We start from the raw sequence: 57,671 nt of genomic DNA, 5'->3' as shown, positions 1-57,671 counted from the left end.
GGAGGCGCTGGCCAGCGGCCTGCCGGTTGCCGCCTTTCCGGTCACCGGTCCGCGCGACGTGATCGGCTCGACGCCGGTCGGCGTTCTGGACGAGGATTTGCGCAAGGCGTGCCTGGAGGCACTGCAGGTTTCGCGGGAAGATTGCGTCGAATTCGCCACCGCCCACACCTGGCAGGCCTCTGCGCGGGTTTTTGTCGAACATGCCCTGAATGTCCGCCCCGTGGCGCCGGACGGCGAGGTGGCCGAATTTGTGGCCGAAGACCCGCATTTCGCCGCCTAGAGCCCTTCAGTTCTGATTGAATCAGAACCGGGCTCTAGATTCTTGTTTTGACGCGTTTTCTTGACGCGAACCGGTGGCCACCCCCGGATCAAGTCCGAGGCATGCTTCGCTTGAAAACGCTATCAAGTTCACGCTGAATCGTCTTGCCCGCCTGTCAGCGACCGCGATACAAATTGCGGATGCCAGAATCCATCCAAAATCCACCCATTGGCGCGGCCGATATCGAGGCCGCCGCCAAGGTGGTCGCGCCCTTTGCGGTGCGGACGCCGTTGTTGTCGTTCCCCGTTCTCAATGAACGCGTCGGGACCAAGGTCTTTCTGAAGCCCGAAATGCTGCAGCGGACCGGATCGTTCAAGTTCCGCGGCGCCTTCAACAAGCTGGCCTCGATCCCGCAGGACAAGCGCGGCGGCGGGGTGGTCGCGTTCTCTTCCGGCAACCACGCCCAGGGCGTGGCGGCGGCGGCGCAGATCCTGCACATGCAGGCCACCATCGTGATGCCTGCGGATTCGCCCGTCACCAAGCGCGAGCGCACCAAGGGATACGGCGCCGAGGTGGTGCTCTACGACCGCGACAAGGAAGACCGCGAAGCCATCGCCAACGGCATTGCCAGCAAGCGTGGCGCGACGTTGGTGCGCCCGTATGACGATCCCTTTGTGATCGCCGGGCAGGGCACCGCGGGCCGCGAGATCGCCGAGGACATGGCGGCGCTCGGGCTCGTCCCCGATATCGTGGTGGCGCCGGCATCGGGCGGCGGGCTGATCGCCGGCGTTGCGACGGCGGTGAAGGCAAAGTTTCCGCAGGCGCAGGTGATCGTCGCCGAGCCCAAGGACTATGACGACCACGGCCTGTCGCTGCGCGCCGGGCATCGCGAGGCCCACCACGCCGCCGGCCGCACCATCTGCGACGCGCTGATGGCGGCGATGCCGGGCGAGCTCACCTTCTCGATCAACAGCAAGCTGCTGGCGAATGGCGTGATCGCATCCGACGAGGAAGTCGGCGCGGCGGTCGCCTATGCCTATCGGGAATTGAAGCTGGTGGTCGAACCCGGCGGCGCCGTCGGGCTCGCCGCCTTGCTGGCCGGCCGAATCGACGTCAAGGGCAAGAACGTCGTCATCGTGCTCTCCGGCGGCAATGTCGACGCGGACCTGTTCGCCAAGCTGGTCGCCTGATTATCCCGTCTCAAACGGAACCGGGCAGAGCGTGTGCTCTGCCCGGATCCGCATTGGACGAAGCTCTCCAGTCAGCGCCGCCCGAAGCCGCCGCCGCCGAACGATCGGCCGCCGCTGAATCCGCCGCCGCCGCCGAACGAACCGCGGGATGGGCCTGCAGCGAAGCTCTGGCTGAAACGTCCTCTGCCCATACCACTGTTGAAATGACGCGGCGCGGTGTTGACCATGTGCCTGTTGGTGAGCCGTGCCGGATTGTTGTTGAACCTGCCCGGCAATCTCGAGATCTTTCCGGTGTTGCCGGCGTTGTTGCCGGCATTGACAGGGCCGGGCCTGATCTTGCCAGGCAGCGTCGTGACCTTGCCCATGTTGCCGATGTTGTTGCGGCCATTGGCAAGGTTGTTTGTCGTCATGCCTTTGGCCGGCAGCGTAACGATCTTCGACGTCATGGGCATATGGGTGTGAGCTCCAAGATTACCCTTGGAGATACCCAGTGTCGGCGTGTGGCCGAAGTTCCCCGGCTTGTACATCGGCGACTGCTTCGCCAGATGCGTGAACTGCATCAGCGGAACGGCCTTCGGCGCACCCTGCAGCTTCAGCGCAGACTTGGCGTACGGACTGTTGGAATAATTGTCGTGGAAAGTCTTGTAGGAGAAGGGCGAGTTCGCAAGCACCGCCTTGTGCCACGCCTTTGCCACCTGCAGGTTGCCGAGCAGCACGCGGATGTGGTCGCACAGCGGGTCATGCGGGTAGAGCCGGATGAACTCCTCATAATACTCGGGCGAGCCTTCGGATAGTACGTAGTCATAGGCCTGGCGGACTGAACGCGAAGGCAGATTCGCCGCAGCCTGCATGATCGGCCGGCGATCCGGCGCGCGGCCCGAGGCAACCGCGGTATCGCCGAAGAAATAGAAATCGGAGGTCAGCGACGAGCTTTCCCACGGCGTCTGCTTGCCTTTCGTCGTGTTGTTCACTTCGAGTCGGACGCGCTTGAACAATTGCTCGATCGGCAGGTTCGGTTCGCGCGCGATATTCAGGAACGCGGACGTATACGGGCTGTGGTTGCCGTCGCCATCCTGCGCTTCCATTCCCGGCGCCGTCGAGTAGCCGACGATCGAGCCGTTCGGCGCATCGACGATTGCCAAACCGCGCCCGGTGTCATTGACCTCCGGGAACGGATTGTTGCGGCAGGCGTCGAGCACGACGATGCGCATCCGGCTCTGGATCGATTCCAGCGTGCCCATCAGGTCGACCAGCCGCAGCGAATTGCCGTCGAGATCGGACGGCGCGGAGATCTTTGCATCGACCGGCAAAAGATAGTTCTCGCCCGCCACCTGCACGCCGTGGCCGGCATAGTAGATCATGGCGACGGCGCCGGGACCGCGCTCGGCCACTTTGGCGGAAAAATCCTGCACGACCCTGACCATCTCGCTGCGCGCCAGGTCGGTCGCCTGCGTGACCTCGAAACCGGCCGTGTTCAAAAGTTGCGCCATCGATTGCGCGTCGTTGCCGGGATTCGCGAGCTTTGGTGCCGTCTGATAATTCGAGTTCCCGATGACAAGCGCGACCCGCTGCTCGGCAGGCGGCGTCTGCATGCCGTTGCGGATATCGACATTCGGGGCTTCGGCGAAAGCTGCGCCGGCGCTGAAGCTCAACAGGCTTGCCAGGAGACCGGCGCGTAATAGCGTTGACTTAAAACGGGACATGGCAGCGTTCCTCAAAAGAATCTCGTGGCGAGAATTGCTGCGGGGACGCTAAACCGCAGCCGCATCGCGGTACGTGACGCCAGTCACGCTTGGTGTTTCGCTCTTGCCGCGGCATGACGCAGCTGACAATCTCGGATTGCTGGAAGGTCGAAGGAACCCAAAAATGGGGGTAAACCTCGGGCTGAAGACCGCAACCGGAATCATCGCGGCGGTCCTGGTCGCTGCGGCGGCGGCCCAGGCGAGGCAAGTGTTCGCGCCGCTGGTTGCGGCCCTTTTCATCATCGCCATCGTGTGGCCGGTCCAGAAGTGGCTGCAATCGTGGCTGCCGAAGCTTGCCGCGCTGGCGATCACCGTCATCCTCACGGTGGCGATCTGTCTCAGCTTCGCCTCGCTCGCGGCCTGGGGATTTGGTCGCGTAGGACGGTCACTGGTCGCCGATCTGCCGCGGTACCAGGCCCTCTATGATGCGATGGTGACCTGGCTGGACGGCCATGGCGTTTCGGTCGCCGGACTGTGGGCCGAACATTTCAACGTAAGCTGGCTCCTGCGCGCCACGCAGTATGTCACCGGGCGTGTCAACACCACGCTCACCTTCTGGGTGATTGCGCTGCTTTACGTCATGCTGGGGCTTCTTGAGGTCGAGAACGTCAGGCAACGGATCGAGCGGCTGGATAATCCTGTCGCAGCCCGCGTGCTGCTCGAGGGCAGCGCGGCGACGGCGGCGAAATTCCGAAAGTATCTCGTGGTGCGGACGCAGATGAGCGCGGTGACGGGCCTGTTGGTGGGCGCATTCGCGTGGGTAGCCGGATTGCCGTTCGCATTGGAGTGGGGCGTGATTGCCTTCGTGCTCAACTATATCCCGTTCATCGGTCCTTTCGTCGCAACGCTGTTCCCGACCTTGCTGGCGATGACGCAGTTCGAGAGCTGGCCGGCGGTGCTTGGCGTCTTCGTCTGCCTGAATGTCATTCAGTTCGTGGTCGGCAGCTACATCGAGCCGCGGGTGGCCGGCTCCATGTTGTCGATTTCGCCTGTTGTCGTGCTGTTCGCGATCTTCTTCTGGACGTTCTTGTGGGGCCTGTTCGGCACCTTCATCGGCGTGCCGATCACGCTGGCAATTCTGACCTTCTGCGCCGCACATCCGTCAAGCCGCTGGGTCGCCGATCTGTTCGGCGGACCGGATCAGATGAAGCCGGGCAAGCGCTAGGACGCTTAGTCATAAAAACCGACTGAAGGGTAACCCAGCGACGGCGTAGCCATGAATCCGCTGTTGGAAGTAAAGCGGGCCCAGATACTACGATCGCTGCCTGGGTTTAATGCTGATCGAGTTCAGCAGTGTTGCGGTTGCGATCATCGCTGCGATGCCAGCGAGACTCAATGCTATCTGCATCGCAAGTCCGTCTGAAATGTCGAGCAGCACCATGTGGCTGGCGAACGTCAGCAGAACGCCGAGGCAATAGATTGGCAGCGAGTTCTGGCCACAGCGGATCGCGCCGCGCATTATCGGCGTCGTCAGCCCTCGCCAATTGCGAGGCACGAGCCATGCCGCCAAAACTGCGATGGCCAAAAAATGCAGCAGTCGCAATGGATCGAGATTCGATTTATCCAATGGGTAAAGCAGTCTCGCCAGCTCCTGCGGAATCAGTGCTTCCAGCGGCTTGATGCGCCAGCTCAATGCGATGACTAGGCTGAAGAGCAGATACAAGACGGCAAGTATAAGCGTCGTGCGTGACGTCACCCACGGCGGGACCTTCTTGTCCTCGTCGATCATCCACCACGCGCCAAGCACGAACAGTAGCTGCCAGGCCAGCGGATTGAAGGCCCAGTGGCCGTTCGGCCAAGCCGGGACGGTCCAGCCAAAGGAGTGCACCAGCGCATAAAGCACCAGCGAGGCGCCCAGCGTCGCGTTCGGCGCTCGCAGCAGCAGCCACAGCAGCGGCGCGAACAAGAGGTGAAGCAGCACGAACACCGCCAACACGTCGGTATTGACGGGACGGTATTGCAGGATTGCCGCGCGCGCGAGCGTTGCGCCGGGATGGTCCAACAAGATACGCGTATTGCTCTCGTCAGCAAGGCTGCCTGCGAGGTGAACCAGGATGACGCAGGCGAGCGTGAGCAGCAGAAACGCGACATAAATGTCCCAGCTCCGCCGCAGCGTTCGGCTGATCACTCCGGTCCAGCCCTCGCAGCGCCATGCTCTGCCGTAAGCCAGCGCGCAGGTTACGCCCGAGATGAACATGAAAACTTCCGCGGCATCGCTGAAGCCGTAGTTCCGCAGCGTCAGCCAAGTTCCGATGTTGTTGGGAACATGGTCAAGAAAGATGCACCACAGCGCGATGCCTCGGCAGGCATCTATTCGCAGGTCGCGGCCATGGCCTTTCAGCTCCGGCAACTCGCCGACCGCTAACTTGGGGATGGTAATTCGGTCGTGCATCTGGATCGTCCCAAGCCAGCAAAATGGACCTGCTGCTCGAGCTCTTGGTGTGAGCTCATTCACCTTCAAAGGCCTATTTTTGCGCGCGCAAGCGTTGAGTTTTTCGGCGTTGCACGTGATCGTTTGAGTTGCGCGTGTAGTGCGCCTCGCCTGCAGTCTGGTGCTCGGAGTGGATGTCGTTAGATTTTCCGACTCTTCGGAGCCGATGAGATCAACGCTCGTTGGGATGAGAAAATCGGGACGCGAAGTCATCGGGCCTCGCGGCAACTTCCGCTGCTGGCCCCAAAGCCCGAAGATCGGCGAGCACAAGGTCGTGCGCTATTTGGTCAGTCCTCCCGGTGGTCAAAATGAGGACACCAGATGGTGGACGTTTGCGTTTGGGCCCATCGAAAAGCTTTCTCCAGGAAGCGCTTGTGAGGGATCTGGAAGCATTGCCATTCCGAGGCCGAGCTTTTGACGCAGAATGCGCTGTACGACTGCGAGCACATGGTGTTCAATCCCTGGAACTGTCTGCCCGAGCACAGGCCGCTCGGCAGCGTCAACCGGATGCGCTTGCCGTCTATCTTGCCTCGCGGCAGGTACGGCGGAAATTGAACATGGTGGGTCATGAGCAGCCATCCGAAGCCCGATGGTTCGGGCGGACTTCAGCGGACGCAGGAGCCGCCGAATGTCGAGAATGAAGCTCTGCATGCCGAACGCCGGCAGCTCACCGTGGCATTTATCGACATCGTCGGCTCGACACCCCTGAGTGAGCGGATCGATCCCGAGGAGTTCTTCGCGGTTATCAGAACTTACCGCGATATCTGCGACGAGCAGATTCGCCACTATGGCGGTCATATCGCCAGAATGATTGGTGACGGGTTGCTCGCATTTTTTGGCGTCCCGCAGGCCCATGAAAATGATCCTGAACGCGCGGTCCGCGCCTCTCTGGCGATTGCCGCGGCGATCAAGGAGCAAAAGTTTCTGCTGTCGGACGGTAGCTTCGTTCGCCTGGGCGTGCGCATCGGGGTTAACACCGGGGTGGTCGTCGTCGGCAGCGTGCCCGGGGAGCCCCCCGATCGACGGGAAGTGTTCGGCAGCTCGGCACATGTCGCTGCCCGCCTGCAAGGACTCGCCAGTGAGAACGGTGTCGTGGTCGGCTCGAGCACTCACGAGCTGACCCGCGGAACGTTCAGCTATGCGCCGCTTGGCCGGCGATCTCTCAAGGGCGTGGAGGAGCCGGTCGAGGCCTGGCGTGCAGAGGCGCTTGCGTCCAGCGAAAGCAGGTTCGACCGCGCGCGGAGGTCGCCGCTTGCCCCGATGATAGACCGAACCAGCGAAAGTGCATTGCTTGCCGAGATGTGGCAGCAGAGTCTCGCCGGCTCGGGGCAGGTCGGCGTTATTTCCGGTGAACCCGGCATCGGCAAGTCACGTTTGATCCGCCAGTTCCGCAGCTCCCTTGATGCGTCTCCACGTGAAGTTCTGTCGCTGCAATGTTCGCCGTTCCACCTCAATACGCCGCTTGCCCCGGAAATCGAGCGGCTCACGCGCGCCACCGGCATCCAGGAGACCGACGACGCGGACCTCGCATTGGCAAAATTGCGTTCGCTTTTGGCAAGAGCCGCCACCGATGTCGAGCAGGCGCTTCGCTACTACGGAGCGGTGCTGTCGATACCCGCATGCTTGGGATACGAGCCCGCGGATTTCGGATCTCCTTCGGAGCGCGAGCGTGGCTTTCAGGTGATCATCGATGTCCTTATCGCCGCCTCGCGCCAGCGGCCGGTCCTCGTAATCTTCGAGGACGTCCAGTGGATGGACCCGACCACCATCGAACTGCTGGTACGCGTGGTAGCTAACTGTCCTGGCGAGCGGATCATGGTCCTGATCACGCATCGCGAAGATTACAGGGCCGACTGGTTGTCAGGCCCGGCAATTCGACGGATTGCTCTGCAAAAACTGGCAGTGCATGAAGTCGAGCAGATGGTCGCAGCCGTCGCGGGCAGCGATTTGGTACCGCGCCGGATTACCAGCCAGATCGTGGAAAGAACCGACGGCGTGCCACTCTTTGTCGAGGAGTTTACGCGGGCCGTCGTCGATTCCGGTGCGGCGGTCCCGCTGGCCGCTGAGAGCCCTGTGCCGAGCGGGAAGTTGCCGCCTCTGGTGCCGGCAAGTATTCAAGATTCACTGATGGAGCGCCTTGACCGTCTCGGTCCCGCCAAGCGCGTCGCCCAGATCGCCTCTGTTTTCGGAAGGCGCTTCAACTATGAAGGCATTTCCAGCGTGCTTCCAGGTAGAGGCCAAACGCTGAAAGACTCGTTGCGGGCACTCGAGAGAGCCGGGATTGTGTATCGTAGCGAGGAGTCTCAAGGCACGGTCTTCACGTTCAAGCACGCGATGATACAGGAAGTCGCCTACTCCTCCTTGCTCATGGAGGAAAGGCGTGAGCTCCATGCGCGCGTCGCATCGTGGCTGCTCCAGGAAGCCGCCATTGGAGAAAGCAGCCAGCCGGCGGTGCTAGGCTATCATTATGCACGCGCAGGCAACATTCCGGAAGCGATCGAGGCCTGGCTTCAGGCGGGCAAATCCGCGCTCCGCAGTTCTGCCACCAAGGAAGCCGTCGCTCATCTTCGCGAGGGCCTCTCGCTGATACCGAAGCTGCCCGCGTCGCCACGGCGTTACGAAGCCGAAATCGCCCTGCAATCCAATTTGGCGATGGCATACACTGCCAACGCCGGGTGGTCCGATCCGAACGTCTATGGCCCCTACGCTCGTGCACTCAAGCTTTGCGAGAGCCATGGCACTATTCGCGAGAAGGTGACGGTCCTGTGGGGAAGCACCATAGCCAAACTGGTCAACTGCGAGCTCACCAAGGGCCTCAAGCATGCGCAGGATTTCGTCCGGCGGGCCGAGGAGTGGCGCGACGACGAGGCCATCCTCATGGCGTACACCGCTGCCGTGATCGCCAATTTCTTTCTCGGTCGTCTGGAGCAAGCGAGTGAGCTCGCGGCACAGATCAGCGCCCGCTACAATCCCCGTGAGCACGGCAAGCTGGTCCAGATCTATCAGCATGATCCATTGATCGTATCGCTCGTCTATTCCGGGCACATCGAATGGCTGTTGGGCCGGCCCGGCCGGGCCAGAGAGTGCTGTGAGACGGCGCGGCAGCTCGCGAACGAGATCGGGCATCCGTTCATGCTGGCTTTTGTCTCCATTCTTGGCGTCTCCGATCACTGGTATGAGGGCGATCTTTCAGCAAACCTTGCCAGCGTAAAGCGCGGTCTGAAGGTCGCTGATGAGTATGGCTATCCGATGTACCGGGTCATCGGCCCGTTGTGGGCAACCGCTGCGTTGGCGGCACGAGGCCCCGCGCCGGAAGTGCTCGAACAATTATGCGGCTTGCTCGGCAAGCTACCGGCCGAGAACCGGTGCATTCAGATGCCGCTCTATCGAATTCTGCTTGCTACGGAATTCGGACGAATTGGCGAGATAGAAAGGGCTCGAAGCTTCGCTGCTTCGGCTGAGTCCCTGGTGAAGAAAACCGGCGAGCGCTGGGCCGCTCCCGAGATTTATCGGATCCACGGCTCGCTGCTGTGTCGCGAACCATTGCGAGACGACCGGGCTGCCATGCGCTTGTTCAAACGCTCGCTTGCCTCTGCCAGAAAGCTCGGGGCGGTCGGTTGGGAATTGCGCACGGCGATCACCATCGCGCACTTGCTCAGCGCCGGCGAGAGCGCATCCGGACGCGCCGAAGCCCGAGACCTGCTGATATCGACCCGGGCGAAATTTGCGTCCGCGGAAACTTCCCACGATCTGCGCGAGGCTGATGACCTGGTGAAAGTATTGAACTAGTGCCGAATGCCCTCGGCCTGTTTGGGCCGACTCACATCATCGCAGATCCGCCAAATATTGGATCGCCGCGAGGCTCGGCAGGAACATATAGGCGCCGCCCCGCGTCGAGACAAACTCCGGAAATCCCGGCAACCGGATCGTACCGCCGGATTTGAGCGGCAAGTCGAACCAGCTCGTGCCGGGATCGTTGGTGCCTGAGATCGGATCGTTGGAGCCGGTGATGCGCGGATCCTGCAGGCCAAGATTCAGCCAATCGCAGGACATGGCCTCGAACTGGGCGCCGAGGCTCGCGCCTATGAAGTTGCCGAGCAGGCCCCGTTCCGGTTCGTCCCCGTCATAAGGCTTCGCCGGATCATAGGGGTTCGCCGGATCATAGGGTGGTCCATAGGGCACGCCACGCCGAACAAGGCGCCGGCTGTTATTCGCTATCCTCTGCACAATCTGCCCGCCTCGCGGGTTGCACCGGCGGATATGGGCTCCATGGGGACAGCGGGCATCGCCAACGCCAACGTAGTCAAAGTTCGTGAGGTTCTCGTTGGGATCAGGTGCATCCGCAGACAGTGCCAGCGGCGTGCCATCGCGCCACCGGCCGCACAGGTTGGCGGCGACGATCTCGCGCAGAGCCGTATGACGTGACGGGCCTTTGCCGATTTTCTCTTCATCACCGTGCGGCAGCAGCTCGCCGCCTTTCGGGTGCACGAACAGATAGAATGCGGCGTGATCGAGATACCTCTCGAAGCCTGCCACATCCTGCTTCAGCACGCGAAAGGCGTTGAAGGTGCCGTTGTGTCCCAACTCTGCGGGCTCAGGAACCCGCCACATCAAGCCTTCCAGGTTGGTCGGATGTCCCAGCAACACGGTGCCGAGCGGCGCCTTGGGTTGTCGGTCGGGATAGCGCTGCGAGTCGGGAACCCCCTCGAACCTCGGCTGCGTGATGTTGTCGCGATACCCGAAGTGAACAAAGTCGCCCGGGAAATTATATCCCTCGCGAGTGTCGAGCAGTTTGAAGGCCTTTACGTCGGTGAGCGCGCGTTCCTGGTCTACGTCCAGCTGCTCGACCTTCTCGGCGTAGATGGTCGCGATGAGATGGATCCGCTTGGGCTCGTTGAACGGAGCTGGCCACTTTTCCGGCGCGCTCCGCCCGACGTCCCCGAGCTTCACGGCGCGGGCGGTCATGCCTTCAACGAATTCGTTCGGGAACATTTTAAGCGAAGCGCTGGGCGTGCCGAGGGCGCGCAATCCCTCATAGGTCAGGCCAATGTTGAAACAGGTATCTGGCTTGTTTTTCCCCCAGTCCCCGCTCGTGATCTGCGGGACACCGTTGCGGCCCGATACGGAATCGGCGAGCCAGCGCCGGGCTGCGCCGGGTTCGGCGACTTCCAGGATGAGGTAGCGCACGTGCGGCTTCTTCGTGTAGCCGCGCAGGATATTGCCCTGCAGATCAGCGAGGTTGATCATGGCACTCACCAGCCTAACTCGAGTTTTTTGCGGACTTGGGCTACCGAAAATCCGGGATAGGCCCGGTAGCCGCTGCCAAGCGAGACGTTCGCGTTGGCGCGAAGCTGCAGCACCAGCTTGCGTGGAAGCAGGGTCAGATCGTCATTGACGGGTGACACGGCCTTGTCTCCATTCAAGTCTTCCTGGTCTCTCAGAAAATCGGTGGGGGTGTCCGGCACCTGGTACAGATCGTGCTCGTGTATCCATTGGATGAACGCCTCGACATTCTCCTCGCAAGGGATCAAGGCATCTCCTCCTTCGACGAGCTTGACCACGTCGTTGAACGCACCGCCGATCGTGGCGATAAAGTCGCGAATGTAGTTGGTGAAGTCCCCGTCATAGAAGGAGAACATGCAAATATTGTCGTTGACGATAACGAAGCGTGCAAAGTGCACCGTGCCGACATTGTCCAATCCGGCAAAGATCTGATCCCTGTTTTCCGCGATTGCCAGGGCTGCTTTCGCGCGGCCGATCGGCGACCTGTTCTCCCTCTTCAACGGCATGATCAGGTTCATCATGCTCTGCACGTTATCGCCGGGCTGGATGGCTGGGCGGGCACCGCCGGGCAGACGCTTCACCGGCGTGAGCCGTGCCCAAATGGGCACCAAGATGTATGCCCCAAAATACTTGAACCAGGGTTTCGGCTTCTTGTGCAGCTTGTTCACAAATCGATCGAGCCAACTTTCGTCATTCGCCATCAGCGCAACTCCAGTTGGAGAAGGGGCAGGCAGTGCCGCCGCGCATTTTACGCGAGACTTCGTAGGCGTCCCGACGGGCACGGAGGATCGGATCCCCGGAGGGTTCGATTCCACGCACGAGTCGCCACGGATTGAAACTGATGCGTTCGCCCGCGGTGGCCTGATCCTTGGGGACACCGGTGAGCGTGAGGGTGCCCATAATGACCCGGACTCGCCTGGCGGGCCAGGGACGCGTGGGATCATCGATCGCATCGCCCGCTTCGCCGATTGTCATCATCAGCACGAACCGGACCGGCCACCGCTTCAGCCGATGGTCGAGTTCCTGGCGCAGATAATCATCGTCCGGCAGGGCATCAGGATCGGTGTTGCGAACGCCTGCGACCGGTTGCCAGGAAAAACGAACGGGGCGACGAACGCCATTTTCACCTTCCACTATGAAAGTGTGGATGGCGTGATAGGCCGCACGGACATAGCTCACCGGGGCGCCGATCATCTTGGCCTCGAACACCGCTAGCTGGGCGAACCGGTGCTGATTGGCGTAACTCAATATTCCCGCACTGGCGTTCGTTTTTTCGCCCGGATACGGGTCTCGACGAGGAACCTTGAGCCACAGCAAGTCGAGAATCTTTCGCCACGGGGATTCCCTTTGATATGGCTCATGCTTGTCGAGCTTGGTGAACTTGGAAAAGTCGTCGACATCGCGGGCGAAGAATTCGCGGAGTGTCGTGGCGATCAGGTCGGTTGCCGCCCCGCTCGGCAGGAGGAAGCGTGTCGCCATTCCCCGGACGTCGGACCGTCCATCATGCTGCTCCGGCCCCCCGGGCGCGTTGGAGAATCGCACCTTCGCGCAAATGCGCTCTCCGCTGAAGTGCTCCGCGATGCAATACTTGTGCGCCACATCCGACGCCGTGAAATAGGCGTCCACGCCTACGCCGATCGTGTGAACCGGCCTTTGTCCCGGGTCATGCTTCGGCAGATTGAATATCATCTCGTCGACGAGCCGACGTGCTACTGATGCATCGACCATGCCCCTCTCCATCATGGATGGACCGGCAATCTCAGGGTGCCGTTGGCGCCTCGTGTGCTTGTCGATCGAATTCAGCCCATAGGCCTAAACGTTACATTCGATCGCCGGTCGGATGTGTGATGTCGTTCACAAAGTTAGTCAAATGAAGCACCGCGCAATTCGAATCGAATAGCAAGGTTCGACACTCCCGATGGTGCTCGCGCGCACCGATAAAGTGATCGGCTGAGTGCGTGTCTTGTTGTGGTGCAACAGCCGGCATGTGAACCCAAAGCAGACGTGCCAACGCCTCTGACGGATGTCCGCTTTCGGAAGGGCAAAGCCGACACCAGGGGTCGGGCACATCATCCCCGAATCTATGAGTGTACGCCCGAGGCGTTTTTCTCGCCGGCAATCTCCACGCGCTGCGGCGGCAGCAGACCAAGCTGCCCATCGGGGCCAGCCGTCAGCGTGTGAATATAGAATTGCGTGGCCATATCATCGGTCGCATTCATCACCGGCGAGGGCGCGGAGATGATCTTCAACGGGCCGCATGCGCCGATCCAGTCGATATGGCGATGGCCGTGCATCACCACGGCGCGACCGGCCAACGCTTCCAGCCTGCGCACGAACCAGCTGCCGTTGATCAGTGCCGTACCGATGCGTTCCGAGAATGCCTTCACCGGCATGGGATACTCCACCACATGGTGGTGCAACGCGACGATCCAGCATGCTGCCGGATAGTGGCGGATCGCCGCCTCGCAGCGATGCATCTGTTCGACACATACCACCCCGAGCGCGTTGGTGAAGGAAAAGTGGGTCTCCGCATTGGAGTTCAGGATGGCTACTCCGAGGCCGTCTTCCGCTTCCGGCGGCAGGATCATCGGAAACTGGTCGTCGAACAGGCCGCGCAGCGCCGCGGCACGGCGCATGCCGCCATGCTCCGCAAGTGCTGCGATCGCATCGCGGTGCGGCGCCAGCGCCTCGTTCAGCGTTACGTTGGGTTTTCCCAAGGCATCGACCACGCGCACGCGATTGCCTTGCACGGCCGCCATCGCCGACAGGGTGCGGATTTGCCGTAACCGCTTGCCCGGGCTGAACGGCAGGTCGAGCCGGGCCGGATTGGCGCGGTCGACGATGTTGACGTCGTGATTGCCCGGCAGCATCACCGTGCGCGCGGCAAGTTGCGGATGCTGCGCTATTGCGTCGAGGAATGTGGCCCATTCGCTGGCGCGGCCGGCGTCGGTCATGTCGCCGGTGATGAGAACGTGATCGAGTGGATCGTTCGCATGAATGGCGGCGAGATGCGCCAGGACCCGATCGAGCCGGCCATTGCCGCGCGGGCCCGCCCGTCCGCTTTCGATGCGGAAGCCGTATTGTTCGCCGATCACGTGCAGGTCCGATAGATGCGCAACACGCCAGCTCCGCCCCCGGGACGAAGTGGTATCGAACGCGGCGAGGTCGACGGGTTGGTGCATGCTGGCATCCGCAAATCCCCATATCAGCGATGCGACCGCCAGATATGCCGACACCAGCACAACGGCGTTTGCCAGCGTCGGCATGGCGAGGCGGTGCAGCAAGACCAGGTCGTTCCAGCCGCCCGTCCAGCGCGAGGCGGGCCAGGCCAGCATCGCAATCAGCACGGCGCAAGCGGACAGCATGATGCCGGCCGCAACCGAATTGGCGCTGCGTAACTTCGCCCGGCCGGTAACGGTCAGCTTCCTGCCCCATATCCGTTCCGTCAGGTGGCGCAGCGCTTCGCGGGTGAATGCGTAGCCAGGCTGTACGGCGAGCGCGTTGAGCGACCAGAAATTATTCTCGGCGCTCCGGAACAGCGGTCGCCATCCGATCCATCCCACCGCGACGATCGAGAGCAGGGCGAGGGTCGTGCCGATCCCGGTCAGTGCGGCAAGCTTTTGCGACAGGGTTGAAAGCCAGGCGGAGACCAGCAGCGGCGCCAGACCCAGAAGTACTGCCGGCAACAACAGCAACACCGTCCAGGCAAACAGCAGCTTCGGTAAACTGATTTCGACCAGCAGGCTGCCGGCGATGGCGAGCAGGGACCGCTGCCCGGGACTGGCGGCATCGTCCTCGATATCGCCGTGGCGCGGATCGATCAGCATGCTGTCCCGGGTGCTGGCGGGCTCGGGTCGCCCCGCTCAAGCGGCGTCTGTTTTTGGCGCTGCCGGCTCGGTGCTTGCCTTCGCGAGCGCGTCGCGAAGCTTCTGTTCCTTGCTGTCATCGAGAGATGTCTTGAGTATGGTGCCTCCCGCGTCCTGAATCTCCCGCAGCACCTTGTCCGCAGTCATATTCTTGATGAGCACGAACAACGCTGCGTTGCCGGGCTGCAGTTTCCCCGACAGGTCCTTCATGAAAGCGTCATTGATGCCGTAGTCCGACAGCGCGCCGCCGAGGGCTCCGGATGCCGCGCCCAGGGCAACGCCAAGTATGGGATTGAGGAAGATCACGCCGATCAAAAGGCCCCAGAAGGTGCCTGATGCGGCTCCTATCGCCGTCGTATTGACGAGTTGGTTCAGCTTGACGGGACCAGCTTCCGTCTTCACCGCAATTACGGCATCGCTGACCGTGATCAGGTATTCCTTCTGCAGCTTGAACAGACGCTGCCGCACTTCTTCGGCCTTTGCCTCGGATGGGTAGATGATCGCGACTAGATCTGACATCTCCGTATCTCCAACTCGATGATGATGGACATGATGTAGGTCGCACAGGGCGCGCTTCTGACGGATCAACACTCCTTCTGCCGGCGCAACGCGCGACGTCGTTGCCGGGAGGTCCGTCGGCGCCGAGGACGATCGGCAGAGCCGCCGATCTATCAGCGGCGAGCGGCCGGGTCGCTCGGTGGCCGTACGGCTCAATGCACGGTATCACACCCTGCCAGCGACCGGTTCACGCTTCGTTGATCGCTCTGACCGCGGCCACCTTGAGATGGAACGGCAGCACCGTGACCGACATCGGCAATTGTCCGATGCTTTCGCCGTCGACATCGGCGCGGACCATGCGATCGCTGTCGATGGTGATCCGCGTCGCGTGGCGCCGCGAGACCTTCGGGTGCGCGAGATAGCTGCCGTCGCCGAGGTTGGGGACGATCTTCGTCAGGCTTTCCCAGCGGCCCATGTCGCCGACCAGGATCAGGTCGAGCTTGTGGTCGCCGGGGTCGGCGCCCGGCGCGAGCATCAGGCCTTCGCCTGCGCCGTCGAAGCTGCACAGCATCAGCGACCACATCGGCAGGTTCTGCTCGGCTTCGTCGTCGATCCTGATGCGATAGTTGCGTGGGCTGTAGGTCAGCGACGTGAACGCCGTCATCAGGACGTAGCTGATCGGGCCGAGCCGCTTCAGGAGCGGCACGCGTTGTGCGCGCCAGGAAATCGTGGCGGCGGCGCCGACGATGGCGAGCACGAAGCCGTAGCGCGTCACCTGGTCGCCGGCATAGCCCCTGGCGTCGGCGCGGAATACATCGATGTCGCGCGTGTGGCCCATGGCGATGGCCTTGCAGGCTTCGCCGAGCGAGAGCTGGCCGAAGGAGCGGGAGAGTTCGTTCGACGTGCCGCCCGGCAGTTGCGCCAGCACGAGGCCGGGCGAGATCGGACGATCGTCCGAGATCACGCCATTCATCATCTCGCTGAAGGTGCCGTCGCCGCCGACCGAGACCAGACGCCGGCAACCGGCATCGACCGCCTCCTGCGCCAGCGTCGTCGCGTGATTGGGCGCGCGGGTCATCGCAATGTGGTCGTCATCGACCGGGCCGAGATGCTTTTCGAGTTCGGCGCGAAGCTGCGGCCAGCGCTTGCCGCAACCGCCCTTGTTCGCCATCGGATTGACGATGATCCTGGTTTTCACGGCTATCTCCGCTTGCGAAGACAATCGCGCCAGCTTGATCTCGGCGGATGAACGAATCAACCGGAAAGCGAACTATTCGCAGGTGCAACAAATGCTGCGGGCGCGTTATGGAAGCTGCCAGAGCTTCGAGCGGCGACGCAGAGGCCTCTTATGAGAAGAACGCGATCTTCTCGGCCTGGCTCATGCGCCGGATCGGCGCCAGCGGGTCGTTGGCCGCCGTGACCGGCTTTCGCACCATGCCGCTCGCAATGAGGCTCGAGCCGAGCGACATTTCCACTGCGGGCGCCGGTGCCGGCACAGTGGCTGGCGGCGGGGGCGGTTGAACCATTTGTTGAACCGGCGGCGGCGGCGACGGCGTGGCGACCGGTTTGGGCGCTTCGGCGACGATCGCGGGAGCGATCGGCGCAGGCTCCGCCAGACGGACTTGCTCGGCTACCGCTTCGGCGATCTCGTCGTCGCTGATCGGATCCGGCGCGCCCATCTCCATCGCGATCATGTCGAGGACCGCCTCGTCCTGGGCGTCGGCTTCTTGAGCGGCGCTCTCGACAGCAGCTTCCTGGACCACGATGTCCTGGACAGCGGCTTCCTCGGCGACCGGCGGCGTTTCCGGTTGCGTCAGCACGGCTTCCGTCGCCGCAAGCGCGGCTTCGGCGGACTTGGCCGGCGAAGCGGACGGTGCCTCGGCAGCTTTCTGTGCCAAAAATGTTTCGACCATCTCCTCGGCCGCGGCCATTTCCGCCGTGGCCGGGAAGGGCGCAGCCGATTCGGACTCGGCAGTTGGAGCCAACGAGCGGTCGTCGTCGCTGAATTCCACAAGCCGGCCCTGGAGGGCGGCAAAGGCCGCACGCATCGCCGCTCTCGCCTCTTCGGAGGAGAACTGGTCGGTGCCCTTTTCGATGACGGTGACCTGCGAATCGATCAGGTCGCAGATCCGCCCGTCATTGCCGATTTCCCGCAACCGCCAGGCGATTTCCCGCAGCACCCGCGCACCCTTGCGGACCGGCGCCAGCCGCTGCTCCAGCGCGAGGCTGTCGAGCGCTTCCACGGCCGATTCCTCGGCCGCCTCGACCGAACCGCGGATGGCGGCGAGTGCCTCGGTCAGGCGCTCCTGCGCCGCGGCCGCCGCGGCGACGGCCTCCGCGGCCTGCTGCGCCGAAAGGCCTTCCTCCCGGTGGAGGCTTTCCTGCCGCTGAAGGTCTTCTTCCCGCTGGGCGGTGAGGCTTTGCTCGATCCGCGCCACCGCGTCCAGCACCATGCGGGTGTCGGCATTGCGGTTGCGCTTGGCGTATTCGGTCAGGAACCAGCGGCCCCGCGAAGTCTCCATGAAGGCTTCGGCGATCGCGGCATAGTCCTCCTCGCGCGGCAGCGTGGCGCGCGCTGAGATCGGAGAAAGGGCGAATGCTTCGTCGGCCATGTCAAACTCTTCGCGCAAATCAGCGCGCATTGCGATAACGAAACAACACGATATTGCCCGAATCGCAATTGAATTGATGCACAGCGAATCACAAATCCCCATCGCTTCTCAAGTCGCATCGAAACGATTCGCGACGCGGGTGGCGCTGTTTTACGCCACGCTGTTCGGTATGACCGGCACCCATCTGCCGTTTTTCACGGTCTGGTTGAAGGCGGTCGGAATCGATGCGTTTTGGATAGGTCTGATCACGGCCGTTCCCCCGGTGACCCGATTTACGGTGCTGCCGGTGGTGACGGGCTTTGCGGAACGGCATCAGGCCTTGCGCGGCGGCATCATCGTGACCGCCTTTGCCACCGCCCTGGGCTTTTTCATCCTGGGCACCCAGCATTTGCCGGTGCTGGTGTTCCTGATCTACGCCCTGACCTGCTGCCTGTGGACACCCATGGTGCCGCTGACGGATGCCTATGCGTTGCGGGGGGTGAAGCGCTACGGCCTCAACTACGGACCGTTGCGGCTGTGGGGCTCGGCCGCCTTCGTCCTCGGCGCGCTGGTCTGCGGGGTGCTGTTCGACCTCATCGCCGCCCGACATCTGATCTGGATCATCGCCGGCTCGGCCGCGATCGGCGCGCTGGCCAGCCTCGCGCTGCAGCCGCTGGACGACACCAGGACCGCTCGACCGGTCACCGGCGGCGCGAGCGCATTGCTGCGCGACGGCGGCTTCATCGCGATCATCGTCGCGTCGGCGCTGATCCAGGGCAGCCATGCCGCTTATTACATTTTCGCGTCGATCGCCTGGCAACAAGCAGGGTACGACGGACTGACGATTGCAACCCTGTGGGTCCTGGGCGTGATTGCCGAGATCGTGCTGTTCGCGCTGTCGCCGCGATTCACCCTGCAGCCGTCGATGCTGGTGCTGATCGCGGCACTGAGTGCCGCCGCCCGCTGGGTGCTAACGGCGCAGGACCTGCCGCTGGCGGTTCTCGCGATCGTCCAGCTCGCGCATGCGCTGAGCTTCGGGCTGACGCAGGTCGGCATCATGGGATTGATGCTGCACCACGTGCCCGGCCACGTGATGGCGAGGGCTCAGGGCTATCTCACCGCCGCGGGCGGCATCGTCGCCGGCCTCGCGTCGATTGCGTCGGGTACGATCTACGAGACCTGGGGGCAGGGCATCTATTACGTGATGGCTGTCATGGCCGCGCTCGGCGGGCTGGTCGTCTGGCTGGCGCGGGACCGGCTCTCGCATCAGCCCCACAAGGCCGCGTCCGGCGGATAGACCAGACTGCCGTCGTAGCGCAGCCCGCCATCGCGGTCGCGCGCCAGCAGCAGGGGACCGTCGAGATCGACGAATCTGGCCTGTTGCGCCAGCAGCATGGCCGGCGCCATTGCGAGCGACGTCGCGACCATGCAGCCGATCATGATTTCAAAGCCGAGCGCTTGCGCGGCGTCGGCCATTGCGAGCGCCTCCGTCAGCCCGCCGGTCTTGTCGAGCTTGATGTTGACGGCGTCGTAGCGCGCGCGAAGGCCTTCGAGAGAGGCGCGGTCATGCACGCTTTCGTCGGCACAGACTGCGACCCTGCGCTTGATGCGCGCCAGCACCTCATCCCGCCCGGCCGGCAGCGGCTGTTCGACCAGCGTCACGCCGGCGTTGGCGCAGGCGGCCAAATTGTATTCGAGATTGTCCGCCGTCCAGGCTTCGTTGGCATCCACGATCAGTTCGGATTCCGGGGCCGCCTTGCGTACCGCTGATATCCGCGCCTCGTCGCCGTCCCCGCCGAGCTTGATCTTCAGCAGCGGGCGGTGCGCGGCCTTCGCGGTCGCCGCCGCCATGGCTTCCGGCGTCCCCAGCGAGATCGTGAAAGCGGTGGTGCAGGGCCGAGGCGCCGGCCGGCCGAGCAGGGTCCAGACCCGCTGGCCGGAGCGCTTGGCCTCGAGGTCCAACAGCGCGCAATCCAGCGCGTTGCGGGCGGCGCCTGCAGGCATCGCCGCCTGCAGGGCCGCTCGATCGAGTCCCCTCGCAAGCGGTTCCTGCATTGCATTAAGCGCTTCCAGCGTCGCTTCAGGTGTCTCGCCATAACGGGGGTAGGGTACGCATTCGCCGCGGCCGCTCTCGCCGTCATGGCTGACGGTCGCGACGACCGTGACGGCCTCCGTCTTGGCGCCCCGGCTGATGGTGAAAGCGCCTGCAATCGGCCAGCGTTCGATGCTGGCGGCAAGCTTTCGGGAATGGCTGGAAGTCATTTTAAAATCTGGCAATTTTCTGAACCGCAAGCTTGCTCGCTACAACCAACTATGGCTGGTTAGGGACAGATTCTACAAGGCGAGCGGTGTGCGGAACCTGACGTTTTTCAGGGGGCATATCGGCCAAGGGATGGGCAATCGTGAGCGGCAACCCGACATTGGAGCGGATAGCCAGAGGCAACGCGCTGGCGCTGTGCGCGACCGGCTCGTGGACGGCCCGCTTTGCGCCAATGCTGGAACGAATGGTCGCCGACGCCGAGAAGCTCGGCGGCACCCGGCCCAACATCTTTATCGACGCCTCCCAGGTGTCGAAACTCGACACGTTCGGCGCCTGGCTGATCGAGCGGCTGCGGCGAAGCCTGACCCAGGGCGGCGTCGAGGGTGAGATCGCCGGGCTGTCGGCCAATTATTCGAGCCTGGTCGACGAGGTGCGCCGCGTGAAGGCCGAGCCGATCGTCGAAACCGATCGGGTGACGATCACGGGCATGCTGGAGCAGATCGGCCGCACCGTGGCCGGCGTCGGCGGCACCTTGATCGGGCTGATCGACATGCTGGGCGCGGTGCTCGCCGCGGCCGCCCATGTCCTCATTCGCCCGCGCGGCTTCCGCCTGACCTCGACCATCCATCATCTGGAGCAGGTGTGCTGGCGCGCGGTGCCGATCGTGGTGCTGATCACCTTCCTGATCGGCTGCATCATCTCGCAGCAGGGCATTTTCCATTTCCGCAAGTTCGGCGCCGACATCTTCGTGGTCGACATGCTGGGCGTGCTGGTGCTGCGCGAGATCGGCGTGCTCTTGGTGGCGATCATGGTGGCGGGTCGCTCGGGCTCGGCCTACACCGCCGAACTCGGCTCGATGAAGATGCGCGAGGAGATCGACGCGCTGCGCACCATGGGTTTCGACCCGATCGAGGTTCTGATCCTGCCGCGGATGCTGGCGCTGGTGCTGGCATTGCCGATCCTGGCGTTTCTGGGTGCGATGGCAGCCCTTTACGGCGGCGGGCTGGTGGCGTGGCTCTATGGCGGCGTCGAGCCCGAAGCGTTCCTGCTGCGGCTGCGCGACGCCATCTCGATCGATCATTTCGTGGTCGGCATGATCAAGGCCCCGGTGATGGCGGCCGTCATCGGCATCGTGGCCTGCGTCGAGGGACTGTCCGTGCAGGGCAGCGCCGAGTCGCTCGGCCAGCACACGACGTCCTCCGTCGTGAAGGGGATCTTCTTCGTGATCGTGATGGACGGCCTGTTCGCCATCTTCTTCGCATCGATCGGAATGTGACCATGGCGGGCGAGATTTCCGACGCCATCATCCGGGTTCGCGACATCACCGTGCAGTTCGGCAAGACGCGGGTGCTCGACGGGCTCAACCTCGACGTCAAGCGCGGCGAGATTCTCGGATTTGTCGGCCCGTCGGGCGCCGGAAAATCGGTGCTGACGCGCACTATCATCGGTCTCGTGCCCAAGATTGCCGGAAGCATCGAGGTGTTCGGCGTCGATCTCGATGCGGCGAGTGCAGCGGAGCGCCGCGGTGTCGAGCGTCGCTGGGGCATTCTGTTTCAGCAGGGCGCGCTGTTCTCCTCGCTCACGGTGCGGCAGAACATCCAGTTTCCGGTGCGCGAATATCTCAAGGTCTCGCAGCGGCTGCTCGACGAGATCATGGTGGCGAAGCTTGGCATGGTGGGCTTGCGGCCCGAGGTCGCCGACCGCTATCCGTCCGAACTTTCCGGCGGAATGATCAAGCGCGTGGCGCTGGCGCGCGCGCTCGCGCTCGATCCCGAACTGGTGTTCCTGGATGAGCCGACCTCGGGGCTCGATCCGATCGGCGCCGGGGACTTCGACGAGCTGGTGCGCACCCTGCAGCGCACTTTGGGCCTGACCGTTTTCATGGTAACCCACGATCTCGACAGCCTTTATACGGCCTGCGATCGCATCGCTGTTTTAGGGAACGGTAAGATCATTGCTGCAGGTTCGATCGCCGACATGCAGGCCTCGCAGCATCCCTGGCTGAGGCAATATTTCCACGGCAAGCGCGCCCGCGCGGTCATGGGCTAGAGCGTGATCACGAAGCGGGCACCGGTTTTTGATCAAATCATGCTCAAACAAGCGATAAATGACGGGTCTGATCGGCGAGGCTGAACAGACCCAGGTTTCGGAGTACCTTGAGTTATGGAAACGCGGGCGAATTACGTCCTGATCGGAGCCTTCACGCTGGCGGTGATCGCCGCTGCGTTCGGCTTCGTGCTGTGGTTTCAGAGCCTGCACACCACCAAGCAGCGCAGCCCGATCCGCATCGTGTTCGAAGGCCCGGCGTCTGGCCTCCGCAATGGTGGCAGCGTCAACTTCAACGGTATCAGGATAGGGGAGGTTGTCTCCGTCAAGCTCGACAATCCGCGGCGGGTGGTCGCACTCGCGATGGTTGAGAACAACGCCCCGATCCGCAAGGACACGCTCGTCGGCCTTGAATTCCAGGGACTGACCGGCGTCGCGGCGATCTCGCTGAAGGGCGGCGAGGAAAACGCCGCTGCGGTGCCGCTCGACGAGGATGGCGTGCCGATGCTGACCGCCGATCCAAGCGCGCTGCAGGACGTGACGGAGTCCATTCGCGCCACGCTGCAGAACGTCAACCGGATCGTTGCCGACAACCAGGAATCCGTGAAGAACTCGCTGCGGAATCTCGAAACCTTCACCGCTGCGCTCGCGCGCAATTCCGAGAAGATCGACAACGTCATGCTCCGGGTCGATGGCGTGATGGGCAAGGCCGACAGTCTGATGCTCGGGTTGAACACGATCGCAGGCGGCGCCGCCGGCGGCGAATTGAATCTGATGGTGAAGTCGATCCGTGAACTCGCCGAGGATTTCGACAAGCGGTCGGGCGCACTGATGGCCGATGGCCGCCGCACGCTCTCCGACATCAGCCGCGCCGTGAACAATTTCGACCGCAACCCGACCCGCGTGATCTTCGGCGGCGGCAACAGCCAGGCGGCAGCACCGCCGCCGCCACCGGCGCCACCACCGGCGGCCCCGAGGGCGCCGAGCGGGCAGAAGCGGCAGTAGTCACGAGCAACGATTAGATATCGAGCGCGACCAGCGTCATAGCGAGCCAACGGGTCAGCGCGAAGCGCCGCCCGATGACAGGCTCTGCGAAGCAATCCACGTTGCCGCGTGAGAAGAATGGATTGCTTCGTCGCTTTGCTCCTCGCAATGACGGCATCATCAAGCCGCAGGCTGCTCGCCCTCGCGGGCCCTTATTTGAAAGCAATTTTTTGCATCCGGGCGTGCGAAAAGTATTCAACTTTACTTTCAGTAAGCTGCCCTCGTGTTTGCCGGGCGATTTCAATATCTTCTTGATCCAATCGCTGGTTTTCGGTCTCGTCGTTGAACTGATGGTAGTGGGCAGTTTCGTACTCGATCACCCAGTTCTCGATTCTTTGGACGAGTTCAGGAGAAAGGCCGATTACGCGAGGATCGAGATATTCCCCAGCGAGGGAGTCCTTGATGCCCGTTCCGGACAGCATTCCATCGATCGTTAGATAGCGCATTCAGGCCCTCGGGGATCTCTAACAAAGACGGAGGCATCGCTGCCTCCGTCTTTATTTCCAACTTGCTACTCGCTTTTTACCCCAGCCGTCCCGCCGCGTGCGCGAGCAGGGTGTAGACGAGTCCTGTCTCCGAGGTGAGGTGGCCGCGCAGCGCCTGCGGTCCGCGATCTTCGCGCGCGACTTCGTCGAGCAGCCGTTCGAACTCGGCGATATAGCGGTCGACCGTCTGCTTGAAGCCGCGGTCGGCGCGGTATTTGCGCGCGACTTCGTCGAACGCCTTCTGACCGGCGGGCGTGTAGAGCCGCTTGGTGAACGCCTTGCTCTCGCCGCGCTGATAGCGGTCCCACATTTCGGAGGCGAGGTTGCGATCCATCAGCCGGCCGATGTCGAGCGACAGCGACTCCAGCGGATTGGCGGGGGTCTGCGGCGGGCGGCCACGGGGCGCTTCGCGTCCGCCACCGCCGCCGTTATCGGTGCGGTGGAGGAGGTCGGACAGCCATCCGTCGCCGCGTCCAGCGTCCTGGCTTGCCGGCGAGACCGGCGGAGCTTCGGCGCGGCGCGTGGCCGGCATGCCGAGGTCCGGCGGCGGTAGCGTCGATGCGCTGCCGGCGTCGCGCATGCGCACTTCGTTGCGACTGTCGTTGCGACCGCCGGCGGCGGCCATCGCTACCGGCTCCTCCTGGCGCTGCACGCTGGCGCGACCGGAGGTCACGACGTCGAGGCCGCGGCCATGATGAGCGACGATCCGGTTGAGCTCGGCGAGCGCCTCGATCTGGTCGACGATCACCTTGCGCATCTGCGCGGTGTTGTCGGCGGCCTCCTGCGGCATCTCGAGCACGCCGCGGCGCAGCTCGTTGCGGGTCGCCTCGAGCTCGTTGTGCATTTCGGCGGCCATCTGCTTCATGGACTGAACCATCGCGCCGAACTTCTCGGTCGACTGCTTGAACATCGCATCCGTCTCATGGGTGCTCTGCTGGTACAGGTCGTTCATCGCATGGAGGGTCTGCTGCCGCTCGTTTTCGGCCGCAGTGCGCACCGCTTCGAACTGGCGGCTGATCGCGGCCGATCCGGCGCCGGCGGTTTCCGCGACCACGCGCGCGATATCGCGGGCGCGCTCTTCGGCCGCGGCGAGCGATTCGTCGAGCAGGCCGGTGAAGCGCGACAGGCGCTGGTCGAGGTCGGTGGTGCGCAGGTCGATGGTGGTCACCAGCGATTCAAGCTGCGACTTGCGGTCGGCGACCGAGGTCGAGGTGGTACGGTTGGCCTGTTCGACCACTCCGGCTGCCTCGACCAGTTCCTTGCCGTGCTTCTCGAACTCGGTCGACAGCGAGCCGAGATCCTCCAGCGCTTTCGAGGTCTTGCTGTTGAAGACGGTGAGCTGGTCTTCCAGGGTCTGCGTGGCGATCCCGTTGCGGGCGGTGACGTCGTTCATGGCGGACACGAAGTCGGCCACGCGGGTCACCAGCGCGCGCTCCAGCGAGTTGAGATTGTCGTGGGCGCCGGTCAGCACTTCCTGCAGCAGGATGTTGCCTTCACGCAGCCGCTCGAACAGCGCCACCGTATCGGTGCGCAGGATCTTGCTGGTCTCCTGCATTTCGGTGACGGCGGCGATCGACACCTGACGCGACTGGTCGATGGCCGAACGCGACGCCTGTTCGATGTCCTTCAGCGACTTGGCCACCGCGCCGGTGGCGAGATCGCCCGCGGACGTGATCGTGCGCGCGACTTCCGAGCCGTGGGTCGACATCGATTGCGAGAAGGCCTGGCCGCGGGACTCGATCGATTTCAGTGCGTCGGCGGTGACGCGGTCGATGTCGGTCGTCAGTTGCGTGGCCCTGGTGCTGAGTGCCTCGACCAGCGAACCGCGGCGGCTGTCGACGATCTGCGCCAGACGGTCGGTCTGCTGCTGAACGTAGGTGACGATTTCGTCGGTCTTGCCGGTCATCGTCGAGCCGAAATTGCTGCTCGCGGCGAGCACTGAACGCTCGATATCGGCGGAGGTCGATTTGACCTTGGTGCTGACCTCGTTCGTTGCGGCGACCAGCGCGCTCTGCGCGTTCTGCGCTGATGTCTGGATGGTGTCGGTGGTGCTGGCGGTGACGACGCCGAGCGAGCGCTCCATGTCGGCGGCGATCGCCTTGATCTGGTTCGCGGCGTCGGCGGAGGTCGCGGAAAACGAGATCTGGGCTTCGCGCGCGGTACCGAGGATGGAGGCGGCGGTGCCGGCCCCGACCGCGGTCAGGGTGCGTTCGACATCGATCGCCAGCGACTTGACGTGGTTGGCGGCTTCGGTCGACGCCGTGATCAGCGTGTTCTGCGCTTCGCGCGCGCCCGTCGTGATCGACTCGGCGGTGGCATTGCCGGCCATCGAGAGCGAGCGCTCCACGTCCGCGGTGAGCGACTTGACCTGGCTCGATGCCTCGGCGGACGCGTTCATGAGGGTGCTCTGGGCCTCGCGGGCGCCCGCGGTGATCGACTCGGCGGTTGCCGTTCCGGCGATCGAGAGCGAACGCTGAACGTCGGCTGCGAGCGACTTGACCTGAGTTGCGGCCTCGGTAGAGGCGGCAAACAGCGTGTTCTGTGCTTCGCGGGCGCCGGCGGTGACGGCCTCGGCGGTTGCAGTTCCTGCGATCGACAGCGAACGCTCGACGTCGGCGGCAAGCGACTTGACGTGGTTTGCCGCGTCCGCGGATGCGGTCACCAGCGTGGTCTGCGCCTCGCGCGCGCCGGACAGAACCGACGCGGCCGTGGCGTCGCCTGCTGCCGAAAGGGTGCGCTCGATGTCGGCGGCGAGAGACTTGATCTGCGAGGCAGCCTCGGAGGAGGCCGACACCAGCGAGGTCTGGGCACCCTGGGCGCTGGTGAGGATCGAAGCGGCGGCGCCGGTGCCGACGGCGGTGAGGGCGGCTTCGACCTCGGCCGAGGTCAGCTTGAGTTGTGCGCCGACATCGGAGGAAACCGTCAGCAGCGCCTGCTGCGCGGTGCGCGCGCCGGTCTGGATGGTCTCTGCGGTGTTGACGACGAGATTGGTCAGCGAGCGCTCGGCATCCTCGACATGCGATTTGATGCCGGAGGACAGCATCTCGGCGCGCGACATCAGGTCTTCGCTGGCCTGGCGGCCGCTGCTTTCGATCCGGCCAGCCACGGCTTCGATGCGTGAGCCGAGCAGATCCTCGAACTGCGCCACGCGGGTGTCGATGTCGCCGGCGATGGCGCCGACACGCGTCTCGATGCCGCTGGCGAGGTCGCCGACCCGGATCTCGATGCCGCTGGCGATGCCGCCGACCCGCGTCTCGAGTCCACTGGCGATGTCGCCGACTCGCGTCTCAATGCCCTGGTGAATTTCCTGGAACCGCGCCTGGATGGTGTCGGTCAGATAGACGCTGCGGCCATCGAGGGTTTCGGTGACGTTGGCAATACGATGGTCAACCGCTGCAATCGCCTGCGCGGTGCCCTCGGTCAGCGAGGAGGTGAGGAGGGTAAGCCGCTGGTCGATCGACTGGATCGCCTGCGCGGCGCCGTCGGTCAGCGAGCCCGTCAGTGTGCTGAGGCGGTTGTCGATGGTCTCGGTGACGGACCTGGCGCGGGTGTCGAACGTCGTCTCAAGTGATTGCAGACGGCCGTCGACGGTCTCATCGAACCATTTGATCTTGTTGTCGAGCGAAGTATCGAGACTGCTGACGCGGGTGCCGAGCGTAGTTTCGAACTGCAGCAGGCGCTGATCGAGGGAGGCGGTGATCTCGCCGCTGTTCGCGACGAGGCGGGTGTCGAAAGTGTCGACGTAATTCTTCAGGCTGTCGCTGATCTCCTGGGTGCGCGCGCCCATGCGCTCGACGATCTCGCCGCCGAAGGTTTTGACGGTGCGATCGAACTCGGAGATATGGCGCGTGATCAGCGCACCGAGCGTGCCGCTGTCGCGGGCGAATTTTTCCGCAAGCTCGCTGCCCTGGTTCTTCACTAGCTCGTCGTAGGCGCTCATCTGCAGCGCGAGGCTGTCGTGCGCGTTCTCGGTCTGGCTGATCACCTTGGCAACCAGCGTGTTCACGGTCACGTCGAGCGCGTCGCTGGCCTTGTCGCCGGAGGTGAGGATGCGGCTCGCCAGGCGGTTGCCGGCATCGTCGATCTTGCCGACGAGATCGCCCGAGCGCAGTTCGAGTTCGAGCAGCAGCGAGTCGGAGGAATTCTTCAGGGAGTCGTGGACCTGCTCGGTGCGGTCGGAGATGCCGTCGACGATGGTCGAGGAGCGCTGCTCGAATTCGCCGGTGATGCGATCGATACGTTCGTTCAGCATCTCGTGGACGCGATCGGCAAGATCGACGAACTCGTCGTGGACGTGGCCGGTCTTGAAGTTGAGGCTGGTGGTCAGCCGCTCGGACGCGTCGAGCACGGCGCGCGTGGTCTCGGCGCTGGCTTCTTCCAGGCGGTCGAGCAGGTCGCCGCCGCGCTCGCCGAGCGCGAGGATCATGTTGTCGCCGGCATGGCTGAGCGCGCTCGTGATGTGCTGGCCGCGCTCTTCCAGCGCGCCGGTGATGCTTTTCGCGACCTCGTCGACGCGTGAAGCGATCGCATCCGAAATCAGCGCGATGTCGTGGCGCAGATCGATCTGGACGCCGGAAATGGCGCTGCGAACCTGCTCGGCCTGGCCGACCAGATTGTCGCGCTGATGCGCGATGTCCTGGAGCAGCGCGCGGATCCGCACCTCGTTGTCGGAATAGGCGCGCTCGAGGGCTGCGACTTCATTGGCGACGAGCGTTTCCAGTTCGCCGGCGCGCGCGATCGCGCGCTCGACGCCGTCGCCCATCGCAGCGACTTCGCGGCGAATCGCTTGCCCTACGGTCACCATCGAATCGGCGGCGGCGCCCTCGGGCTCGGAGAAGCGGATCGCGACCTGCGCCATCGACTGCGCGATCATCCGCATTTCCTGGCCGCGCCAGGCGAGGCTGGCGAGGAAATAGAACAACAGCACCGGTGCAAAGAACAACGCGGCAAGGCCGGCGAGCACCAGCACGCCGCCGCTCTGTCCGATCGCCGCCTGCAGCGCGGGCAGGAAGCTGACGGTCAGCAGGCCACAACCGATCACCCAGACGCCGCCAAACACGGAGGCAAGCGTGTAGACGCTGCGGGCAGGTTGGTTCTTCTGGATCGCCTGCAGGATCTGTCCGATGGTTTCGCGATCGTCATTGGCGGCGCGGCGGGGGCTGCGCGGCTCCTCCATCGAATCGAACACCTGTCGCTCCGCGCTTCCGCGCGTGTCGAACGGCGTTTCGGAATAGGCGGGGGCGGCGGAGGGCATGGAAGGCGGCGAGAGTTCGCCGCCGATCGAATTTCGGTTGGCGTCGACGCTCGTATCGCTGATGTTGAGCGCTTCCTGAATGGCGGAGAGCGCGACTTCAGTGGGATCTTTGACCTTCTTGGGATTGTTCGCCATGTTCAGTCCGAGCCCTCTTAACCATGCACCCAGCCGTTCTCGCAAAAAACCTGCAAGTTCGAAGCTGGATTCATAACCCCCCGCGGACCGCAAGCGTGCCCGCCGGCAGCTTGTCCGCACACGTCCGCAAACATCCTATTGGTTGAGCGATACGAATGAAATGGCCGTGATTAAGACATTCTTAATCATCGTTAACAGCTTTGTTCCTTAAGGCCCTAAAGATACACAAGTTTCTGGAACCACATCGTCGATCAAGACGGATTGGTGACTAAAATAGGGCGAATATGTGGCGAGTTCGGAGAACGTTCCATTAACCGGTCCGTGGTTGGTTGTTGAAAAGTCCTCTCCGAATCGCTGCGGCGAGGCGATCCGGACCTCAAATCATGCCGCTTCATCTCGAACGGATACAATGGATGCCATCGCCGCCGCTGGCTCCCGATGACGGGCCGATCGATTTCGAACATCTCAGCCGCATGACGCTTGGCGATGCCGGCCTCGAGCAAGAAGTGTTGGCGATGTTCGTGGCGCAGTCGGCAAGACTGGTCCACACGCTCGCTGCCATGCCTGCGGATGCCAGCGCGCTGGCGCATACGCTGAAAGGCTCGGCCCGCGCGATCGGCGCTTTTGCCGTCGCGGATGCCGCAGCCCGGCTGGAGGCGGCCATCGCCAGAGGCTTCGATGCGTCCGCTGCGCTCGCCGAGCTCGACGAGGCGGTTGCGGAGGCTCGGGCGGCGATCGAGCCCGTTCTGCGCCGTTCCTGAGCGAAAAAGCGGTCCGTATCGGCCAAAATTCCGGTAAAGTGCTGCCTTAAGGTTTTCGTCCCGACCGCTGGCGCTGTGCGGATCGACCCGTTATAGGACTGCCGGGACCTTCCTTACATATTCCGGCAGCACGAGCGATCATGGCCAAAATCCACTTTGTCGACCATACCGGCGAAAAACGAACCATTGAAGTCGAGAACGGCGCGACCGTGATGGAAGCCGCGATCCGCAACGCCATTCCCGGCATCGAAGCCGAATGCGGCGGCGCCTGCGCCTGCGCGACCTGCCACGTCTATGTCGACGAAGCCTGGCGCGAGAAGGTCGGCGCTCCGACCCCGATGGAAGAAGACATGCTGGATTTCGGTTTCGACGTGCGGCCGAACTCGCGGCTGTCGTGCCAGATCAAGGTAAGCGACGACCTCGACGGCCTCGTGGTGTCGACGCCGGAACGACAGGCCTGAAGTTCGAAAAAACATTCAGCGCGATCCGGTGTTGGCGGTCTCCGCGAGATGGTCGTCGACCGCATATAGCGTGCAATCGGGCGCGTACTCCGCGCAGCCGGCGAGGGCAGCCTCCGCCGCTTCACGTGTCGACCGGCGCCCGCCGCGGAAAGCGAAAGCTCCTTTTGGCGAGACGGCAAAGGCCCGGTGCGGGCTGGCGGAAAGATAATCGGCAAATCCCGCGCGCCCCTTGTCGCGCAGTTGCGGCGGTGGCGACATCGGCGATGGCGCCGGCATCGCGGCGATATCGCGCGTACCCAGATTTTGATCGCGCAGGAAGCTATCCACCACAGGCGTCCACAGCGGTATCCCGCGCGAAAACAGCGAATGGCCGTCGTCGCCGAATGGCGGGACATCGATAAATTGGGCACGCCCGCCGGCGCCGGTGAACGCCGTGTGCATTCGGCGCACCAGTTCGGGCCCGAAGAACTTGTCGTTCTGTGCGTAGATCCACAGCGTCGGAATCCGCGACGTCTTGCCTAGCGTGGCGAAGGCGCGGACCAGCGCATCCTCGTCGCAGACGTCATTGTCGGCGCGCGAACCGCGGCCACCGGCGAAGTTGATCGCGGCAGCGAGCCCCTGCGGTGGATCGGCGGTCAGCGCCAACGACGCGAAGCCGCCGGCAGAGACGCCGACCGCGATCATGCCATTGGTCGAAACGTCGGTCCGGCTACGCATGGCCTCGATCGCCGCGCGCAGATCGCTGGCTGACTGCGATGCCGCACGCAAATATTCGCGCCTGTCGCACGGGCCGCTGCTCTCGGCATATTGGCCACCGGAGTCGCCGTATCCTCTGCGCATGAAGACCAGTGCCGCAAAGCCCCGGCGGGCGAATTCGAGGGCTTGCCGATAGGATCGATACGGCGACATCGGCGCCCGCGCCGACCCCTCGCGTGGGGTGCCGTGGCTGATCAAGGCGAGCGGATAGCGGCGCGTGCCCGACGGCCGCAGCAGCATCGCTTCAAGTCCGCGCGGGCCCGCGGCCTCCATCGGAATACGCAGGTCCTCGCGATGATAGTCCGCCGCGGCGGCAGGCTGTAGCGCGGCGCCGGCGAACGCAAGAAGGAGCAGCGCGGCGCGCCTCATCCGGGATCCACGCCGCGGCGGATCCACGGCGCAAATTTCGCTTTCAGCTCAGGTGTCAGCGGTGCCGGCTTGCGCGTGACTTCATCGATCAGGACGGTGATCGCGCGCGCTGATGCTATGCATTTGCCTTCGGAAAACACCACCTGATCGAAGCTCACCGAGGTGCGGCCGAACTTGGCGACGCCGAGCCCCAGTTCGATCTTGCCCGGCCAGTGCAACTCGGCGCGGAAATGGATATCGATCCGCACCATGATCCAGCCGAGTCCTTCCGGCATCAGCCCGTAGCTGCGGTCCTTCATCAGCGTGACGCGGCCGGTTTCGAAATAGGTGGCGTAGACCGCGTTGTTGACGTGCTGGTTGGGATCGAGGTCGGCAAATCTCACATTGTCCGACAGGCGATAGGGAAAATCCTCCAGACGCGGGGTCGCGTCGGGACGCAAGGGTGCGTTCACGGGGGCCATCTCCGAAAATCTCGTTCCCTTACAGCCCACTTGTCGAATGACGGCAAGGGGTTGCGGCCGTCGCGAACGCCATATTATGGCTTTCCTGTTAGCCCGGGGTTGGCTAGACAGATGCAGCCTTCCCGCCAGGTTCAACCGAAAAGAAGCTGACATGAGCGAAGTGATCAAAACCGATGTGCTGATTATTGGCGCGGGTCCGTGCGGCCTGTTTGCGGTCTTCGAACTGGGCCTCTTGGACATGAAGGCGCATGTGGTCGACATCCTCGACAAGATCGGCGGCCAGTGTGCCGAGCTCTATCCGGAAAAACCGATCTACGACATTCCCGGCATTCCCTTCGTCACCGGCCAGGGCCTGACGGACGCACTGCTCGAACAGATCAAGCCGTTTCATCCGACCTTCCATCTCAACGAGATGGTGGAGACGATCGAGAAGATCGGCGATCCCGGCTTTCGCGTGACGACTGATGCCGGCCAGGTGTTCGAATGCAAGGTGGTCGCGATTTCGGCGGGCGGCGGCTCGTTCCAGCCAAAGCGTCCGCCGGTGCCGGGCATCGAGGCCTATGAAGGCACCTCGGTGTATTACGCCGTGCGCAAGATGGAGCAGTTCCGCGACAAGAGCATCCTGATCGTCGGCGGCGGCGATTCCGCGCTCGACTGGACGCTCAATCTGCATCCGATTGCGAAACGCGTGACGCTGCTGCACCGGCGCGACGATTTCCGCGCGGCGCCTCACAGCGTCGAGCAGATGCGCGCGCTGGTGGCTGGCGGAAAAATGGATCTGAAGATCGGTCAGGTCACCTCGCTGGAAGGCGAGGGTGGCAAGCTTTCCGGGGCCGTGATGAAAGGCAACGACAACGCGATCTCGAAGATCGACTGCGATACGATGCTGCCGTTCTTCGGGCTGACCATGAAGCTCGGCCCCGTGGCGAACTGGGGCGTCGCGCTCGAGAACAATCTGGTGCCGGTCGACACCGCGGCGTTCGAGACCAATGTTCCCGGCATCTTCGCGATCGGCGACATCAACACTTATCCCGGCAAGCTCAAGTTGATTCTGTCCGGGTTCCACGAAGGCGCGCTGATGGCGCAGAAGGCGCACCGCTACGTCTATCCGGACAAGCGGCTGGTGTTCCAGTACACCACCTCGTCGTCGAGCCTGCAGAAGAAGCTCGGAGTCAACTGATTCCCAAAAAATGACAGTTGGGCTCCCGGAGCTTTACCGGAACCGCGCGGCGATCGTTACTGGAACCGTCCGCGAAATGGCCTTAGTCTGCGCCCATTCATTTAGGGAATTGATCAGGTGATGACGATGCGCAAGCTGACCGGATTTCAACTGATACTCCCGATCGTGATTGTGCTCGCGTTTGCCGGGGAACTCGCCGCACAGACGGCGGAACCTTCTGCGACCGGCCTTTGGCAGAAGGTCGAGAAGGGCAAGCCGGTCGGATGGTTTCTGGTGGTCGATCGCAACGGCCTCTTCGAAGGCGCGTTCGCCAAGCTTTTTCTCGAGCCCGGCGATCCTCCGAATCCGATCTGCTCGAAATGCACCGACGATCGGAAGGATGCGCCGTGGCTCGGGCTCTCCTTCATCCGCGACATGAAGCGTGACGGATTGAAATACGAGAACGGCAACGTGCTCGATCCGCGCGACGGCAAGATCTACAAGGCCAAGATGACGCTGAGCCCCGATGGGCAGACGCTGACGATGCGCGGCTATCTCGGCATCTCGCTGCTGGGCAAGGATGAGATCTGGACCCGCCTGCCGGACACGGAGTTGGCGCAGGTCGATCCCGCGATCATCGCAAAATATCTGCCGGCGCAGGCCGCGGCGATGAAGCCGCCGGCTGGTGCAGCAAAGGCGCCCGCAGCGCCCAAGAAGGCTACGGCACCAGCGCCGGCTCCCGCACACCCACCTGCACCTGCTCCTGTTCGCTAGTAAAGTCCGCCGGCTCTGCCTGGTGGCCGCGGCGCGCCCGGCGCAGTCGGGATCGGCGCCACCGGTTGCGACGTGACTTCAGGCACCGCCGCATCGAGCTGCAGCACGGCGGCAGCGGCCGGCACGGCGGCATCCGCCATCGCGGCGTGGCCCTCGGCGCTCGGATGCACCGCGCCGCCATAGACCGCCGACAACACGCCCCAGGTTGCGTCATGGATGTCGGCCGGCTGCTGCGATGTCGGCAGGCCTTGCGGGTAGGTCATTGCCGCGAAGTAGCTGTCATTGGCATCGCGGATCCAGCGCGCGCGGGGCAGATAGGCGCGGTACTCCCCGGCGCTGCGGCCGCACAGCATCGGCTGGCTGGCGGCGGTGACGATATCGGGATCGAAGCTGTTGCCGGTCGCCGAGAAGCACTGCCGATCGAATTCGGGATCGCTTTCGGCGCGCGCACAGAAGCCGTGGCTGGCAAAGCTGGTCTGATGGCTATCGACGAAGGTCATGCGGTCGGTGCCCGGATTGCGGCACAGGATGCCGCCTTCGCAGAGCGCCAGCCCTTTCAACTGCGGCAGGAATTCGCTTTCGACGAAGTTCGACACGGCCGCCAGCCGCTGCGGCTGGGCGTTGAAGGAGGGATGAATGTCGAAGCCGGCGCGTCCGCCGGGGCAGGGCGCGCCGCCATTCGCCACCGTCGGATTGGCGTAGGAGGTGTAGACCACCCGCGACAGGTCGCCGCCGACCAGCGGCTTCAGCGCCTCGCGCAGTTTTGCAAAGCCCTGCGGCAGGTCCCGCGTCATCGCCGAGCGCGCGTCGTCGACTGAAGCCATGACGCCGCTGCGCCGAAACAGCGCGCGTTCGGTCGCCGTGTCCACGATCACGTCCGCGACGAGGCCGGAGAAATAGATGTCGTTGGCCCCGACCGACAGCAGCACCAGGTCGAGCTTGCGATCCGGTTGCCGGCGTTTCGCGGCGGTGAGGGCCTCACGCAGTTCGGCCAGTTGCCCGTTGACGTTGCCCTGGCACGCACCGCCCGATTTCGACGGCAGGCAGTCGCGGGCGCGCTGCGAGCCGAACAGCCCATCGGCAATGGTGGCGCCGGTGCAGGCCAGCGGCAGATAGGTCACCGCGATGTGCGGATATCGCACGGCGAGCGCCATCGCGGTCCGCGTCTGATAGCTGTAGAGCGAACGGTGGCAAGCAGGATTGAACCAGAGCGCGCTCTGGCGTTGCCAAACCGTCAGCGAGTCCGGCGCTTCGCAGGCGCGTCCGCCTTTATAGCCGGCGCGGCTCGGACGGTAGTATTGCGCCGCTGCCGTTCCGAGATAGGAGCGGAAACAAAAGCCCTCATCGGACAGCGCAATCGGCCGGTCCGGATTTCCCTCGCCGGAAGCGACACTGTCGCCGAGGCCGGCGATGAAAATGTCGCGCACCGCGATCTCGGTGAAAACACGCTGACTACCCTCCGAACTGGACACGTCGACGGTGGCAACCGTGGTGCGGCCATAGCGGACCCTGAGATTGACCGGCTCGGCACAGTCGAAGGTGGAGGTTTGCGGGCCGTCGCTATCGTCGAACGTCCAGGCGCAGGTGGCGCCGACCGGAACCGGACCGGTCAGCCGGGCCACGATCGGATGATCGATCGGCGTCAGATAGCTTTCCTTGACGTTGTCGCGGGTGCACGGCTCGTTGACGCGGCCGGCGAGATCGATACAGAGCCGGTTTACGGTGTTACGTGCCCAGCCGCGGCCGTCGCTCTGGATTGCCAGCGCCTGCTCCGAAGCCAGCACGCTGCGGCCGCGCCCGGTTTCGGCGTGCAGCAGGAAATCGCGCTCCTCGCGGAACAGGCGGAAACGGTTGCGCACTTCCCAGGAAATCTGCAGCGGCCCATAGCCGCCGGCGGTCTGGGCCTGCGCAGCGGACGTGGATATGTCGGCCAGCGCACCGGCAACCAGCGCGACCGACATCATCGAACGTAAGAGCATTCCAGCCATGGCGTCGTTTGACGTTAGCGGTAAGGCAGAAATAAGAGAATGAGGCAGCTCTGCCTCAAAAGACCAGACGGCGCAGATAACGACGCCGTTACCAGCCTCAGGATTGCCGGCCCTTGATCGGTGGTCGCACCCGGGCCTTGGCCGTGCAGGCTTCGCCGAGCCGGCGCCGTTCCAGCCAGGGTTGCAGCACGCTGAGCCAGAGTTCGCGTGTGCCCATGATCCAAATCGAGATGCCGAAGGGGATCAGGAAGTACAGGATCCGGAACACCAGCAGCGTCGCCAGCAAGTCTTCTTTGCCGAACTGCGGCAGCGCCACCAGCATCGCGACGTCGAACACGCCGATGCTGCCGGGCGCGTGACTGGCAAAGCCGAGCAGCGTTGCGAGGATGAAGACCACCGCCAGCGAAACGAAATCGATATGCGGCGTCATCGGCATCAGCAGATACATCGCCAGCGCGCAGAAGCCGAGATCGACGACGCCGATCAGGACCTGCAGCAGCGTCAGCCGGGCAGAGGGCAGCACGACCTTCCAGCCGTTCTGACCGAGTTCGCGGCGACCCTCGCCCATCAGCAGCCAGACGAAATAGGCGGCAATGCCGGCAAGGCAGCCGAGCGCGATCAACCGGTTCATCGCCGGCGGCAGCAGATCCATCGCCGTTGCCGCTTCGGGATGCCAGGCCATGCCCATGCCGAGCACGAACAGATTGCCGAGCCAGAAGGTCAGGCCCGAGAGAAAGCAGATCTTGGCGACATCGATCGCGGTCAGTCCGTAATCGGAATAGATCCGGAACCTGATCGCACCGCCGGTAAAGACGGTGGCGCCGATATTGTGGCCGATGGTGTAGCTGGTGAAGCTCGACATCGCGGCGATGCGGTAGGGGACGTGCATCTTGCCGATGGTTCGCAATGCGAAGAAATCATAGAAGGTCAGCGTGCAAAACGCCCCCACCACGCACAGCGCAGCCAGCGCGATGCGATGCGGGGCAATCTCCGTCAGCGCGGTCAGGATAATTCCGGTGTCCACCCCTTTCAGGGTGCGAACCAGATGCGTAACCGCAAAGATGATGATGAGGAGACTCGCAGCGATCCCTAGCCGTTTCCAGCCGATCTTCTCCTTGAAGCCACGCCTGAGCGCGGTCAGCAGCCGATGCATTCATCCTCCCGGCGAGGGGTAATACGTAAAGATGGGACCTGTCACCACTGGTGACAGTCGACGGTCAGAGGCACCGCGCTCGAAACCCATAAGGCAAAACCGAGCCGTTGTGCAGCCCTTGACAAGCATGCCTTTTGGCTTCGTGCGCCGTCTTTGTCATACGCCCTACATATGTCGCCGCGTTAACGATTTTGAGTCGCAACGAGGTCCGTTCCGCGTGGTCATTTTGCCGTTCCGTCCGTTCCATCACGGCGTTTTCGAGGCCCTTAGGAACATCCTTTTCGCAAGCCGGTTAGCTCCCATCAGCATCGAACATGAAGCGGATATCCGGCCGGGAAATGGCCTGCGCCTGCATGTTCCCCAAATGAAGGATGACCGCAATGGGACTCTTCACCAGAGACATCAAGACCATGGACGACCTGTTCGTTCATCAACTGCAGGACATCTATTACGCCGAGAAACAACTCGTGAAGGCCCTGCCGAGGATGGCGGAAAAAGCGACCGACAAGCAGCTTAAACAGGGCTTTTTGACCCATCTGGATGAAACCAGGACGCATGTGCAACGCCTCGAGGAGGTATTCCGCATGCACGGCGCCGAGGTGAAGGCGGCCGATTGCCCGGCGATCGACGGCATCATCGAGGAAGCCGACGACGTCGCGGGCGAGATCGCTGACAAGGCTGTGCTGGACGCAGCCCTGATCAACGCCGCGCAGGCCGCCGAGCACTATGAGATCACCCGCTATGGCAGCCTGATCGCGTGGGCGCGGCAGCTTGGACGCAATGACTGCGCCAGCATCCTGCAGAAGACGCTCGATGAGGAAAAGATCACCGACCAGAAGCTGACCTCGCTGGCGGAAGGCAAGGTCAATCTGCGGGCCGCAAGCTGATTTCGTCCGTTAAATGAGGCAAAACGCCGCGCAGGAAGGGCCTCGCGCGGCGTTTCCATGCCAGGTCGCCGCCTTGCATGCCAAAAGCGTTTGTTCACCATCCGCGCAACTGAGCCGCGGCGGTTACCTCAAATATACGAATAGGACTGCTGTTACAGGCCCATCGGGGGTCTGTAATGTATCGTGTCCTGACTTGTCTCACCGCTGAGCATGACTGGCGCCTGGTCGTACTGGCCGGCACCATTTGCTGGCTCGCCAGCGCGGTCGCCATCAGCCTGTTTCATCGTGCCAGGGCCTCGCGCGGCCGAACGCGCGCGACCTGGATCGGCCTCGATGCGGCCGTCGGCGGCTGCGGAATCTGGGCCACCCACTTTGTCGCGATGCTGGCGTACGATCCCGGCGCAGGCGCCGGATACAGCATACCCGTCACCCTGTTGTCGCTGGTCTTCGCGATAAGCATTGTCGCCATCGGCCTGTGCATTGCATTGTCCAGCGCGCGCCAGTCGGCGATTGCGCTCGGCGGCGCCGTCATTGGCGGCGGTGTCGCAGCAATGCACTATACCGGCATGGCGGCACTCGAGCTTCCGGCGTTCATTGTGTGGTCGCCCGGCCTCGTTGTGGCCTCGATTGTGTTTGGCAGCCTGTTTGCGGCCATCGCGCTTCTTGTCGCCGTACGTCGTGACAATCCCCTCCATACCGTGGCCGCCACCGGGCTGCTGACGGTTGCCATCGTTTCGCATCATTTTACGGCGATGGGCGCCGTCACGCTCATTCCCGACCCGACCCTCGGTACTGACGGGATGTCGATATCTCCGACCGCGCTTTCATTCCTGACGGCGGTCGCGGCCTTCGCCATCCTCGGTCTATCGCTGCTGGCGGCCATGATCGACCGCCGCGCGAAGGGCGAACTCCATAAGCAGAAAGTCCTGCTCGACACCGCGCTCGACAACATGTCGCAGGGACTTTCCATGTTCGATGCGGATGGCCGCATCCTCCTGTACAACGACCGCTATGCCAAGATGATGGGACGGACCGGCATGGCCCTCCAGGGGCGTTTGCTGCTCGATGTGCTCCGGCAGCAGAAAGCGCTTGATCGATGGGACGGTGATCCCGATCAGTTCGTCGCCAGCGTGATCGCTGCGGCCAAGGCCGGCAACAGCGTGACCAGGACGGTGAGCCGCAACGGACGTTCGCTTCGCGTGGTCGATCAGCCCATGAAGGGCGGCGGATGGGTCGCCACCTTCGAGGACATCACCGAATGGCAGGCCGTCCAGGAACAGATCTCGCATATGGCGCGCCATGACGCGCTGACCAACCTGCCGAATCGGACGCTGTTCCGCGAGCAACTGGAAAAGGCCTTGCGGCTTGCCAAACGCAGCGATCAGCTTGCGGTGCTCTGTCTCGACCTCGACCATTTCAAGGACATCAATGATTCGCTCGGTCATCCCGTCGGCGACGCGCTCCTGAAGGAAGTCGCCCGCCGTCTCGGCGAATGCATCACCGACCACGACACGGTCGCGCGGCTGGGCGGAGACGAATTCGCGATCGTGCAGTTCTGCAGCGATTGCGATCCGTCCGCCGTTGCCTTGCTCGCCAGCCACGTGGTCGAGCACGTTTCGGCTCCTTACGAAATCGCCGGGCACCAGCTTGTCATCGGCGTCAGTATCGGCATTTCGCTGGCGCCGGAGGATGGCAAGAACCCGGACGAACTCCTCAAGAAAGCCGATCTCGCGCTCTATCGCGCCAAGGAGGACGGCCGCGGCACCTATCGCTTCTTCGAGACCGGGATGGACGCCCGCGCCCAGGCGCGGAGGATCCTGGAACTCGACTTGCGTGCGGCACTGCAGCGCGAGGAATTCGAAGTCTATTACCAGCCGATCCGCGACGTTGCCAAAGACGTGGTGGTCGCCTTCGAAGCCCTGGTGCGCTGGAACCATTCGCTGCGCGGCATGATCTCTCCGGTCAATTTCATTCCGCTGGCGGAAGAAACCGGCCTGATCGTTCCGCTCGGCGATTGGGTGTTGCGCCAGGCCTGCGTGGACGCGGCTGGCTGGTCGCGGGATGTCGGCGTCGCTGTGAATCTATCGCCGGTGCAATTCAGGAATCCCAGCCTGGTATCGACCGTGAAGGAGGCGTTGAAAGCCTCCGGCCTTCCGCCGCATCGGCTCGAACTGGAAATCACGGAATCAGTGCTGCTGCAGAACAGCGAGGCAACGCTGGCGGTTCTGCACGAGCTTCGCGCCTTTGGCGTCAGGATTTCGCTCGACGACTTCGGAACGGGATACTCGTCCTTGAGCTACCTGCGCAGCTTTCCGTTCGACAAGATCAAGATCGACCGTTCGTTCGTGAGCGAACTGGCGACGCGCGCTGATTCGATGGCGATCGTCCGGGCGGTGACCGGCCTCGGCAAGAGCCTCGGCATCGTCACCACGGCTGAAGGTGTCGAGACCGACGCGCAATTCGATCTCCTGCGCCAGGAGGGTTGCACGCAGGCGCAAGGCTATCTGTTCAGCAAGCCGCGTCCCGCCGCCGAGGTGGAGGGGATGCTGACACAGCCGCGGCAGCGCATGAGCGCGTAGAGCATTGTCGGTTCTGATTGAAGCAGAACCGAAGCTCTGGATTTTTGTTTTGACGCGTTTTCTACCGCAGATAAGTCTACGCAATCTGCGCAAGCTTGATTGCTATGCGAACCGGTATCCACTTCGCTCGAAAACGCTATAACTTAGGCCTGACGCAGCGCGAAATGCGCGCCGCAGAACGCCATTGCCGCGCCGAGGCATAGGGCTGCAAGGCCCGCCAGCACGCCTGATATGGTCGGGACGGGGCTCGGCGCCGAGGCGGCCTGTCCCGCGCCGGCGAGGATCAGCACGCCGACGGCGATCAGGAACTGGCGCATCCGCTGCGGAATCTGGCCCGAGGCCGCGCTGTGCATCAGGTCGGCGGTAAAATAGCCGCCGGAAAAGCCCACGGTCGCGATCAGCCACCACGCGATCGCCGCGCCCGCGGGCATGAATTCGCTGGTATCGGACCGCCACAGGCCGCCGAGATCGAGGCCGTAACGCGCGCCCAGCATGTGCACGGCCAGCGCCAGCAGCACTCCGGAAACTATCGCGCCGGCCAAGATCAGGCGGCGCGGAAAATAAGTCGTCTCGGCCATGGCCCGCTTGTAAGGTAAAGCCGGCTCGCCGCGCAAGCAGGCGGCTTCAAACGACACGGGATATTTTGAATTGCCGACATCGCTACCGAACCAGGCCGGGGAAGGCGAGGGTGCGCGCACGATCAGCTACGTCTACAAGGCGTCACTGATCTCGTCGGCGTATCAATTCGAACTGACGGATGCCGGATTGTCGTGGCGGATCGGCCGCCGGTCCGGCGTGTGGCCCTATGCCGATATCGCTTCGATTCGTCTGTCGTATCGACCGATGTCGATGCAATCCCGCCGCTTCCGCGCCGACATCGCAAGGACCGGGGAGGGGCGGATCGCCATCCTTTCGACGACCTGGCAGACCGTCTCGCTGATGACGCCGCAGGACCAGGGCTACCGCGCCTTCATCACCGAGCTGCATCGAAGGATGAAGGCGGCAGGCAGCAAGGCTTCCCTGACCGGCGGCATCGGGACGGTGACCTATGCCGTGGCGGTCGTGATGCTGGCGTTGCTGGCGATCGCCATGGTCGGACTTCTCGTCCGGGCGCTTGCCACTTCCGAATTCACCGGTGCGTTGTTTCTGGTCGGCATGGCGATCTGGTTTGCCTGGACCATCGGCGGCTTCATCAAGCGCAATCGGCCGCGCAGATATTCGTTCGACGCGCTTCCCGAGACATTGCTGCCGTAGTTTGATTCGCAATCAAGCGACACGAAATGTGATTTCGCTAAGCGCCGCAGGGCACGGCAGTCTGTGCGGCATTTCCTGATACGAAGCGAGTGGCCGTGACAATCCCGACGACGCGATCGCCGACCGAAGCCGAGATTGCCGCGATCAATGCGCGGCATCTGATCGAGACGCCGCTACGGCCGGCCGACCTGCTGTTCGTGTTCGGCACGCGCGAGGATGTCGACGAGCGCGTCGATGAAGCCTGCCGGCTGTGGCGCGAAGGGTTTTTTCGCTGGGCAATCGTGAGCGGCGGTGTGACGCCGGGCTCCGATCTGTCGGAATGCGAGATCATTGCCGGTGCAATGGTTGTGCGCGGCGTTCCGGCTGACATGATCCTGAGAGAGGATCGCGCGATGAATACCGGCGAGAACGTGATCTTCTCGCTGCCGATCATCGAGGAAGCGCTCGGGCTCGCCAACATCCGCAGCGTGATCTGTCTCGGCAATAGCTGGACGGCGCGCCGCTATCCGATGACGCTGCATCGTCACTGGCCGGAAGTGGAGAAGATGCTGGTCATGGTCGACAGCTTCAGGACGCCGCGGGCGCTGTGGCACACCGACGCTGAATTCTCGCGCCGCATGCTCAATGAATGGGACAAGATCGAGCCGTACAAGGCCAGCGGCTTTATCGCGGAGTGGCCGGGGAGCGAAACGCGCGGCCGATAGATTATTCGGTCGTATCGCAGTCTTCTTTCGCCGTCAGCATTCCCGAGAGCGTTCGCAGCGCCAGATCGAGCTGTTCGGTAGAGGGGGCGCCGAGCGCCAGGCGGACGGCGTTGGGGGCATGGCCGGGGATCACGGCGAAGGTGGTCGAAGGGGTCAGCGCGATGTCGCGCCGGGCCGCGGCCGCGACGAATGTCTGCGAGCGCCAATGCTGGGGCAAAGTGAGCCAGAGATGGTAGGATTTGGCGTTGGCCTGGATTTCGAAGCCGGCGAGGTATCTGGCCGCCATCTGCTGGCGCCGCGCCGCATCGATCCGTTTCAGGCGTGACAGCTCGGCCACCGTGCCATCCGCCATCAACCTTTGTCCGGCGGCAAAGGCAAATCCGGAAGCCGTCCATCCGCCCGAGCGAACCGCGGCCATGATGCGCTCGCGCAGGCGCGGCGGCGAAACGATGAAGCCGAGCGCAAGGCCGGGCGCCACCTTCTTCGACAGGCTGTCGAGCGTGATGCAGCTATCCGGCGCGAGCGCGGCCATCGGCGTTTCCTCGTCGAGAAAGCCATAGACCGTGTCCTCGATGACGGTGAGGCCGAGCTTCTCGACGACGCGCAACAAATCGGCCCGGCGCGCCTGCGGCATGGTCATGCCGAGCGGATTCTGAATCGTCGGCTGAACGTACAGCGCCGACAAATGCGCCTCGCGGTGGGCCTTCTGCACCGCGTCCGGGCGAATACCGTTCTCGTCCATCGCGAGCGGCACCAGCGTGACGCCGAGCCTGGCGGCGATATCCTTGATGAAGGGATAGGTCAGCGCCTCGACGCCGCAGCGGCCGCCGCTCGGCACCATCGCCGCCAGCGCGGCGGCGATGCATTGCCTGCCGTTCGCGGTGAAGACGAGTTGATCCGCGGCCGGAGACCAATCCTCGCGGGAGAGAAACTCGGCGGAAATGGTCCGTGCCGCCTGTGTGCCTGTCGTGGTCGAGTGGCGCAACGCGAGATCGAGCACTTCGGGGCGTTCGAGCCCGGCAAGGCTTCTTGCGATCATCACCGATTGCGTCGGCAGGATCGGATAGTTCACCTCCAGATCGATGCGCGCGCCGCGCGGCTCGGTCGGCATGGCGATGCCGCGGCGCGTCTCGCCCGAAACGAACGTGCCGCGCCCGACTTCGCCGACCACGAGGCCGCGGCGGAGCAACTCGGTGTAGACGCGGCTCGCGGTGGAGACAGCGATCTTCCGCTCATAGGCAAAGCTGCGCTGCGGGGGCAGGCGGTCGCCGGGTTTGAGTCCGCCATTGGCGATCTCGGCGGCGACGGTATCGGCAAGCTTCAGGTACTCGAATTTTGACATAATTGCACCGAGAGCAATGTTTTCCTTGCACCGAGAAGTGTATCGGATCATTTTGGAACCATCAAGCCAGAGATTGCACTGAGAGGGGTGCAAACAATCGGTCCATTAGGGTGCAAGCGCTCTCGCAAGCGTTTGCGCCGGCGGCAGAGGCTTGCCGCGTGAAAGCAAGGAGAAGTGCGATGACCACGATCTATTCGACGGCAGGCCAACCTGCTCCCCAAAGCGTCCCGGGCGGTCTCTTCCGCGTCCTCGGAAGCTGGGTAAATGGCATCGTCACCTATCTCGCGCGCCGCCAGGCCATCCAGACACTGAGCGAACTGGACGATCGTGCGCTCCGCGACATCGGCATCGAACGCAGCCGGATTGAATCGGCCGTGCGCGGCAACGTCGATCCGGATTTCGGGCGCATCATGTAAGGCGCCTGGTTTGGTCGCTCTGCACATCAAACGGCCCGGTCGATCGACCGGGCTTTTTTTGTCCGCGTACCGCGCCACGCGCGATCACTTCGGCACCATTGCGGGAGCGGGCGCAAATCGCAGCGGCATCCGTGGCGAGACTGGCAGCACGGCGGGTGCGGCGTTTGGCGCCGGCTTCGACTACTATACCGCTGGGAATGTCGCACTGTTCGGCGCGGTGGAGGGCGTCGCGATGTCCGACCAGAGCCGCATTGGTATCGCCAGAGGCGGCGTTCGCGTCGCGTTCTGACGCTGGCACGGCGCCTCGCACCGGGAAGGTTGCGTTCCCGGTGCATCCTCCAATTGAAGGATGGCCGTTATTCCCGGCGACCGGATCAATATATTTTGAGCGGACGATGTGCCCGTATCATCGGAAAAGCGCAGAGCCGCATTACCGTATTTCCCCGCGAGGCACGTTTTGGAATGAATACAGTGTCACATCTGCGATCGGTCCCCGAACGGACCGCGACAGGCACTCCGCATGATCAGCAACACCTGAGCGACCTGATTGGCATCGTTTACGATGCCGCCATCGATCCCTCGCTTTGGGAGAGCGCTATCGTAAAGGTGGCCGACTTTGTCGGCGGTTGCGGCGCAGCGCTTTTCTGCAAGGACGTTGGCGCTCAACACGTCATGAGTTTGCACGCCTTCGGATACCAGAGGCCTGTGCCGATTGCCCTCTTTCAACAGATCTATCCGGCGGCGGAGGGACACTTTCTCGGCGACCTTGAGGTGCCGATCGCGAGCACTGACCTGATGCCGTTCACAGACCTCATCCAGAGCGAGTTGTATCGTCAGTGGGCCAAGCCTCAGGGACTGGTGGAGTTCCTGAGTGCGGTGGTCGACAGGACAACAATCAGCACGGCCATCTTCGGAGTGTTCCGCCACCAGCGAAACGGCCTCGTCGACGACCAGGCGCGCCGGCACATGAGGCTGATCGCTCCGCATATCAGGCGCGCCGTGTTGATCGGCAAGATGTTCGAGTTCACGGCGGCGGAAGTTGCGACCTTCATCGATACGCTCGACGGGCTTGCTGCGGGAATGTTTCTCGTCGATGCGACCGCGCGTCTCATCCATGCCAACGCAGCCGGCAATGCCATTCTCGGCGCAAGCGATATCCTGAGTTCGGTGGGCGGTCGGCTGGTCGCCAGCGATGCGCAGGTTGACCGGACCTTGCGGGAGGTTTTTGCCGCTGCGGGGCAGAGCGACGCCGCCCTCGGCGTCAAGGGGATAGCCGTGCCTCTGATCGGAAAGAACGGCGAGCGCTATATCGCCCATGCGCTGCCATTGACGTCGGGAGCGCGACGCCGCGCCGGTGTTGTCTATACTGCCGCGGCGGCCCTGTTCGTTCGCCAGGCGACCCTGGCGGTGTCTTCCGCGCCTCAAGCCATCGGCAGCGCTTTCAGGCTGACGCCGACCGAGCTTCGCGTGTTGCTCGCGATCGTCGAGGTTGGCGGCATTCCGGAAGTCGCCACCGCGTTCGGTGTTGCCGACACGACGATCAGGACCCATGTCAGCCGCCTGTTCGAAAAGACAGGCACCTCGCGGCAGGCCGATCTCGTCAAGCTCGTGGCGGGATATGCGACGCCGCTGGCCGACTGAGCGCGGTCAGGTTCATCACGCTACGTCGCCTCTTTGAACTGCGCTTGTCGCGCTGACAGCGTCGAGCATCCGGCATGGCGCGGCGTAACGCCGCGATGCCGACGATCCGACAATTCCTCCAGTATTCGTAGGACGACAGCCAAAAGGCAATTGTTCAGGATCGCAAGCGTCCGGCCGGAAGCGCCGTGGCAACGCAGGCGATCAGCAATGAGCATTGAAGCCATTCCGAGCAAGGCGTCGGCAACCGAACCCAGGCAGCGAACAGCGACAGCCCGCAGAGCGGTGATTTGCGCGTTCGCCGCGACGGGAGGCCTGGCAACCAACATCTTTCTACCCTCGCTGCCGGCAATCGCGGCCGATCTGCACGTCTCCAGCGCGGCCGTCACTTCGAGCATAACGGTTTTTCTGGCGATCTTTGCCGTGGGCCAATTGATCGTCGGCCCGTTGTCGGACCGGCTGGGACGACAAATGCCGATCCTGATCGGGCTCTGCATTTTCGTGCAGGGAACGATATGGTGCGCCCTCGCAGGCGATCTGTTGGGTCTGCTGATCGGCCGATCGATACAAGCTGCCGGAGCATGTACGGTCGCCGTGCTGTCGCGCGCGATCGCGCGGGATCTGTTCGACGGCCAGGCGCTCGGAAAGGTCATGGCGTCGATCACGATCGCCACCGCGGCTGCGCCGGGATTCTCGCCCCTTGTCGGCAGCGCGCTCGATCATCTTTTCGGCTGGCGCTTTGAATTTGCGTTTGTCGCGGTTTTCGCCATCTGCGCCGGGGCGGCGTATGTTGTCTTCGTCGGCGAAACCAAGGCAGCCGCCGACAATTCGCTGCATCCGCTCAAAATTGCCGGTTGCTATCTCGGCCTGATCCGGGACGCGCGGTTTGCAGCGCCTGCCAGAACCGCAAGCCTTCTGATGGCCGGCGTGTTCGCTGTCTTCTCGGGCGCGCCGCGCGTGCTTCTCGAAGGGTTCGGCTTGTCGCCGATCACGATCGGTTCGCTGTTTGCCAGCGTTGTCTTTCTGGTGTTCGGTGCCGGCATGCTGGCGCCAAGACTATCGGCGCGGTTCGGTTCCCGTCTTGCGACGTTGGCTGGGTTGGCATTGGCGGCCCTCGGAGCTCTCTTGCTGCTTGCCGTTGTGCTGACCGGGAACGACGCGCTGTTGCCGTTTCTCGCCACCGCTTCGCTCTTCCTGTTCGGGGTGGGAATAGCGAGCCCGCTGTCGAGCGCGGCCGCGCTATCGCCATTTGGCGACAGGGCCGGCCTCGCGGCGGCCTTGTTCGGCTTTTCGCAAATGGCGGGGGCGGCGTGCGGCGTGTCGCTCGCAGCGATTCTCTCCAGCGAGCCGGCCATCGGGCTTGGAGCCGTGTTGGCCCTGACATCTCTTGCCGCGCTGGTCCTGCACGGGTGGGAAGGGCAACTGAAACAATCGCGCCTTCAATTATAGAGAACGAAGTCGAATGCGGCTGCGCGGCACGATTGTGCAGGTCGCTACGGCAGTCTTGATTGCCGGCTTCGCGCTGGCGTTTGGGTTTGCCGTGCACGAACTCGACGTCGTCGTGAAAGACGCCTGTTCGAGTCTGGCTACCATCGCCACGATCGGAAATTAGAGCAGGATGAGATCAGGCCGGGCCGTGACGACGGACCATCTCGAGCCCCGGACGCTGGCGGCGCGAGCGCTGCGAGCCGGGGCTCATTCTACTTTGCATGGGGTTGTTTTGCGTTTTTTGTCTGGGCGCGCTGTTGGCGGCCTAGTGCCGCACCACCAGCACCGAGCACTTGGCATAGCGCACCACGTGGCCGGCGTTGGAGCCGAGGAAATAGGTCCGCATCGCCGGCCGGTGCGAGGTCATCACGATCAGGTCGGCCTTGATCGCCGCCGCCTCTTCGAGGATCTCGTGATAGATGCCGCCCTGCCGCACCGCGGTAGAAATGCGCGACGCCTCGATGCCGGATTCCGTCGCCACGATGGTAAGCGCTTCTTCCGAGGTGGCGCGCTGCTGGGCGTCGAAATCGGCCGGCACATATTCAGCCAGCATCACCGGCGTCATCGGCAATACGTTGAGCAGGCGCACCGAGCCGTTCCAGGTCTGCGACAGCGTCGCAGCCGTTGCGATCGCGGGCTTGGCCAGATCGGTATCGGCCAGGTCGATCGGCACGAGAATCGACTTGAACATCTGCGCCTCCTGCCAAAGCCCGTTCGGTCCTGACTTATCAGGATCGGGCTCGAGCCTTTTGTTTTGACGCGTTTTCTTTTACGCGAACTTGTTCTTAATTCGCTCGAAAACCATGTCGTGAAGAGCTTAGCATGGCGGGGCAGGGATGTCCGCCTGCCTCAATCGTCCAGCGCCTGCTTCAGCAATTTCGGGCTGGTGAAGCGCACGAGTTTGCCGCGGCGGAACGCCACCTCGCTCCAGTCCTCGATCGCAAAATCCAGGATGGCAAGGCCAGCGGTTGGCAGATTGTCCTCGAGTGATTTCTTCGCCGCCGCATCGCCGCTGCCGGCGAGCATCAGCGCCAGCTCGTGCATGCCGGGATTGTGGCCGATCAGCATCAAGCGCGCGGGATCGGTGACCTCGGCCATGCGGATGATCCGCAGGAGCTGCGCCGGCTCGGCGCCGTAGAGTTCGTCGAGCAATTCGACCTTGGGGTGCGGCAGCCGTTCCCGCACTGCATCCTTCATCGCATCGCGCGCGATCTCCCAGGTCTGCTGCGTCCGCACCGCGGTCGAAACCAGCACCGCGTCGGGAAAGGGCGGATGCCGGCCGATCCAGGTTCCGATGGCGGCGGCATCCAGCCGGCCGCGCTCGTCGAGACGGCGGTCCTGGTCATGGCCAGAAGGCGCGTGGTGTTCGGTCTTGGCGTGACGCAGCAGCATCAAACGGCGCATGGGCGCGATCTCGATTCGGTCTTAGTCTGGACTAATCTACAAGCTCATGTCCCGGATAAGGTGACAAGCGCTGCAGCGGTCCGTAAGAAACGCCATGCCCGAGACTTTCACAAGTGCGACCAACGGCCCCGACGACGACGCGCCTTTTCGCTCGCGTCTGTCATTCGACCTTGATGTTGACATTTGCGTGGTGGGAGCCGGACTTGCCGGCCTCACCGTGGCGCTGGAGGCCGCACGCCTCGGCGCCAGCGTGGCCGTGCTCGAAGGCCGGCATGTCGGCTGGAACGCGTCCGGCCATCAGCTCGGCACGGTGATGCCGGGCTATAGTCTTCCGATCGGCGACCTGATCGAGCGCGTCGGCCTGGAGGACGCGCGCGAGCTGTGGGCGATGTCGAAGGAGGGCGCCGATTACGTTCGCGCCGCCGCCACCGAAGAGGCGATGCCGGGAATTACGCTGACCGAGGGCGCGCTGGAGGTCTCCACCGTCGACGCCGGCGAAACGCTGATCAGCCGGCTGCAGACGCTGAGCGAGGATTTCGAGACCGAGGTCGAGGGATGGCAGGTCGATCGCGTTCGCGGTGAGCTCGGGACTGCACGCTATTTCCACGGCATCTATTATCCGCGTGCGTTCCAGATCGACGGCCGCAAATACATCCACGGTCTGGCCACGCAGGCGAGGCGGGCGGGCGCGCGCATCTTCGAGGATACGCCTGTCGTCAGCATCGATTCCTCGGGGATTCGCAAGCGCATCGTGACGCCGTCGGCGCGGCTGCGCGCCTCGCATATCGTGCTGGCCGGCAACGTTCATCTCGGCGCCCCGTTGCGCCGCCTGTCGGAGACGCTGCTGCCGGTCTGGCGCTATGCCGCGGTAACGGAGCCGCTCGGCGAGCGGCTGGGCGAGGTGATCGCCTTCAAGGGGTCGGTGGCCGACAGTGACGGCATCGATCATTTCCGGATCGTCGACGGCGACCGGCTGATGTGGGCGAGCCCGGAAACCACCTGGGAGGCGCGGCCACGCCGCTTTGGTCCCGTCGTTCAGCGCCGCATTGCCACGATATTCCCCCAGCTTGGCAAGGTGCCGATATCAGACGTGTTCGGCGGCGCGGTCGGGGTGACCGTGCACGGCATGCCGCAGATCGGCCAGTTGCGCAAAGGGCTGTGGGTCGCCAGCGGCTTCGGCCGCCAGGGGCTGAACACCTCGGCGATGGCGGGGCAGGTCATCGCGCGCAGCATCCTGTGGGGCGAGGAACGGTGGAAACTGTTCTCGCCGTTCGAGCTGGTCTGGGCGGGTGGCGCCACCGGCCGCGTCGCCGGCCATCTGATCGGCCTGTGGGGGCGGGGCCATTCCGCTGCGGCCGGCGCGCTGGCCCGTTACCGCGAAGGCGCCCGCGCCCGGGAACACGTGCGCGAGGCGCGATTGGCGGAGGCCAACCGGCAGGCCGGAACCGGGCTGCCGCGCCGCCCGCCAGCTGGGCCGCGCCCGGTGCGTCCACAGCCGCCGCGGCCGGTGGAGATGCAGGACGGTGGGGCACCCGTTGTCCCCTCGCAGGAAAGTGAGAGAATTCGGGACGGATCCGTGTAACTTCGCTGCCCGTGGGCCGTACCTGATGGCGAAACGTCACGTCCGCCTCGCACGGAGATTTCCATGACCGACCGCCGTATCCTGCTCGCATCTGTCGCCGGCCTGTTTGGCCTTGCCGCTTTCCGCTGGCTGCGCACCGCGCCGGCGCAAGCCGCCGAGAAGAAGTTCGAGGTGGAAAAAACCGACGCCGAATGGCGCGCACAGCTCACGCCGCAGCAGTATGAAATCCTGCGCAAGCACGGCACCGAGCGGCCGGGTTCCAGCCCGCTCCTGAAGGAAAAACGCAAGGGCATCTTTGCCTGCGCCGGTTGCGATCTGCCGCTGTTCTCCTCGGAGACCAAATACGACAGCGGCACCGGCTGGCCGAGTTTCTGGAAGCCGCTCGACAATGCTCTTGGCGAAACCAAGGACACGACGTTCGGGATGACGCGCACGGAAGTCCACTGCCGCCGTTGCGGTGGACATATGGGTCACGTCTTCGACGACGGGCCGAAACCAACCGGCTTGCGCTATTGCATCGACGGGTTTGGCCTGGTGTTTCACCCGGCCGGGCCACAGGCGTCATAAGGGCGCTGCCCGGCAATTGTTGCCCGCTCGGCAAATGTGCCCCGGTCTTCGGACCGGGGCTTTTTTCTCAAGTCTTTGATTTTTATTGGTTTTGTAGTTTGGCACAACGCTTGCGACATGTTCTCCCGACGCGGCCTCGGTTTCCCCGGAACGGCGAGCCGCCCGGATCGAATTTGGAGAACATGTCATGGGTATCTTCGGCGCACTCACCACCGCGGTCGGCGGCCTTCGCGCCAACTCCTACGCGCTGGAAAACGTCTCGGGCAACATCGCCAACTCGCAGACAACGGCGTTCAAGCGCGTCGACACCTCCTTCCTCGATCTGATTCCGCAGACCTCAGCGACCGCGCAACTTGCCGGCGGCGTGACCACGCAATCCCGCTCCACCAACTCCGTGCAGGGCGACGTGCAGACGGCCTCGGTTGCGACCTTCATGGCGATCAACGGCAACGGCTTTTTCGCGGTGCAAAAGCCCGGCAACTTCACCGACGGCACGCCGGTGTTCGACGGCGTCGACCGCTATACCCGCCGCGGCGACTTCCAGCTCGACAAGAGCGGCTATCTCGTCAACGGCGCCGGCTATTATCTGCAGGGCGTGCCGATCGACCCGACCACCGGCAACCCATCCGGCAGTTCGCCGCAGGTCCTCAGATTCCAGAACGACTTTTTGCCGGCGCAGCAAACCACCAGGATCGACTATCGCGCCAACCTCGCCAGCTATCCGCTGACCACCAAGCATGACGTTTCCGTTCCCGGATCGGAATTGATCATCCCCGGATCGTACAGCGCCGGACATAATCCGCTGGCGCTCGGCACGCCTATGGCGCCCTATACCGACGCCACCAGGAGCGGCACCAGCCAGAACAACAAAGCGACGCCGTCGGTTGCGAACACGGCCGCGACCCTGCTTAGCGGCATTGCCGGCACTAACTCGATCTCTTCCAATTTCGTCGCGGGCGACACCATCACGGTCAACGGCCAAACCCTCACCTTCATGGCGTCGGGCACCGCCGTCGGCGCCAACCAGATCAACGTCGACGACAACATCGGAACCTTGCTGGGCAAGATCGACGCGCTCCAGGGAACGGCAGCCCCGAACACGTCCACGATCTCCTCGGGCTCGATCACGCTGCATTCCGGCCTCAACTACAATCTCACGGTCTCGAGCTCAAATAACACGGCCTGGGCCGCACTCGGCTTTACCGGCACCGCGACGGCGACGCGCGGCGGCGGCGGCGGCGTCGGCACCGGCCAGGTCGTCGGCAACGACAACTCGACGTTCCTCGGCGAGTCGATCGCGGGTGGTGCGGTCACGACCTACGACGTCTCGGGCGCTCCGGTGAACCTGCAGTTCCGCTGGGCCAAGGTCGACAGCGCCACGCTCGGCGCGGGCCATACCGACACCTGGAACCTGTTCTACCAGGTCAATCCCAACGCCACCGGCACCCAGGTCTCGTGGCAGAACGTCAACACCAATTTCACCTTCTCTGCCTCTGGCCAGATGACGCCAGCCGTTCCGAACATCACGCTCACCAATGCCGTCGTCAACGGCGTCGCGCTGGGCAGTCCCGTCATCAACTTCGGCACCGGCGGCGTCACCCAATTCGCGGATGCCAATGGCAACGTGCAGGTCAACCAGATTCAGCAGGACGGCTTCCCGGCCGGCCAGTTGCAGTCCGTCGGCGTCGGCACCAACGGCCGCATCGTCGGCAACTATTCCAATGGCCGCAACCTCGACCTCGCCGAAATCTCGGTAGCGACCTTCAACGGCACCAACTTCCTCAAGCGCGTCAATGGCGGCGCGTTCGAGGTGACCGACGGATCCGGACAGGCGCTGTTCGGCAAGGCCGGAACCATCGTCGGTTCGTCGCTGGAAGGATCCAACACCGATATCGCGGACGAGTTCACCAAGCTGATCGTCACGCAGCAAGCTTACTCGGCCAACACCAAGGTGATCACGACTTCCAACACGATGGTGCAGGATCTCCTGAACGTACTGCGCTAATTCCGCGACGCCGTTCGCGATGCGATTTGAGATGGGCAATTAGTCATGGGTTTGAGTCAAGCTCTCTCCACCGCAATGTCCGGCCTGCGCGCGACGCAAGCCGCGATCTCGCTGGTCGGATCGAACGTCGCCAACGCGGAAACGCCTGGTTACGTCAGGAAGTCGATCATCCAGTCCGCCGGCGTGACCGGCGACTACGGCTCGAGCGTTCTGCTCCACGGCGTCGACCGGCAGCTCGATCAGTATTTGCAGACACAACTGCGCACGGAAACCTCCGGCGCAGCCTACGCCGATATCCGTTCGACCTTTCTCCAAAATTTGCAGAACGTCTACGGAAATCCGGCCGAGACCGGCACCATCGAGGACTCGTTCAACAAGCTGTTGACCGCCTTTCAGGGCCTGTCGACCAGCCCGGACTCGCAGTCGGCGCGGATCGGCGCCGTCAGCGCCGCGCAGACGATGGCGCAGACGCTCAATGCGGCGACGCAGGGGATTCAGAGTCTGCGCGCCAACGCCGAAATGGGCATCAACGATTCCATCGTTACGGCGAACAACGCGATGGCCCAGATCGCGTTCATCAACAATCAGCTCCAGAACAACGGCAAGACGGACGCCGCGACGGCATCGCTTCTGGATCAGCGCGACCAGTACATCACGCAACTGTCGAGTTTGATGGACATCAGAACGGTCGTAAACGACCTCAATCAGGTGACCGTATTCACGAATTCCGGCGTGCAATTGGTCGGGACCGAGGCTGCGCAGCTAAGCTTCAATCCGCAGGGCACGATGACGCCCAACACGCTGTACAACTCCGATCCGACCAAGAACAACGTCGGCACCATCACGATCAATTTTCCGCATGGCGGCAGCTACGATCTGGTGTCCACCAACTCGATTCGTTCAGGCAAGATCGCCGCCTATCTCGAGCTGCGCGACAACACGCTGGTAAAGGCGCAGGCGCAGATCGACCAGTTCGCGGCGTCGATGGCGAGCGCGCTGTCGGACAAGACGACATCAGGCACTGCTGCGCCCGCGTCGGTCCTGCCGCAAGCCGGTTACGATCTCGATCTCACGGGATTGCAGTCGGGTAACGTCATGCACGTTACCTACAAGGACAACACCACTGGCATCACGCGCAATCTCTCGATCGTGCGCGTCGACGATCCGAGCGTGCTGCCGCTGAGCAATACCGCAACGCTCGATCCGAACGATGAGGTTCTCGGCATCAATTTTGCCGGCGGTATGGCTTCGGTGGTTTCCCAGCTCAACGCCGCGCTCGGGTCGAGTGATCTGCAGTTCTCAAACCCGTCGGGATCGACGCTGCGCGTTCTGGATGACGGCGCGCCAAACCGTTCGGACGTGCTGGCGGCGTCGGTCACCACGACCATGTCTTCGCTCACCAGCGGCAACCCACAGCTTCCGCTGTTCACGGATAATGGCGGCCTCTTTTCCGGTGCGATCACCGCCAATGGTTCGCAGCAGACCGGCCTTGCCGGCCGCATCAGCGTCAATCTCGGGCTGCTTGGCGACCCCTCGCGCACTATCGTGTTCTCTACCAGCCCGTTGACGCCTTCGGGCGACACCACGCGTTCCGACTTCATTCTCACGCAGCTGCAGTCGGGGAATTATCGTTATTCGCCGCAGACCGGCATCGGGACCACTGGCGCTCCGTTCACCGGCACGCTGGTCAACTTCGCCAAGCAGTTCATCAGCCAGCAGGGCGAAGCCGCGACCGCGGCCAAGCAACTCGCCGACGGTCAGTCCGTGGTGCTAAACACCCTGCAGAAGAAGGTGACCGATACCTCGGGCGTCAATATCGACGACGAGATGGCGCATCTGCTCGCGCTGCAGAACGCTTATTCCGCCAATGCGCGCGTAATGTCGTCCATCAAGCAGATGTACGACACGCTGATCCAGGCCATGTGAGGGTTTCATGTCGATCGATGGCGTTAACGGCAGAACATCCTATATCGGGACCTCGATCCTCAATATTCGCAAGCAACTCGATGATCTGACGCAGCAGCTTGCCAGCGGCCGGGTCTCGACGACTTATGCGGGGCAGGGCGCCAATCGCGGCTTTGCGCTCAGTTTGCGCGCGCAGGTCAGCAGCATCGACGCGTTCAAGGATACCGCAACCAACGTCAATACCAGGCTCAACGTCGTCAACCTTGCGCTGCAGGGATTGACCGACATCGGCACGTCGGTAAAGAAGGCGGCCAGTACGTCGACCATCGTGCTCAACAACAACGGTCAAACCTCCGGCCAGATCACGGCGCAGGCGGCGTTCTCGAATGCGGTGTCGCTGCTCAACAGCCAGACGGGCGACCGCTATCTGTTTTCCGGCCGCACCACCGACACATCAGCGACGGTGTCGGCCGACGTCATGCTCGACGGCGTGGGAACGCAGGCCGGGTTGAAGCAACTGATCAACGAACGCCGCCAGGCCGATCAGGGCGTCAGCAACATGGCGCATCTTGCGGTCTCGTCGCCGCCGTTGACGACCACCGTGACCAGCCTCGCCGAGGACGGTTCGTCGTTCGGGTTGAAGCTCGGCGCGGTCAGCTCGTCGCTGACGGGGGCGACCGTGACACAGCCAGCCGGCGCGCCGCCATCCGTCACCGTCGATCTCGGCGCCGTCAATCCGAGCAATGGCGACAAGATCACGTTCAACTTCAACCTGCCCGACGGCACCACCGAGTCGATCGCGCTGACCGCGACGACCACCAACCCGCCGCCGATGGGCTCGTTCCTGATCGGCGTCGATACGGTCGCGACCACCGCGAACCTGCAGGCCGCATTGACGTCTTCGATCCAGACGCTGAGCGACACGTCGCTGGTGGCCGCGTCCGCGATCGCGGCTTCCGAAAATTTCTTCAATCCGTCCGCTACCGTCACGGGGACTGCGGTCAACAATCAGGCGACGGTGCCGGGGCCGATCACTGGCGCTACGCTGCTCTCGGGCGCTGCGGGAACGGATTCTCTGGCCACGGCCTTTGCGGCGGGCGATACGATTACGGTCAACGGCACGCCGATCACCTTCGTCGCATCGGGTGCGACCGGCAACCAACTCAACATCACCGACAGCGTGCAGACCTTGCTGGCAAAGATCGATTCGATCACCGGCACCGGTACGCCGTCGACCGTCACCGGCGGCGTGATAGCGCTGCACGGCGGTGACGGCGCGAGCCTGACGGTTTCCAGTTCGAACGCGGCAGCGTTCGCGTCGCTGGGCTTCAGCGCCCCGGCCAGTGCAAATCCGGCGCCGTTGCGCGTCAACGGTCCGCCGTTTGCCACCGCGACCAATCTGATCGGCGGCACGTCCGCCAACACCGTCTCGTGGTACACGGGTGAAGTCGGTACCGATTCGCCGCGCGGCACCGCTATCGCGCGCATCGACCAGTCGATCACGGTGCAGTATGGCGCGCGCGCCAACGAGCAGGCGTTGCGCTATCAGTTGCAGAACATGGCGGTGTATTCCGCGGTCACGACCAATGCCAACAATCCGAACTCAAAGGCGCAGGTGAACGCGCTGCAACAGCGGATTTCGGCAAACCTGGCGCCGCAGACCGGTCAGCAATCGATTCAGGACATGCAGGCGGAGTTCGCCGGCGCACAGAGCGCCATCAAGGGCTCGACCGACCGCCAGGCCCAGCTCAAGGGAATGGCGCAGACCATGCTTGACCAGATCGAGGGCATCAACCAGGACGAGGTCGCGACCAAGATCCTGGCGCTGCAGACCAGCCTGCAGGCGTCGTATCAAACCACGTCGATGCTCTACCAGACCACGCTGACCAAGTTCCTGCCGATGTGACGAAGGCTTGTCCGCTCAAAAATGAAAAGGCCTCCTTGCGGAGGCCTGTTCATTTCAGGCGATGCGATCGTTATGCGGATTTGCGATCGGGCTCGTCGAGCGATTGCATTTTCCGGGCGCTCTCCAGGATCTGCTCTTCATGGCCGATCAATTTCTTCGATTCTTTCAGCGCGTGATAGAGATCGCCGTTCAAAATGTGGTTGTTGATCCCTTCGATGAAGGGCCATGCACTCGGCATCGCGGTCAGAATGTCGCGCACGAGGCTGAAATAGGTCGGATGATGCGCCATCGGATCCGGTGACAGGTACATGAGCTGCACGGCGAGATAGACCAGCTTGGCCGGCGTGTCGGCGCTCTCGGGTGTGAGGATGTCTTTCTCGCGCAGGATCGGAATCCTGTCGCCGTCGATCAGCAGCCTGGCGCGCTGGTCCGTGTTGGTGATCACGCAGGCGCCGATGATGATTCGCTCGTGCGGTTTGAGCTCGACTTTCAAGGCCATGCCTGTTCTCCTTTGACGCTTTTCGCGCTGTCGATTGCCCGCCGGCAGATTCGGCATCCTTTCCGATGATGGTTAATGAATAGTGAACATGCGATTTGTGCCTGTCTGACGGGGGCTTTTCGCGAGCGACCCGTAGGAATACGGAGTGGATTCGGACGCGGCGAATTAATTTCAAATTCACCGTCTTTACGGGCGACTTGTTCGATCAGATTCATTTTTTCTTAGAGACTTGCTTCCAGAGTGAGCCGTCGCCCGATCGAGAGGTCGGGATAGTGGCTCGTTTTAATTTCACACCAGAAAGGTATGAAAGATGTCCGGTATTGTTCTTTCGGCTTCGGTTCGCCAGAACCTCCTCTCGCTGCAGTCGACCGCCGATCTGCTCGCGACCACGCAGAACCGCCTTGCCACCGGCAAGAAGGTCAACACGGCCCTCGATAACCCCACCAACTTCTTCACCGCGCAGTCGCTCGACGCGCGCGCCGGTGACATCAACAACCTCCTGGACGGCATCGGCAACGGCGTGCAGGTG

The 57,671-nt window shown here is 63.3% G+C and carries 48 protein-coding genes and 1 pseudogene (1 of these 49 running past the window's edge); 27 read left to right on the top strand and 22 right to left on the bottom strand.

All coding sequences use genetic code 11. The annotated features are described in order from the left end of the window. Positions 1–280: the 3' end of a glycosyltransferase family 1 protein gene (locus KIP88_RS31970; protein WP_214492139.1), read on the top strand. It extends 779 nt beyond the left edge of the window; 280 of the gene's 1,059 nt are visible here — the last part of the coding sequence; the start codon falls outside the window, past its left edge; the stop codon is at positions 278–280. 179 nt (positions 281–459) lie between these two features. Further along, positions 460–1,449, top strand: a complete 990-nt coding sequence (locus tag KIP88_RS31965) for a threonine/serine dehydratase (protein WP_214492138.1) — start codon at positions 460–462, stop codon at positions 1,447–1,449. Between the two features lie 71 nt (positions 1,450–1,520). Here KIP88_RS31965 and KIP88_RS31960 read toward each other — a convergent pair whose 3' ends face one another. Then, on the bottom strand, positions 1,521–3,152 hold the full coding sequence (locus KIP88_RS31960) for a caspase family protein (protein WP_214492137.1): 1,632 nt from the start codon (positions 3,150–3,152) through the stop codon (positions 1,521–1,523). 163 nt (positions 3,153–3,315) lie between these two features. Between KIP88_RS31960 and KIP88_RS31955 the strand changes: the two genes are divergently transcribed. Further along, positions 3,316–4,356 (top strand): AI-2E family transporter, encoded by a 1,041-nt coding sequence (locus tag KIP88_RS31955; protein WP_214492136.1) that lies wholly within the window; start codon positions 3,316–3,318, stop codon positions 4,354–4,356. Positions 4,357–4,443: 87 nt separating this feature from the next. On the opposite strand, the gene KIP88_RS31950 is transcribed toward KIP88_RS31955, so the two are convergent. After that, the gene (locus KIP88_RS31950; RefSeq protein WP_214492135.1) at positions 4,444–5,583 is read right to left on the bottom strand and encodes an OpgC domain-containing protein; all 1,140 of its coding nucleotides are present in this window, start codon (positions 5,581–5,583) and stop codon (positions 4,444–4,446) included. Positions 5,584–5,909: 326 nt separating this feature from the next. After that, a complete protein-coding gene (locus KIP88_RS31945) occupies positions 5,910–6,191 on the bottom strand; it encodes a hypothetical protein (protein ID WP_214492134.1) in 282 nt (93 codons plus the stop codon). Here KIP88_RS31945 and KIP88_RS31940 point away from each other — a divergent pair. Further along, a complete protein-coding gene (locus KIP88_RS31940; protein WP_214492133.1) occupies positions 6,190–9,411 on the top strand; it encodes an AAA family ATPase in 3,222 nt (1,073 codons plus the stop codon). The two genes, KIP88_RS31945 and KIP88_RS31940, sit on opposite strands and share 2 nt — an antisense overlap. A gap of 36 nt (positions 9,412–9,447) precedes the next feature. On the opposite strand, the gene KIP88_RS31935 is transcribed toward KIP88_RS31940, so the two are convergent. The 7 genes from KIP88_RS31935 to KIP88_RS31905 form a co-directional block, all read right to left on the bottom strand. Further along, the gene (locus tag KIP88_RS31935) at positions 9,448–10,869 is read right to left on the bottom strand and encodes a hypothetical protein (protein WP_214492132.1); all 1,422 of its coding nucleotides are present in this window, start codon (positions 10,867–10,869) and stop codon (positions 9,448–9,450) included. A 5-nt stretch (positions 10,870–10,874) separates the two neighbouring features. Continuing rightward, the gene (locus KIP88_RS31930) at positions 10,875–11,606 is read right to left on the bottom strand and encodes a hypothetical protein (RefSeq protein WP_214492131.1); all 732 of its coding nucleotides are present in this window, start codon (positions 11,604–11,606) and stop codon (positions 10,875–10,877) included. Beyond that, positions 11,596–12,633 carry a catalase gene (locus tag KIP88_RS31925; protein WP_214492130.1) on the bottom strand — a complete coding sequence of 346 codons (1,038 nt, stop codon included), beginning with the start codon at positions 12,631–12,633 and terminating at the stop codon, positions 11,596–11,598. Before KIP88_RS31925 ends, KIP88_RS31930 begins: the two co-directional genes overlap by 11 nt. A 353-nt stretch (positions 12,634–12,986) precedes the next feature. Beyond that, the gene (locus KIP88_RS31920; RefSeq protein ID WP_214492129.1) at positions 12,987–14,732 is read right to left on the bottom strand and encodes a metallophosphoesterase; all 1,746 of its coding nucleotides are present in this window, start codon (positions 14,730–14,732) and stop codon (positions 12,987–12,989) included. 36 nt (positions 14,733–14,768) lie between these two features. After that, positions 14,769–15,290: a DUF1269 domain-containing protein gene (locus KIP88_RS31915; protein WP_214492128.1), complete on the bottom strand. Its 522-nt coding sequence runs from the start codon at positions 15,288–15,290 to the stop codon at positions 14,769–14,771. 226 nt (positions 15,291–15,516) lie between these two features. Continuing rightward, the gene (locus tag KIP88_RS31910) at positions 15,517–16,467 is read right to left on the bottom strand and encodes a diacylglycerol kinase family protein (RefSeq protein WP_214492127.1); all 951 of its coding nucleotides are present in this window, start codon (positions 16,465–16,467) and stop codon (positions 15,517–15,519) included. 148 nt (positions 16,468–16,615) lie between these two features. Beyond that, positions 16,616–17,881, bottom strand: coding sequence for a hypothetical protein (locus KIP88_RS31905; RefSeq protein ID WP_214492126.1), 1,266 nt, complete (start codon positions 17,879–17,881; stop codon positions 16,616–16,618). A 76-nt stretch (positions 17,882–17,957) separates the two neighbouring features. On the opposite strand from KIP88_RS31905, the gene KIP88_RS31900 reads away from it, so the two are divergent. Next, the gene (locus KIP88_RS31900; RefSeq protein ID WP_214492125.1) at positions 17,958–19,157 is read left to right on the top strand and encodes an MFS transporter; all 1,200 of its coding nucleotides are present in this window, start codon (positions 17,958–17,960) and stop codon (positions 19,155–19,157) included. Here the strand turns inward: KIP88_RS31900 and dgcA are convergent. Then, entirely contained in the window at positions 19,127–20,122 is a 996-nt protein-coding gene (dgcA, locus tag KIP88_RS31895) for an N-acetyl-D-Glu racemase DgcA (protein WP_214492124.1), read from the bottom strand. The two genes, KIP88_RS31900 and dgcA, sit on opposite strands and share 31 nt — an antisense overlap. 140 nt (positions 20,123–20,262) lie before the next feature. On the opposite strand from dgcA, the gene KIP88_RS31890 reads away from it, so the two are divergent. The 3 genes from KIP88_RS31890 to KIP88_RS31880 all read left to right on the top strand — a co-directional run bounded on the left by KIP88_RS31890 (position 20,263) and on the right by KIP88_RS31880 (position 23,171). Next, the gene (locus tag KIP88_RS31890; protein ID WP_214492123.1) at positions 20,263–21,396 is read left to right on the top strand and encodes an ABC transporter permease; all 1,134 of its coding nucleotides are present in this window, start codon (positions 20,263–20,265) and stop codon (positions 21,394–21,396) included. 2 nt (positions 21,397–21,398) lie between these two features. Beyond that, a complete protein-coding gene (locus KIP88_RS31885) occupies positions 21,399–22,169 on the top strand; it encodes an ABC transporter ATP-binding protein (protein WP_065752586.1) in 771 nt (256 codons plus the stop codon). A 114-nt stretch (positions 22,170–22,283) separates the two neighbouring features. Further along, entirely contained in the window at positions 22,284–23,171 is an 888-nt protein-coding gene (locus tag KIP88_RS31880) for an MlaD family protein (RefSeq protein ID WP_214492122.1), read from the top strand. Between the two features lie 191 nt (positions 23,172–23,362). On the opposite strand, the gene KIP88_RS31875 is transcribed toward KIP88_RS31880, so the two are convergent. Both KIP88_RS31875 and KIP88_RS31870 read right to left on the bottom strand, forming a co-directional pair. Continuing rightward, positions 23,363–23,656, bottom strand: coding sequence for a hypothetical protein (locus tag KIP88_RS31875; RefSeq protein ID WP_214492121.1), 294 nt, complete (start codon positions 23,654–23,656; stop codon positions 23,363–23,365). A 76-nt stretch (positions 23,657–23,732) separates the two neighbouring features. After that, positions 23,733–29,084, bottom strand: coding sequence for a negative regulator of septation ring formation (locus KIP88_RS31870; RefSeq protein WP_214492120.1), 5,352 nt, complete (start codon positions 29,082–29,084; stop codon positions 23,733–23,735). A 383-nt stretch (positions 29,085–29,467) separates the two neighbouring features. Here KIP88_RS31870 and KIP88_RS31865 point away from each other — a divergent pair, with 383 nt between their 5' ends. Together KIP88_RS31865 and KIP88_RS31860 are read left to right on the top strand one after the other, a co-directional pair. Then, positions 29,468–29,845 carry an Hpt domain-containing protein gene (locus KIP88_RS31865; protein WP_214492119.1) on the top strand — a complete coding sequence of 126 codons (378 nt, stop codon included), beginning with the start codon at positions 29,468–29,470 and terminating at the stop codon, positions 29,843–29,845. Between the two features lie 140 nt (positions 29,846–29,985). Then, a complete protein-coding gene (locus KIP88_RS31860; protein ID WP_025588945.1) occupies positions 29,986–30,306 on the top strand; it encodes a 2Fe-2S iron-sulfur cluster-binding protein in 321 nt (106 codons plus the stop codon). Positions 30,307–30,321: 15 nt separating this feature from the next. Here KIP88_RS31860 and KIP88_RS31855 read toward each other — a convergent pair whose 3' ends face one another. Continuing rightward, positions 30,322–31,431, bottom strand: coding sequence for a S9 family peptidase (locus tag KIP88_RS31855; RefSeq protein ID WP_214492118.1), 1,110 nt, complete (start codon positions 31,429–31,431; stop codon positions 30,322–30,324). Next, positions 31,428–31,883 (bottom strand): thioesterase family protein, encoded by a 456-nt coding sequence (locus KIP88_RS31850; protein WP_214492117.1) that lies wholly within the window; start codon positions 31,881–31,883, stop codon positions 31,428–31,430. Before KIP88_RS31850 ends, KIP88_RS31855 begins: the two co-directional genes overlap by 4 nt. Positions 31,884–32,043: 160 nt before the next feature. On the opposite strand from KIP88_RS31850, the gene KIP88_RS31845 reads away from it, so the two are divergent. After that, the gene (locus KIP88_RS31845) at positions 32,044–33,072 is read left to right on the top strand and encodes an NAD(P)/FAD-dependent oxidoreductase (RefSeq protein ID WP_214492116.1); all 1,029 of its coding nucleotides are present in this window, start codon (positions 32,044–32,046) and stop codon (positions 33,070–33,072) included. 126 nt (positions 33,073–33,198) lie between these two features. Beyond that, on the top strand, positions 33,199–33,825 hold the full coding sequence (locus KIP88_RS31840; RefSeq protein WP_214492115.1) for a DUF2147 domain-containing protein: 627 nt from the start codon (positions 33,199–33,201) through the stop codon (positions 33,823–33,825). On the opposite strand, the gene KIP88_RS31835 is transcribed toward KIP88_RS31840, so the two are convergent. Further along, positions 33,822–35,813, bottom strand: a complete 1,992-nt coding sequence (locus KIP88_RS31835; protein WP_214492114.1) for a hypothetical protein — start codon at positions 35,811–35,813, stop codon at positions 33,822–33,824. The two genes, KIP88_RS31840 and KIP88_RS31835, sit on opposite strands and share 4 nt — an antisense overlap. 97 nt (positions 35,814–35,910) lie before the next feature. Further along, positions 35,911–36,966, bottom strand: a complete 1,056-nt coding sequence (locus KIP88_RS31830) for a YbhN family protein (RefSeq protein WP_214492113.1) — start codon at positions 36,964–36,966, stop codon at positions 35,911–35,913. 380 nt (positions 36,967–37,346) lie between these two features. On the opposite strand from KIP88_RS31830, the gene KIP88_RS31825 reads away from it, so the two are divergent. Together KIP88_RS31825 and KIP88_RS31820 are read left to right on the top strand one after the other, a co-directional pair. After that, complete coding sequence (locus tag KIP88_RS31825) at positions 37,347–37,853, top strand: ferritin-like domain-containing protein (protein WP_214492112.1); 507 nt, start codon at positions 37,347–37,349, stop codon at positions 37,851–37,853. Positions 37,854–38,029: 176 nt separating this feature from the next. After that, on the top strand, positions 38,030–40,432 hold the full coding sequence (locus KIP88_RS31820; RefSeq protein WP_214492111.1) for an EAL domain-containing protein: 2,403 nt from the start codon (positions 38,030–38,032) through the stop codon (positions 40,430–40,432). Between the two features lie 143 nt (positions 40,433–40,575). On the opposite strand, the gene KIP88_RS31815 is transcribed toward KIP88_RS31820, so the two are convergent. Beyond that, entirely contained in the window at positions 40,576–41,010 is a 435-nt protein-coding gene (locus KIP88_RS31815) for a hypothetical protein (RefSeq protein ID WP_214492110.1), read from the bottom strand. Between the two features lie 70 nt (positions 41,011–41,080). On the opposite strand from KIP88_RS31815, the gene KIP88_RS31810 reads away from it, so the two are divergent. Together KIP88_RS31810 and KIP88_RS31805 are read left to right on the top strand one after the other, a co-directional pair. Then, on the top strand, positions 41,081–41,686 hold the full coding sequence (locus tag KIP88_RS31810) for a hypothetical protein (RefSeq protein WP_214492109.1): 606 nt from the start codon (positions 41,081–41,083) through the stop codon (positions 41,684–41,686). A gap of 95 nt (positions 41,687–41,781) precedes the next feature. Further along, a complete protein-coding gene (locus KIP88_RS31805; RefSeq protein WP_214492108.1) occupies positions 41,782–42,390 on the top strand; it encodes a YdcF family protein in 609 nt (202 codons plus the stop codon). Between the two features lies 1 nt (position 42,391). Here KIP88_RS31805 and KIP88_RS31800 read toward each other — a convergent pair whose 3' ends face one another. Further along, entirely contained in the window at positions 42,392–43,732 is a 1,341-nt protein-coding gene (locus KIP88_RS31800; RefSeq protein WP_214492107.1) for a PLP-dependent aminotransferase family protein, read from the bottom strand. Positions 43,733–43,911: 179 nt separating this feature from the next. Between KIP88_RS31800 and KIP88_RS31795 the strand changes: the two genes are divergently transcribed. The 5 genes from KIP88_RS31795 (at position 43,912) to KIP88_RS31775 (ending at position 47,398) form a co-directional block, all read left to right on the top strand. Then, positions 43,912–44,148 (top strand): DUF1127 domain-containing protein, encoded by a 237-nt coding sequence (locus KIP88_RS31795; protein WP_214492106.1) that lies wholly within the window; start codon positions 43,912–43,914, stop codon positions 44,146–44,148. Between the two features lie 58 nt (positions 44,149–44,206). Beyond that, on the top strand, positions 44,207–44,437 hold the full coding sequence (locus tag KIP88_RS31790) for a hypothetical protein (RefSeq protein WP_214492105.1): 231 nt from the start codon (positions 44,207–44,209) through the stop codon (positions 44,435–44,437). 173 nt (positions 44,438–44,610) lie between these two features. Next, positions 44,611–45,789 (top strand): helix-turn-helix transcriptional regulator, encoded by a 1,179-nt coding sequence (locus KIP88_RS31785; protein ID WP_214492104.1) that lies wholly within the window; start codon positions 44,611–44,613, stop codon positions 45,787–45,789. Positions 45,790–45,996: 207 nt separating this feature from the next. Further along, a complete protein-coding gene (locus KIP88_RS31780) occupies positions 45,997–47,235 on the top strand; it encodes a Bcr/CflA family efflux MFS transporter (protein WP_214492103.1) in 1,239 nt (412 codons plus the stop codon). A 13-nt stretch (positions 47,236–47,248) separates the two neighbouring features. Continuing rightward, positions 47,249–47,398 (top strand): hypothetical protein, encoded by a 150-nt coding sequence (locus KIP88_RS31775; protein WP_214492102.1) that lies wholly within the window; start codon positions 47,249–47,251, stop codon positions 47,396–47,398. Between the two features lie 141 nt (positions 47,399–47,539). On the opposite strand, the gene KIP88_RS31770 is transcribed toward KIP88_RS31775, so the two are convergent. Both KIP88_RS31770 and KIP88_RS31765 read right to left on the bottom strand, forming a co-directional pair. After that, positions 47,540–47,965: a universal stress protein gene (locus KIP88_RS31770; RefSeq protein WP_214492101.1), complete on the bottom strand. Its 426-nt coding sequence runs from the start codon at positions 47,963–47,965 to the stop codon at positions 47,540–47,542. 158 nt (positions 47,966–48,123) lie between these two features. After that, on the bottom strand, positions 48,124–48,678 hold the full coding sequence (locus tag KIP88_RS31765) for a histidine phosphatase family protein (protein WP_214492100.1): 555 nt from the start codon (positions 48,676–48,678) through the stop codon (positions 48,124–48,126). A 94-nt stretch (positions 48,679–48,772) separates the two neighbouring features. Between KIP88_RS31765 and KIP88_RS31760 the strand changes: the two genes are divergently transcribed. From KIP88_RS31760 to KIP88_RS31740, 5 genes are all read left to right on the top strand, one after another. Further along, entirely contained in the window at positions 48,773–50,260 is a 1,488-nt protein-coding gene (locus KIP88_RS31760) for an FAD-binding oxidoreductase (RefSeq protein ID WP_214492099.1), read from the top strand. Positions 50,261–50,323: 63 nt separating this feature from the next. Next, positions 50,324–50,827 (top strand): peptide-methionine (R)-S-oxide reductase MsrB, encoded by a 504-nt coding sequence (msrB, locus tag KIP88_RS31755; protein WP_214492098.1) that lies wholly within the window; start codon positions 50,324–50,326, stop codon positions 50,825–50,827. A 187-nt stretch (positions 50,828–51,014) separates the two neighbouring features. Then, positions 51,015–52,832, top strand: coding sequence for a flagellar hook protein FlgE (locus tag KIP88_RS31750; RefSeq protein ID WP_214492097.1), 1,818 nt, complete (start codon positions 51,015–51,017; stop codon positions 52,830–52,832). Between the two features lie 45 nt (positions 52,833–52,877). Beyond that, the gene (flgK, locus tag KIP88_RS31745; protein WP_214492096.1) at positions 52,878–54,758 is read left to right on the top strand and encodes a flagellar hook-associated protein FlgK; all 1,881 of its coding nucleotides are present in this window, start codon (positions 52,878–52,880) and stop codon (positions 54,756–54,758) included. A 7-nt stretch (positions 54,759–54,765) separates the two neighbouring features. Beyond that, complete coding sequence (locus tag KIP88_RS31740) at positions 54,766–56,643, top strand: flagellar protein (protein WP_214492095.1); 1,878 nt, start codon at positions 54,766–54,768, stop codon at positions 56,641–56,643. A 70-nt stretch (positions 56,644–56,713) separates the two neighbouring features. On the opposite strand, the gene flbT is transcribed toward KIP88_RS31740, so the two are convergent. Continuing rightward, on the bottom strand, positions 56,714–57,142 hold the full coding sequence (gene flbT / locus KIP88_RS31735; protein ID WP_214492094.1) for a flagellar biosynthesis repressor FlbT: 429 nt from the start codon (positions 57,140–57,142) through the stop codon (positions 56,714–56,716). A gap of 310 nt (positions 57,143–57,452) precedes the next feature. Between flbT and KIP88_RS31730 the strand changes: the two are divergent. Then, positions 57,453–57,671: pseudogene (locus tag KIP88_RS31730) on the top strand (flagellar protein); the annotation flags it as partial.

Origin of the sequence: Bradyrhizobium sp. SRL28 (assembly GCF_018596315.1) — a bacterium.
GTDB lineage: Bacteria > Pseudomonadota > Alphaproteobacteria > Rhizobiales > Xanthobacteraceae > Bradyrhizobium.
The sequence above is the reverse complement of the archived record's forward strand: the minus strand, read 5'-3'. Positions and strand labels throughout refer to the sequence as shown.

Bases quoted from the DNA above. Each gene is read 5' to 3' on its own strand.
- KIP88_RS31965 (WP_214492138.1), top strand. From the start codon at position 460: ATGCCAGAATCCATCCAAAATCCACCCATTGGCGCGGCCGATATCGAG.
- KIP88_RS31960 (WP_214492137.1), bottom strand. From the start codon at position 3,152: ATGTCCCGTTTTAAGTCAACGCTATTACGCGCCGGTCTCCTGGCAAGC.
- KIP88_RS31955 (WP_214492136.1), top strand. From the start codon at position 3,316: ATGGGGGTAAACCTCGGGCTGAAGACCGCAACCGGAATCATCGCGGCG.
- KIP88_RS31950 (WP_214492135.1), bottom strand. From the start codon at position 5,583: ATGCACGACCGAATTACCATCCCCAAGTTAGCGGTCGGCGAGTTGCCG.
- KIP88_RS31940 (WP_214492133.1), top strand. From the start codon at position 6,190: ATGAGCAGCCATCCGAAGCCCGATGGTTCGGGCGGACTTCAGCGGACG.
- KIP88_RS31945 (WP_214492134.1), bottom strand. From the start codon at position 6,191: ATGACCCACCATGTTCAATTTCCGCCGTACCTGCCGCGAGGCAAGATA.
- KIP88_RS31935 (WP_214492132.1), bottom strand. From the start codon at position 10,869: ATGATCAACCTCGCTGATCTGCAGGGCAATATCCTGCGCGGCTACACG.
- KIP88_RS31930 (WP_214492131.1), bottom strand. From the start codon at position 11,606: ATGGCGAATGACGAAAGTTGGCTCGATCGATTTGTGAACAAGCTGCAC.
- KIP88_RS31925 (WP_214492130.1), bottom strand. From the start codon at position 12,633: ATGGTCGATGCATCAGTAGCACGTCGGCTCGTCGACGAGATGATATTC.
- KIP88_RS31920 (WP_214492129.1), bottom strand. From the start codon at position 14,732: ATGCTGATCGATCCGCGCCACGGCGATATCGAGGACGATGCCGCCAGT.
- KIP88_RS31915 (WP_214492128.1), bottom strand. From the start codon at position 15,290: ATGTCAGATCTAGTCGCGATCATCTACCCATCCGAGGCAAAGGCCGAA.
- KIP88_RS31905 (WP_214492126.1), bottom strand. From the start codon at position 17,881: ATGGCCGACGAAGCATTCGCCCTTTCTCCGATCTCAGCGCGCGCCACG.
- KIP88_RS31900 (WP_214492125.1), top strand. From the start codon at position 17,958: ATGCACAGCGAATCACAAATCCCCATCGCTTCTCAAGTCGCATCGAAA.
- dgcA (WP_214492124.1), bottom strand. From the start codon at position 20,122: ATGACTTCCAGCCATTCCCGAAAGCTTGCCGCCAGCATCGAACGCTGG.
- KIP88_RS31885 (WP_065752586.1), top strand. From the start codon at position 21,399: ATGGCGGGCGAGATTTCCGACGCCATCATCCGGGTTCGCGACATCACC.
- KIP88_RS31880 (WP_214492122.1), top strand. From the start codon at position 22,284: ATGGAAACGCGGGCGAATTACGTCCTGATCGGAGCCTTCACGCTGGCG.
- KIP88_RS31875 (WP_214492121.1), bottom strand. From the start codon at position 23,656: ATGCGCTATCTAACGATCGATGGAATGCTGTCCGGAACGGGCATCAAG.
- KIP88_RS31870 (WP_214492120.1), bottom strand. From the start codon at position 29,084: ATGGCGAACAATCCCAAGAAGGTCAAAGATCCCACTGAAGTCGCGCTC.
- KIP88_RS31865 (WP_214492119.1), top strand. From the start codon at position 29,468: ATGCCGCTTCATCTCGAACGGATACAATGGATGCCATCGCCGCCGCTG.
- KIP88_RS31860 (WP_025588945.1), top strand. From the start codon at position 29,986: ATGGCCAAAATCCACTTTGTCGACCATACCGGCGAAAAACGAACCATT.
- KIP88_RS31855 (WP_214492118.1), bottom strand. From the start codon at position 31,431: ATGAGGCGCGCCGCGCTGCTCCTTCTTGCGTTCGCCGGCGCCGCGCTA.
- KIP88_RS31845 (WP_214492116.1), top strand. From the start codon at position 32,044: ATGAGCGAAGTGATCAAAACCGATGTGCTGATTATTGGCGCGGGTCCG.
- KIP88_RS31840 (WP_214492115.1), top strand. From the start codon at position 33,199: ATGCGCAAGCTGACCGGATTTCAACTGATACTCCCGATCGTGATTGTG.
- KIP88_RS31835 (WP_214492114.1), bottom strand. From the start codon at position 35,813: ATGGCTGGAATGCTCTTACGTTCGATGATGTCGGTCGCGCTGGTTGCC.
- KIP88_RS31830 (WP_214492113.1), bottom strand. From the start codon at position 36,966: ATGCATCGGCTGCTGACCGCGCTCAGGCGTGGCTTCAAGGAGAAGATC.
- KIP88_RS31825 (WP_214492112.1), top strand. From the start codon at position 37,347: ATGGGACTCTTCACCAGAGACATCAAGACCATGGACGACCTGTTCGTT.
- KIP88_RS31820 (WP_214492111.1), top strand. From the start codon at position 38,030: ATGTATCGTGTCCTGACTTGTCTCACCGCTGAGCATGACTGGCGCCTG.
- KIP88_RS31815 (WP_214492110.1), bottom strand. From the start codon at position 41,010: ATGGCCGAGACGACTTATTTTCCGCGCCGCCTGATCTTGGCCGGCGCG.
- KIP88_RS31800 (WP_214492107.1), bottom strand. From the start codon at position 43,732: ATGTCAAAATTCGAGTACCTGAAGCTTGCCGATACCGTCGCCGCCGAG.
- KIP88_RS31795 (WP_214492106.1), top strand. From the start codon at position 43,912: ATGACCACGATCTATTCGACGGCAGGCCAACCTGCTCCCCAAAGCGTC.
- KIP88_RS31785 (WP_214492104.1), top strand. From the start codon at position 44,611: ATGAATACAGTGTCACATCTGCGATCGGTCCCCGAACGGACCGCGACA.
- KIP88_RS31780 (WP_214492103.1), top strand. From the start codon at position 45,997: ATGAGCATTGAAGCCATTCCGAGCAAGGCGTCGGCAACCGAACCCAGG.
- KIP88_RS31775 (WP_214492102.1), top strand. From the start codon at position 47,249: ATGCGGCTGCGCGGCACGATTGTGCAGGTCGCTACGGCAGTCTTGATT.
- KIP88_RS31770 (WP_214492101.1), bottom strand. From the start codon at position 47,965: ATGTTCAAGTCGATTCTCGTGCCGATCGACCTGGCCGATACCGATCTG.
- KIP88_RS31765 (WP_214492100.1), bottom strand. From the start codon at position 48,678: ATGCGCCGTTTGATGCTGCTGCGTCACGCCAAGACCGAACACCACGCG.
- KIP88_RS31760 (WP_214492099.1), top strand. From the start codon at position 48,773: ATGCCCGAGACTTTCACAAGTGCGACCAACGGCCCCGACGACGACGCG.
- msrB (WP_214492098.1), top strand. From the start codon at position 50,324: ATGACCGACCGCCGTATCCTGCTCGCATCTGTCGCCGGCCTGTTTGGC.
- KIP88_RS31750 (WP_214492097.1), top strand. From the start codon at position 51,015: ATGGGTATCTTCGGCGCACTCACCACCGCGGTCGGCGGCCTTCGCGCC.
- flgK (WP_214492096.1), top strand. From the start codon at position 52,878: ATGGGTTTGAGTCAAGCTCTCTCCACCGCAATGTCCGGCCTGCGCGCG.
- KIP88_RS31740 (WP_214492095.1), top strand. From the start codon at position 54,766: ATGTCGATCGATGGCGTTAACGGCAGAACATCCTATATCGGGACCTCG.
- flbT (WP_214492094.1), bottom strand. From the start codon at position 57,142: ATGGCCTTGAAAGTCGAGCTCAAACCGCACGAGCGAATCATCATCGGC.